Below are 57671 nucleotides of genomic sequence, written 5' to 3'. Positions count from 1 at the left end.
CACGCGGCGCAGGTCACCAAGATGTCATCCAGATATGTTCCGACGGACGCCAGAGCCACGGCGCAGGCCTGCGCCGTGGCTCCTGTTGTCAGCACATCGTCGACCAGGACGACCTGCGCCTTCGCCGCCTCGGCGGGCAGCGGTACCGCACGGATCCGGCCGCGTAGATTGCGATCGCGCTCGCGCGCCGACAGCCCGGCCGAATCGCGGACTCCCCACCAGACTCGCAGACTCGGCACCACGCGGCAACCGTCCAGCGACCGCGCCGCCGCCCGGGCGCATCCCAGCACCGGATCGCCGCCGCGACGCCGGGCAGACGCCCGCCGGCTCGGCGAGGGTACAAGTATCAGCGGGCGGCCGGCGGTCCGCAACCCGGCCAGCCCGGCGGCCAGCGCCAGCCCGAGCGGCTCGGTCAGATCGCGCCGGCCGCGTTCCTTCGCCGCAAGCACCGCCTGCCGCGCGGGTCCGCGATACGGGCTCAGTGCCCAGCACGGCACCCCCGGATCACGGCGGGGGTGGATACGGACCGGCGGGCCCGCCACGCTGCGCGCGCACGCCCCGCACCACAGTGTCGCGGGGCGGCGGCAACCACCGCATTCGGCCGGCAGGACCAGATCCAGGAGTGTCCGCATACCGGCGAGTGTGCCGCCGGGCACCGACAGACCGGCTACAGCCCAGGCCGGCGCGGTATCAGCCGGGGAGGATGGGCACCGCGTCCGCGCCCAGCCCGGGCACCTCGCGCCAGTACGGATCCCCGCCCTCCGGGGTACGCGTCAGCTCCAGCACCGCCCGCGAATCCGCCACGTACTGACGTTCGCTGGAAGCGGTGACCTGACGGACCGGCGGAGTCAAGTTCCGGCCCCCGAGCGAGGACATACCCGAACCGTCGATCTTGACCGTACGTACGGGATCCACCGTGCCGCTGCTCGCGATGATGATCGTATCGTCGCTGTACCAATCCAGGGCGGTGGCCGAGGTGGGCAGCTCGATGGCGATCCGCCGGGGAGAGGTGAGCGCATACGTACCGTCCGGGCGGACGACGACCATGGCGATGTACACATTGCCGTCGGCGATCAAGGCAGCGCTCACCCCGTTACGCGATATGCGCAGTTCGGTGATCGGCGCCTGTAGCGGGGTGCCGGAAGTACCGGCGAACAATTCGGTGGTGTCGACACCTTGCGGCAGCACCGTACCGGTTTCTCCGTTGGTGACCGCCCGGATCACCCGATTACCGTCGACGACCGCCCAGGCCGCGCTGCCGTCCGCTGTCCAGGACGGGCGCGTGATCGTACCGCCCTCCTCCACCGGGAAGGCATCGCCGCCGTAACTGCCCATCATCAATGTGCGTTGCGGTTCCGGCGGTTCCCGGCCCGCATCGGCTACCGCCGCAACCCGTTTACCATCCGGCGACAGGCCCACCGACTGCAGATTCTGCACGGTGCCGAAGTAGCCGGGAGCGGGCCGCGGTCCGCCATCCGGTTCGATCTCCACCAGTGTTCCGTCGCGAAGCGCGTGCAGGCCCACCCGCGACTCGGGTCGCACGGAATCGGCGACCGGGCCCAGATCGGTGACCGACCACCCCCCTTCGGCGAACCGTTCATCCAACGGGCGGCCGTCCGCGAGCAGAATGTAGGGACCGAGCACATCCGCAGCGGACAGGGTCAGCACCACCTGCGCGGCGAAGAGCTCACGGTCACGCGGGGACAATTCGTCGATTCCGGAGAAATCGATCCGCACGCCGCCCAAGCCGACTCCCACCCCGACCGGATCGCCGTTGGCTTTGGTGATCGTGCCGCGCACGGCCGCGGGCGGGCTCAGATAGTTGCGCACCACGGGCGCGATATAGGGCTGCGGACCCGCAATCAGCATATCGATCAGGCGCCGGGTCAGATCGTCCGGCCGCACCGAGACCCAGCGCAGGTCCGGCGCCACGTGCCGGCCGTCGGCGGTGACGAAATACAGGACATGCCGTCGGTATGACTGGGTGAAGGCGGTGTACTCCATGACCACACCGTCGGGCAGTTCGTCGATCCGCCATTCGCCGTCGACGCGGGTCATCTCGATCTTGTGCTCGATGATCCCGTCGGCCACATGGTAGGAGCCGTCATCGGCGAGCTCACCGACCTTCCGGGCACGCAACACATACGTCGCCTCGTTCTCGGAACGAGATTCGCGCAGCGTATCCGCGCGCTCGACGATGACATGCGATTCTTCGTCGTTCCACTGGGTCGACGCGGCGGGCGTCATGTACTGACGGGCCGCGAGATGCCCATCGGTGGGGTCGGCGGTGGCCTGCAGGAAATCGCGCAGCAGCAGATCCGGGTCGCGACCGTGCATCGGCGGCGGCGGCCCCTCCGCCGTCGGCTCCTGATTGATGGTGCCCAGCGCCTGCGGCTGCGAGGAGTCCGGCAGGTTCGCGCAACCGGCGACGACCACCAGCCCCGCCACCGCGACGACTGCGGTGACCAGCCGGAACCAGCGTGGGCATCGGGGGCGCACGGTCATGATTTCTGGTCTCCGCTGTCGGTGAACACGGTCGGTGGCGCAGGCTCGGCGGAATCGCTTGCGGATGAGCCGTTCTCGCGTGCGGGAGGGTCGGTTCCCGCCGCTGCGGGGTTGTCCGCGCCGGCAGTGTCCCCACCGGCTCCGGCCGCACCGGGCGCCTCGGCACCCGGGCCACTGTCCGCGACGGCTTCGGCCGCCCCAGCGTCGCCTCCCACGCCGGTGCCGTCCGCGGCGGTCCCGGATGTACCGGCGGACTCGCTACTCGGGTCCGGCGCGGGCCGGTCCTCACCGCGGCCGGCACCCGCGCCGGCCCCACCGGCGGCAGCCGCACCGGCGGCCGGGCTACCCGGCCTGTGCGCAGCGGGCCGGGTTCCGCCGGATCCGGCGGAACCCGGGCTCTCGCCGGTGACTCCCGCCGCACCGGGCGCCTCGACGCCGGAGTCGTTCTCGGCAGCGTCTCCACCGGGCCCGGCGGCATCTGCGCTGCCCCCGGCGGCTTGCGCCGGATCGGAAGTCTGCGCTCCCGGGCCCGCCGGAGCGCAACCGCCGCCGCGGGACTCGGCGGCGGCCGTGGTAGCAGCGCCCTCAGCGGCTGCCCGGCCGGCTTCCGTAGCACCCGCGGGCCGGGGCGCCCACGGCTCCGACTCGGTCACCGGCGGACCCAGCTCCACTCGCTCGGCCCCGTTCTGATCGCCTTCGGCCTGCGGGCGCCGCGGCGCCTTGCGCATACCGGGCTCCAGCGGCAGTGGGCTCTTGCCCATCTTCTGACCGCGCACCAGCGGCAGCGTCAGCCGGAAACTGGCGCCGATATTGGGACGACCCCAGGCCTCCAGTTTGCCATCGTGCAGATTCGCGTCCTCCACGCTGATCGACAGTCCGAGACCGGTGCCGCCGGAGCGGCGCATCCGCGACGGGTCGGAGCGCCAGAACCTGCTGAAGACCAGTTTCTCCTCCCCCGGCCGCAACCCGACACCCTGATCCCGGACCACCACCGCCAGCGCATTGGCCTCGGCATCCCCGCGCATCCGGATCAATACCGGTTTACCTTCGCTGTGGTCGATGGCGTTGGCCAGCAGATTACGCAGCACCCGCTCGACCCGGCGCGGATCGACCTCGGCGACCACCGGTTCCTCCGGTAGATCGATCACCACCTCGACCCCGGCGTCGCGGGCGAGATGGCGCACCGTGGAAATCGCGGCCCGCGCGCACATCCGCACATCCAGCGATTCCACCTGGAGTTCGGCGACACCGGCGTCGTGGCGCGAGATCTCGAGCAGATCGTTGAGCAGTCCTTCGAACCGGTCCAGTTCGGTCACCAGCAGTTCGGCGCTGCGCGCCAGTGCCGGATCCAGATCGTCGCTGCTGCCGTGGATGAGATCGGCGGCCATCCGCACCGTGGTCAGCGGTGTGCGCAGTTCGTGGCTCACATCGGAGGTGAAGCGGCGTTGCAGATTGCCGAATTCCTCGAGCTGGTTGATCTGGTTGGACAGACTTTCGGCCATTTCGTTGAACGCCTTGGCCAGGCGGGCGATATCGTCGTCGCCGCGGACCAGCATGCGTTCTTTGAGCCGGCCGTCGGCGAACCGCCCGGCAATCCGCGCGGCGGACCGAATCGGCAGGACGACCTGGCGGGTCACCAGCGCGGTGATCGCGGCCAGCAGGATCAACAGCACCGCGCCGCCGACCATCATGGTTCCGCGCATCAGCGACAGGCTGCGTTCCTCGTTGGCCAGCGGGAAGATCAGGTAGATCTCCAGCGTGGGCACTTCGGCGCTGGGACTGCCGAGGATCAATGCCCGGCCGCGGTAACCATCCGGGTCGGAGACATTGGCGAACTGGTAGCTGACCTGATTGCGCTGCACGAATCGACGTAGTGAATCGGGCACCTGTTTGATGGGCCCGACCGCGATCACCTGCTGCGGCGTACCGCCGATCACGCTCAGTGCCGAATCGAAACTGCCCGCGGCGCCGCCGGAGCGGCTCGATTCGCGGCGATTGGACAGCGACTCCCGGGCATCGGTCAGCCGCTGCTCCTGGGTGGTGACATCGTGCACGCCGGCGAGCTGGCCCTCCACCGTATTGCGGACCCGGTCCATCTCCTCGACGCCGGCATTGATCTTGGCATCCAGCAGCCGGTCGGTGATCTGGCTGGTCAGCACTACACCGAGAACGGTGATAACGATCAGCGACAGCGTCAGCGTGGAAACTATGACCCGCAATTGCAGCGAGCGCCGCCAGAGCAGCCCGAGTGATCTACCGACGTGCTGAGACCATTCGTTGACGGGAGCCAGCGCCTGCCGCAGCCGGTCCCGGCCCCCGCTCCCGCCCGGATCGCGATCTGTGCGGGACCCTTCGTGGTCGCGCAAGCTACCGCCTCCGGGCCCGGAGCCGACGGTAACCGATCACGGCGGACCGGCCTTGTATCCCACACCACGAACGGTCAGCACGATCTCCGGATTCTCCGGATCCTTCTCGACCTTGGCGCGTAGGCGCTGGACATGGACGTTCACCAGCCGGGTATCGGCGGCGTGCCGGTAGCCCCACACCTGTTCCAGCAGCACCTCGCGGGTGAAGACCTGCCGCGGTTTACGCGCGAGCGCCACCAGCAGATCGAATTCCAGCGGGGTCAGCGAGATCTGCGCGCCTTCACGGGTGACCTTGTGCGCCGGCACATCGATCACGATATCGGCGATATTCAGCAGCTCGGCCGGCTCTTCCTCGGTGCGCCGCAACCGGGCGCGCACCCGCGCCACGAGCTCCTTCGGTTTGAAGGGTTTGACGATGTAGTCATCGGCGCCGGACTCGAGGCCGAGCACCACATCGACGGTATCGGTCTTGGCGGTGAGCATCACGATCGGCACACCCGAATCGGCACGCAGCACCCGGCATACGTCGATACCGTTCATCCCCGGCAGCATCAGGTCCAGCAGGACCAGGTCGGGCCGGATCTCCCGGACCGCCGACAGTGCCTGGGTGCCGTCGCCGACCACGTGCGGGTCGAAACCCTCGCCCCGCAGGACGATGGTGAGCATCTCCGCAAGGGCCATATCGTCGTCGACGACCAGAATCTTCGGCTTCATAGTTACTATGTTGTCATCTCCCGGGCTCGTAACGGGTCGCCACGCCATACATGGCGCGTTCCCGCCGGATATCCAACACTAATTCGCTACCAATGCGGCGAGCCGCGCGGCCAATACATTCATTTCGCCGGAGCGTGGACCGGGACCTTGTTCACCGGGCCGGAAAACCCACCAGGTTCCGTACCAATCGCGCCGAGCGAGATCACGGTACACCGCGGCCGTGCGTTCCTGTAATCCACCGTCGCGTTCGTAGGCGTCCAACTCCCGCGTCGCGTCGAGTTCACCGCGCCGGCGGGCGCGTTCGGCCGCGACCTCCACCGCAACATCCAGCAGCAACTGCACCCGCGGCACCGGCAGGGCGAACCGGCCGAATTCCAATTCCCCCACCCACCGCACGATTTCTCCGTCGGCGGATTGGCCGAGCCGGGCGGCGTTGTAGGCGGCATTCGAGGCCACGTAGCGGTCCAGCACGACCAAATCGTTGTCGGCCAGCAGTTTCGCCAGATCGTCGGCGGCGCCGGCGCGGTCCAGCGCGAAGAGGGTGGCCATGGCGTTCACCGAGCCGGCCAGGTCGCCGTGCGCGCCGCGCAGTGCTTCGGCGGCCAGATCCGCGTGCACGGAGCGCCCGTAACGCGGGAAGGCCAGGGTCTGCACGCGCAGTCCGCACTGCTCGAGCGCGGCCACCAGATCGGTGATCAGCGTCCGTTTACCCGCACCGTCGAGGCCCTCCACCGAGACCAGCACACCCATGGGGAGCAGCCTACTCGGACGTCCGCGCCCCGCTGACGAGACAGCCGGGGCGCGGACGGAAACCGGGAAACGATGCCGGATCAGTAGCGGTAGTGCTCCGGTTTGTACGGGCCTTCGACATCGACGTTGATGTATTCGGCCTGGTCCTTGGTGAGCTTGGTCAGGGTGCCGCCGAGGGCTTCCACGTGGATACGGGCCACCTTCTCGTCGAGTACCTTCGGCAGGCGGTAGACCTCGTTGTCGTACTCCTCCGGTTTGGTCCACAGTTCGATCTGGGCGATCACCTGGTTGGAGAAGCTGTTGCTCATCACGAACGACGGGTGGCCGGTGGCGTTACCCAGATTGAGCAGCCGCCCTTCGGACAGCACGATGATGGACTTACCGGAATCGCCGAACGTCCACAGGTCGACCTGCGGTTTGATATTCAACTTGGTCGCGCCGGACCGTTCCAGGCCCGCCATATCGATTTCGTTGTCGAAATGACCGATATTGCCGAGAATGGCCTGGTCCTTCATCGCCCGCATATGGTCGAGGGTGATGATGTCCTTGTTACCGGTCGAGGTGATGACGATATCGGCGTCACCGATCGCCTGTTCCACGGTCACCACGTCGTAGCCGTCCATCAGGGCCTGCAGGGCGTTGATGGGGTCGATCTCGGTGACCTGTACGCGGGCGCCCTGCCCGGCCAGCGATTCCGCGCAACCCTTGCCGACATCGCCGTAGCCACAGATCAGCACCTTCTTACCGCCGATGAGCACATCGGTGCCGCGGTTGATGCCGTCGATCAGCGAATGCCGGGTGCCGTATTTGTTGTCGAACTTCGACTTGGTGACCGAGTCGTTGACGTTGATCGCCGGGAAGGACAGTTCGCCGGCAGCGGCGAACTGGTACAGGCGCAGCACACCGGTAGTGGTCTCTTCGGTGACGCCCTTGACGCTCTCGGCGATGGCGGACCATTTGCCCTTGTCGGTCTCGAACCGTTCCCGCAGCAGGTTCAGGAAGACCGTGTATTCCGCGGAGTGCTCTTCATCGGCCGGCGGCACCACCCCCGCCTTCTCGAACTGCGCCCCGCGCAGCACCAGCATGGTGGCGTCGCCACCGTCGTCGAGGATCATATTGGCCGGTTCGTCCGGCCAGGTGAGCATCTGCTCGGCCGCCCACCAGTACTCCTCCAGGGTTTCGCCCTTCCAAGCGAACACCGGGGTGCCCTGGGGCTCCTCGACGGTGCCGTGCGGGCCGACCACGATGGCCGCGGCGGCATGGTCCTGGGTGGAGAAGATATTGCAGGAGGCCCACCGCACCTGCGCGCCGAGCGCGGTGAGGGTTTCGATCAGCACGGCGGTCTGCACGGTCATATGCAGCGAGCCGGAGATCCGGGCGCCTTTCAGCGGCGCGACATCGGCGTATTCGCGGCGCAGAGCCATCAGCCCGGGCATCTCGTGTTCGGCCAGCCGGATCTCCTTGCGGCCGAAATCGGCCAGCGACAGATCCGCGACCTTGTATTCGATGCCGTTGCGGCTATCGGTGCGTGGCGATGTGCGAGGCAATTCGGAGGTCGTCATCAGCCTTCTCTCGGTAACGGCATGAACGAGGCGAGCCCGGAGGCGGTGGTGCGATACCAGTGCCTGCCCTTCGACCTCCGCGTCAACATGTTGACCATCCGTCGATCTCGCTCATGCCCGATAAACACGGTCTCGAACGCAAGGCTAGCGGGTTGCGCGCGGTCGCGGTCCGGCTGCATCGATTGGTGGCCGCTACCGGCGGCGTACCTGCGAGACCTCAGCCGGTGACCATGCCGGGGCCGGGCGAAACAGCGGTCGCGGCCTGCCGTTTACGGGGTGCGAGATTGATCCGGGTGAGGTCGCCGTCGTAGTGGGCGAGCACCCGTTTGTCCATGACCCGGCGCCACAGCGGCGGGATCATCGCGAGGACCACCATGGACGCGTACCCGGCCGGTAGCTGCGGAGCCTCATCGGAACTGCGCAGCGTCTGGTAACGCCGGCCGGGGTTGGCGTGGTGGTCGCTGTGCCGCTGGAGATGGAACAGGAAAATATTGGTGACGAGCCGATCGCTGTTCCAGCTGTCGCGCGCCGTGCAGCGCCGGTACCGCCCGTTCGGCCGGCGCTCCCGGAGCAGCCCGTAGTGCTCGATGTAGTTGACCGTTTCCAGCAGTCCGGCGCCCAGCACCGCCTGCAGCAGCAGATAGGGCAGGATCTGCCACCCGAAGACCAGCATCAGCCCACCGAAGAGCACCACCGTCATCGTCCACGCCTGCAGGATGTGGTTGTGCGGGCTCCACCAGCCGGCCTCGGTGCGGCGCAACCGGTCCCGTTCCAGCCGTAGCGCGGAGCGGAATCCCCCGGCCACACTGCGCGGCAGGAACTCCCACAGACTCTCACCGAATCGAGCGCTGGCGGGATCCTCCGGGGTCGCGACCCGGACGTGATGCCCGCGGTTGTGTTCGACGAAAAAATGGCCGTACCCGGATTGCGCCAAGGCGATCTTGGCCAGCCACCGTTCCAGGCGTTCGACCCGGTGCCCGAGTTCGTGGGCGGCATTGATGCCGATCCCGGAGACCAGTCCGAGGGTGACGGCGAGACCGATCTTGTCGACGATATCGAGTTCATCGCCCGACCACAGGTATCCGGCCAGGGCGAGCCCGAGCAGTTGGATGGGCAGGAACAGATACGTGCACCAGCGGTAGTAACGGTCGTTGGAGAGGGTTTCGTAGTCCTCGTCACGTGGGTTGGAACCATCGTCGCCGATCAGCAGGTCGAGCAGCGGGATGATCACCAGAACCAGGAGCGGCCCGGTCCACCAGAACACCTCGAGGCCGGTGTGCAGCACCAGTTGGGACGGCAGCAGCGCAGTGGCCGGAGCGATCAGTCCGAGGACCCATAGATGGCGTTTGGGATCGGCAGACCCGGCCGACTTGCCAACCAATTGCACGTTTGCCCCTGAAAACCGAACTTGCAGCGGACTACATATTCGCAGAACCGGTGTCTCCATTGCGTCGTTGTTCGACCCAAACGTGGTGACCGTTACACGCCGGAACCGTACACTGCCGTCGTTCCCTGCGCGCGAGCGGCCGCGCCCCCGCCTCGTTTCCGGCGAATGCGCAGGTGGGAGCACATCGACTTCGATACCCACACGCGGCGGCCCGCTCACCGCGCGGGACATTCCGAAACCGCCCGTCCGGAGAGCACCGCGGTCACATACGGGCCGAAGACCCGGCCGAGTTCGGCCGGTACGTCGTGCCCCGGTCCGGGTGGCGTGGGGATATAGCTGATCGCCAGCCGTACCAGGGCGTGGGCGAAAGTTTCGGCCTGGCCGCGGGTGAAGGCCACCCAGCTGCGTTGCATGACGCCGATGAGCTGTTCGGTGGCGTGCTCGATCAGCGGCCCGGCGTCGAGGGTGATGAGACGCAGCAGGTCGAGTTTGACCTCGCCGAGCACCAGTGAACGCACCAACGGATCCTGGGCGGCGTCGCGGAAATAGCCGGCGAGGCCGTCGCGGATCGAGGCGTCGGCGTCGCCGATATTGGCGGCGAGCGCCATCTCCACATGGTCGACGAGATCGTCGGCCAAGCGGATGGCGTAGGCCTCGGCCAGACCCTGGCGCGAACCGAATTCGTTGTAGAGGGTCTGCCGGCTGACCCCGGCGCCGGCCGCCACATCGGTGAGCGTGATCTTGGACCAGTCCCGTTGCCCCAAGAGCTCACGCATCGCGTCCAGGATGGCTGTGCGCAGCGACTCACGCGCAGACCCCTGGACGAAATTCCGGGATCCGGTGCTCGGCATGGCAGCGACACTGGCACGAACGACCTGCTCTAGTCAAAGTTTCAAGGTCGTTCGAACCGGCTGCCGCCATACCGGGCCGGCCGGCGTATCGCGATCACGGCAAGAGCACGACATCGGCATCCGGTGGCAGCGCATCCACCGGCCACCACCGCAGATCGGTGGACTCGGCGCTGCGTACCGGCACCGCACCGGGCGGGGCGGTGATCCGGAACAGCAGATCCAGATGCCGTGTCGGCACACCGAGCGAACAGGTGATGGGATGCGCCTGGGCCGCATAGAGTCCCGGATCGAGACGTAACCCGTCGATACCGGACTCCTCGGTTGCCTCGCGCAGCGCGGCCGCGGCCACGGTCTCGTCGCTCTCCTCGCAGTGACCGCCGAGCTGGATCCAGCGCCCGACCCGCGGGTGCAGGGTCAGCAGGACCTCCCGGCCGTCATCGGAGAAAACCACGGCCGACGCGGTGATATGACCGGGCGCGTGTTCACGCAGGCAACCGCGCGGTGCGGACCCGAGAAATGCCAGCATCGCCTCGCGAAGGGACGCGTCCGGACCGCCGCGCGGATTCCATGCGGTCAGCAGTTCGGTGGCCGAGGCGTGCAGCGATCCGGCACTCACCGTTCCACCAGCCCCGTGGCCGGATCTCGCGGGGAACGCGGCCGGAGTTCGTCCGTGGGATACCCGACAGCTATGGCGCCCAGCGGGTTCCAGTCGTCCGCCAAGTCCAGAGCCGCCCGGGTGACCTCCGGCGCGAAGATAGTCGAGCCGATCCAGCAACTGCCCAGTCCCTCGGCGGCCAGCGCGACCAGCAGACCCTGTACCGCGGCGCCGACCGCGACGGTGAACATGGTGTGCTCCGCCGCGCGCCGGCGATCGTCGGGATAGTCGTGTGCGCCGTCGGGCACACAGAACGGAATGATCACCTCGGGGGCATCGAAGAGTATGCGCCCGCGGTTCACGCGCCGTTCCACCCGTTCGGCGTCCAGTCCATCGGCCAGGAGATCGGCCCGCCACTGCTCCGCCATGGCGGTGAGCAGCCGCTCACGCCGGGCCCGGTCGCGCAACCAGACGAATCGCACCGGACGGGTGTGATGCGGCGCGGGGGCCGTCAACGCGACCGCGGTCGCCGCCCGGATCCGTTCCGGATCCACCGGCTCGGCGGTGAAACTGCGCACCGAGCGCCGCAGCAGCACCGCCTCTTCCCGCCCTCGCTGCAGGGCTTCGGCCGTACCGAGCCAGAACAGGTCGTCGGTTCCACCGCGGACGAGGTCGGTCGCGGTGGAACCGTCGTCGGTGAACGTCAGGCCGCGTACCACCGCCACCGGCACCGCGCCCAGTTTGCCTTTCACCAGATCGGCGGCCGCGGCGAGTTCATCGGCGATCGCGACCTGGGTGACCTGCAGTTCGTTGCCCTGCCCGTCCACTGCGCCCGAATAATCGTGCAGCACCCGCAATCCCGCCGATCCGATCGCGATATCGGTCTGGCCGTTGCGCCAGGCGCGACCCATCGTGTCGGTGATCACTACCGCCACGTTCACGCCGAGCCTGGTCGCCAGTGCCGACCGCAGTCCTTTCGCGCTGCCGTCGGGATCGGCGGGCAGCAGGACCAGTTCGCCGCGTTCGACATTGGACCCGTCCACGCCCGAGGCGGCCTGCACGATACCGAGCCGGTTCTCGGTGATCAGTGTGCGACCGCGGCGGGCCACGATCCGCACCGATTCCTGCTCCACCAGCCGCCGCCGCGCCGCATCGCGCTCCTCGGGATCGGTTGGTGCGGCGACGATCCGGCCCTCCGCCTTGGCAACGATCTTGCTGGTGACCACCAGGACATCGCCGTCGGCCAGCCATGGGGCGCAGGTGGCGATATGTTCGGCGAGGTCGTCACCGGGCCGGAATTCCGGTAATCCGGTGATCGGGAGAATACGTAATTCCGCGGCCGCGTGATCGGCAATTACCTCGGCGAACGACTCGGCACCGGTCACGGTTTCACTCCTGCCAGATCGAGGGCCGCGCGCACCATTTCGGCAGTGGTCGGGGGATCGGTCATCAACAGCGGCACACTGCGAACCTGCACACCGGGCACCTCGGCGGTATCGGTGCTGTGAATCAGCCAGCCGTCGAGAATACCGGTGGCCGAACGAGATCCGTAGTGCCGGCCGACCGCCTCGGCGGAGGTCTCCACACCGATCACCGACAGGCACTCGTCGGCCATGCCGCGCAGCGGCTTGCCATCGATCACCGGCGATACGCCGATCACCGGAGCCGCGGTGGTGCGCAATGCGCCCCGAATTCCGGGCACCGCGAGGATGGAGCCTACGCTCACAACGGGGTTCGAAGGGGCGAGTAATACGATATCCGCATCGGCTATGAGTTCGATCACATTCGGCGCCGGCTTGGCTTCATCGGCTCCGATTGTGGCGAATCCGTGAGTTGGAACGTCGGCCCGGTACCGAACCCACCACTCCTGGAAATGGATCGCGCGGCGTTCGCTGGGACTCTCCGGGTCGCTGATAACTACATGCGTTTCACAGCGATCGTCGGTTGCCGGGATGAGTTCGACGCCCGGTTGCCACCGATTGCACAGCGCCTCGGTAACTGCCGAGAGCGGATACCCGGCGCGCAACATTTCGGTGCGAACCAGGTGCGTGGCGATATCCCGATCCCCCAACCCGAACCAGTCCGGCTGGGCATGGTATTTCGCCAACTCTTCCTTCGCATGCCAGGTTTCCCCGGGCCGGCCCCAGCCACGCTCGGTATCTATTCCGCCGCCGAGGGTATACATGCAGGTATCGAGGTCGGGACAGATTCTCAGCCCATGCATCCATACGTCGTCGCCCACATTGACGATGGCCGAAACCTTCGCTTCGGGCAGCAGCTCCCGTACGCCCAGCAGGAACCGCGCGCCGCCGACTCCGCCGACCAGGACGACGATACGGGGACCATTGGCGGGCCCGATGTCCGCTTGTTGTGAAGTCACATCTGTACACCCTATGCGGCGCGGAAAATAGTGCGCCTGTCGCTATATTTGCCGCTCATTTGCTATTCGGGTCACAAGATCGACTCGGAATGCCGCGCGGGATAGTAACGGAATAGTGACGGTGGCTTGACCATCACACCCGGCGGCGTGTCTAATCACAGACATGTCATTCCGGACGGCGCTGGAAGTGCAAGGCGCGAACGGAAACTCGAACAGATGTTCGAAATGGAATGACGGGCTCGGGGAAGTCCGCGAGACAACGTCGCGGAGTTTGGCCGTCGATATGCGTGTGGATCGACGGAAAGAAATCATTCTGCGCTAACACACAGTGAGGAGGCGGAGCGATGGCCGAAGAACTGGCCCCGGCCGGCATTCCGGTGGGTGTATCGCGAACCGATTCCACAGCAGGCGCAGCACGAGGCGTCGCTGCTGACAACGGCTGGACCGATCGCGATCGGAATGAACGAGAATCGACGCCCCGGCTCAGCCTTATCGTGACCGGTTTCGACGAGATGTTCGACTCCATCGAAGAACAGTGGCAGGAACGCGCACTCTGCGCGGAAACCGACCCTGAAGCGTTCTTCCCGGAGAAGGGCGGATCCACCCGCGAGGCCAAACGCATCTGCATGGGATGCGAGGTTCGCGACGAATGTCTGGAATACGCGCTCGCACACGATGAACGGTTCGGAATCTGGGGCGGCCTGTCGGAGCGGGAGCGCCGGCGCCTCAAGCGCGGTATCGGCTGACGACACCGCTCGCGTCGGTGCGCCCCGGAGCAGGTAGCCGGGGCGGGCCGTCGCGGTCGGCGATCGGTGACTAACGTTCGAGTCATGGCACGATCCCGCAATCGCAGACCCCCGACCGCCCGGTCGGTCAGCCGCCGTGGGCGCGGCGTGCGCGGACCCATGCTTCCCCCCACCGTCCCCGCCTGGCGCACCCGCGGCCAAAAATTCGATCGGCTCGTGCTCGAAGCGTTCGCACCGCTGGACACCCGCTGGCACGACCGTCTCACCAAACTGGATATCGCCGTCGACGATGTTCCCAAAATCCGTCCGCTGCACCCGGATTCGGTCACCTGGCCGGACGAGGTGGTCGCCGACGGCCCGGTCCCACTGTCCCGGCTCATCCCCGCCGGCGTCGACCGGCACGGCACCCCCATCCGCGCGCGCGTCGTCCTGTTCCGCAAACCCCTCGAACTGCGCGCCGGCGACCCCGACGATCTGGTGGACCTGCTACGCGAAGTACTCGTCCAGCAGATCGCCACCTACCTGGGCGTCGACCCGGACGTAATCGACCCCGAACCCGAATAGCCGCTCCGAACCCGTCCACCCGCGAGCCACGGAACGACAGCAAGTTCACCCCGGCAGGCCGTTTCCCACATCGGTACGCCGCCTAGATCACAGCGTGTCTGCCCCACCTGCACCCGTCTCGCGGGTTACTCTCATCGACGTGATCTCCATGCGTCGTTGCTGCCGACCCGGCTGCAAGAATCCGGCCGTCGCGACGCTCACCTATGTTTACTCGGACTCCACCGCGGTGGTGGGCCCGCTGGCGACGGTGGCCGAACCGCATTCCTGGGACCTCTGCGGAACACATGCCTCCCGGATCACCGCCCCCAAGGGCTGGGATATGGTCCGGCACGAAGGCGGTTTCGCCACCAGTCCCGATGATGACGACCTCACCGCGCTGGCCGAGGCCGTCCGTGAAGCCGGTCTACGCCGCCGCCCGCCGGAACCGGAGCAGCGCGGCTACCGCGAGCACACTCCGCCCCCTCGGCCCACCCGTACCGGACGCCGCGGACATCTGCGGGTTCTTCCCGATCCGCCGAGCTGATATCCCGCGCCCCGGACCCCTGGCCCACCGCGATCACCGGCCCGGCCGCGCACCCGATCACCCGCGGGTCCCCCCTTCGACGCCCCCGCGACCGCGCCGATTTTCCGGCGATCCATTCGACGGACCGATGAATCCCGACGGTACGGGCAGACCGGTGCCGTGGCCGGCAGGACTGCCGAATTCGCCCGTCACCCGGACTCGACGCAACCGGAACGGCGCTGATCGACAGCCGCTCCCGGCAGACGGTTCGATGCGACCGGCAGTGTCGCCGAGTCCGGCGAAGTTCGAACACACGGCGCTCCGGAGAGCGGACCCGCCTTTCCCTCTGTGGGAGTGCTCAGCTCGGGCCGGCTCGATGACCGGCGTCGCCGGAACCAGAGCCGGGGCCGGAGGCACTGCCATGAATACGGCGCTGAAGAGGCACCTACTAGGGTGGTCCCCATGACAGTCGCCCGCCCTGCCGAGTCCGTGAACGCGGTGATCAAGGCCTACGACATCCGCGGCGTCGTCGGGGAACAACTCGATGCCGATTTCGTCCGGGAAACCGGCTCCGCGTTCGCCCGGCTCATGCGGGCCGAAAACGCCCGGCGCATCGTGATCGGTCACGATATGCGCGCCTCGTCGCCGGAGCTGGTGGATGCGTTCGCCGCGGGCGTTCTGGCCCAGGGTCTGGACGTGGTGCGGATCGGCCTGGCGTCCACCGATCAGCTGTATTTCGCCTCGGGCAAACTCGACTGCCCGGGCGCCATGTTCACCGCCAGTCACAACCCGGCCCGCTACAACGGCATCAAACTGTGCCGGGCGCGGGCGCTGCCGGTCGGTCAGGACACCGGCCTGGCGACCATCGCCGAGGAATTGGTGACCGGCGTACCGGGCTACGACGGCGCATCGGGCACCACCACCGAAACCGACCTGCTCGGCGATTACGCGGTGTTCCTGCGCGACCTGGTGGACCTGGACGGTATCCGGCCGTTGACCGTCGCGGTGGACGCCGGTAACGGAATGGGCGGGCATACCGTTCCCGCCGTGCTCGGCGCCCTCCCGCAGATCACGATCGTGCCGCTGTATTTCGAGCTGGACGGATCGTTCCCCAACCACGAGGCCAATCCGCTGGATCCGGCGAACCTGGTGGACCTGCAAAAACTGGTCCGGGAGTCCGGGGCCGATATCGGGCTGGCATTCGACGGTGACGCCGACCGTTGTTTCGTCGTCGACGAACAGGGCGATCCGGTATCGCCGTCGGCGATCACCGCGCTGGTGGCCGAACGGGAACTCGCCGAGGAACCCGGCGCCACGATCATCCACAACCTGATCACATCACGGTCGGTACCCGATGTGGTGACCGAACTGGGCGGCACCCCGGTGCGGTCGCGGGTCGGGCATTCGTTCATCAAACAGCTCATGGCGAGTACGGGCGCGGTTTTCGGCGGGGAACATTCCGCGCACTACTACTTCCGCGATTTCTGGGGCGCGGATTCGGGCATGCTGGCCGCATTGCACGTGCTGGCCGCGCTCGGTGAGGACAAACGGCCGGTTTCGGAGCTGATGGCCTCCTACACGGGGTACGCCGCCTCGGGTGAGATCAACTCGACTGTTTCCGACGCTGCCGAACGCACCGGCGCGGTACTCGATGCTTTCGCCGGGCGAGCGGTGGCCGTCGACCGCCTCGATGGAGTGACGGTGCAGCTTCCCGACGATGCGTGGTTCAACCTGCGCGCCTCCAATACCGAACCGCTACTGCGACTCAACGTCGAAGCGCGCTCGCCGGAGGAAGTAGACGCACTCGTGACCGAGATTCTGCGCATCGTCCGCGCCTGACTGGAATAGTGGAAATACACACCGTGGATTCGCCCGTTCCAGGCCCGGTGTCCACGACCCGGGCGGTGGCGGCGGCCGAGACCGAAAACAGCGCGATGAGGGGAGGTGCCACGCCCGATGATCGCTGATACCCCGGTACTCGATCTGGACGATGCCGCAATGCTCGAGGCCGCCGATACCGGTGGCGCCCTCCGTTCGGCCGCATCCGGTGGCGCCCAGGTACGGGCCACGGCCGCGGCCGTGGCCGAGAACGCGCTCGCGGGGCTGGCCGGCCTGCAGCCACGCAGTCTGCTGCTGGTTTCCGGCGCCGGCCGGGCCGGCCGTGCGGCCGCGTTGCTGGTAGCGGCGCTGGGTGACCGCGCCGGACTGCCGCTGGTTCCGGTCAGCACGGTGCCGGCCTGGGCCGGCCCCCTGGATGTAGTGCTCGTCAGCGGTGACGATGCCGGGGATCCCCGGCTGGTCGATGCGGTGGACCGGGCGGTGCGCCGCGGCGCCGAGGTGGTCGTGGCAGCACCGAACGAAGGCCCACTGCGGGCCGCGGCGGCCGGACGTGCCGCTGTGCTGGCACCACGGGTTCCGGTGCTCGACGCCAACCGGCTGCTGCGCTACCTCGCCACCGGTATCGCGGTGCTGCGGACGATCACGCCTGCCCGATCTGCCACCGAACTGCCCGATCTCGCCGATCTCGCCGATGTACTCGATACCGAAGCGCTGCGCGACGGCCCCCAGCACGAGGTGTTCCACAATCCCGCCAAGAACCTGGCCGCCCGCACTCAGCAGCGGGGGCTGATTCTGGCCGGCGACAACCCGGCGACAACCGAACTCGCGGTCCATGCCGCGGAGGTCCTGCTGCAATCCGCGGGCCGGACCGCGACCGCCGTCGACCTGTCCGTTGCCGTGGCCGCGCTCCCCCAGCTGGTGGATGCGGCCACCGCCGCCGCACCGGATTACGATCCGCTGTTCCACGACGAGCAGCTCGACGGCCCGCCGCCGGTGGAGAAGAAGCGGATCTTCCTGTGCAGCACCGATACCGATACTCCGGCCGCGCGACGCAAACTTGCGCTGTTCGGGGGCGCCGGCGGCGGAACGGTCGACGCCGATCTGGTCACGGCCGATATCGAAACGGTCCCGGCGGACCCGTCCCGCGCCGAATCGGGCGAACCGGCCCCGGAACCGCCCACCCATACCGGTACGGAACTGGAGCGCCTCGCGGTACTGGCCCTGCGCTGGGAGATGACGGCTGCCTACCTGCGGCTCATCGGCGGCCGGACGGTGGGGGCCGGCGATTCGGACGGGTACGACGGGGGACGTTACTAGTGCACGAACTCGTAGGTGCGTTGCGCTCGTATGCCTGGGGTTCACGCACCGCGCTCGCCGAACTCTGTGGCCGCCCCGTCCCTTCCGCGCACCCGGAAGCCGAACTGTGGTTCGGTGCCCATCCCGCCGACCCGGCCTATATCCGAACCGAACGGGGTAAACGTTCGCTGCTCGAGGTGGTCTCGGCCGAACCCGGCCGCGAACTCGGCGCCGCCGCGACCCGTTTCGACGGCCGGTTGCCGTTCCTGCTGAAGATCCTGGCCGCGGAGGAACCGCTGTCGCTGCAGGCGCATCCGAGCGCGCAGCAGGCCGCGGCCGGTTTCGCCCGGGAGAATCGCACCGGGGTGCCGCTGGATTCACCCATGCGCAACTACCGCGACGACAGCCACAAACCCGAACTCGTCGTCGCCTTGGAACGTTTCGAGGCGCTGGCCGGTTTCCGGGACCCACAACGAACGGTGGAACTGTTCCGCGCCCTCGACGTGCCCGAGCTGGGGCAGTACGCCGATCTGCTGGCCGCACAACCCGATTCCGACGGTCTGCGCACGCTGTTCACCAGCTGGATCACCCTGCCGCCCACGGTGCTGGACACACTGCTGCCGGCCGTCCTGGACGGCTGTGTGCGCTATCTGTCCGGTGCCGAGCGAGAATTCGCGCCGGTTGCCCAGACCACCCTCGAACTCGCCGAAAGCTATCCGGGCGATGCCGGTGTCCTGGCCTCGCTGCTGTTGAACCGGATCACGCTGCAACCCGGGCAGGCTTTGTTCCTCGCCGCCGGTAACCTGCACGCCTACCTGCGCGGGGTCGCGGTAGAGATCATGGCGAACTCGGACAATGTGCTGCGCGGTGGACTCACCCCGAAACACGTCGATGTGCCGGAGTTGCTGAAGGTCCTCGACTTCGAACCCATCGATCTTCCCCTGGTGCTACCGGAACCGGCCGGCGACGGGTCGGTGCGCTACCGCACCCCCGCCCCGGAATTCGCCATGCGCCGCTTCGATATCACCGAGGGTTCGGCGCTGGTGCCGCTCACCGACGCCGGTCCGGGCATCGTTCTGTGTACCGCCGGTTCGGCGCACCTGCTCGACGGTGTGTCCGAGGTCCGGCTCGATCGCGGCACCGCGGCGTGGATATCGGCCGCCGACACCGATATCCGCGCCCGCGCGGTGGACGGCCCGGCCACCCTTTTCTGCGCCTGCGTGGGATGAGGCGGGAAGCTCCCTCCCCCGTGCCGCTGTGGGAAATCCAGGCGTCCCGGTGCCGAGTTCAGCGGGGCCCTTATAGGGTTGAGGCCGCAGGCGCCGCAAATAAACGCAGAGGGTGGGCAGATGTCGGCTGGTGGAAGTAAGAAGGCAATCCTTGCCGCGTTGACGGCGAATGCCGGGATCGCGGCGGCGAAGTTCGTGGGCGCCGCGATCACCGGGTCCGCTTCGATGCTGGCCGAGGGGGTGCACTCCGTCGCCGACACCGCCAATCAAGGGCTGCTGCTGTTCGGACAGAACCGGGCACGGCAGGAGGCCGACGAACTGCACCCGTTCGGATACGGGCGCAGCCGGTACTTCTATTCGTTCGTGGTGGCCCTGGTGCTGTTCACCCTGGGTTCGGTGTACGCACTGTACGAGGGCATTCACAAGATCCAGCATCCCGAGGAACTCAGCTCGCCCCTCGTGGCCGTCGTCATCCTGGTGCTCGCGATCGCGCTCGAAACCTACAGTTTCGCGACCGCGTTCCGGGAATCCAAACCACTCAAGGGCCGGGCGAGCTGGTGGCAGTTCATCCGTAACTCGCGCAGCCCCGAACTGCCGGTGGTGCTGCTGGAGGACACCGGCGCCCTGATCGGCCTGGTCCTGGCATTGGGCGGCGTCGGGCTCACCATGGTGACCGGCAATCCGGTCTGGGACGGTATCGGCACCCTGGCGATCGGCGCATTGCTCGGGATCATCGCGATCATCCTGATCGTCGAAATGCACAGCCTGCTGATCGGTGAGGGCGCGACGGCGGCCGAGGACCGCGCGATCCGCGACTGTATCGCCGACGGAACGACGATCGATCGGCTCATTCATATGAAGACCCAGTACATCGGCCCGGACGAGCTGCTGGTGGCGGCCAAGGTGGCGGTGACGCCCGGTCTGGATATCGCGCAGATCGCGGCGGGCATCGACGAAGCCGAGAGCCGGATCCGGGCGGCGGTACCGGCCGCGCGGATCATCTACCTGGAGCCCGATCTGTACCGGGAGCCCGCGGCCGGGGCTTAACCGTCCGGTGCGGTCGCCGCGTTCGCGGCGGCCAGTTCGAGCGGATCGGTGCGGATACCGAATACGGTGCGCAGGGCATGCGCGGCGGCATGCGTACCGGCCATACCGTGCACCCCGCCGCCGGGCGGGGTCGCCGACGAGCACAGGTAGACGCCGGGCAGCCCGGTGGTGTGCGGGTTCCAGCGAGGTACCGGACGGAACACGGTCTGCATGAGGGTCATCGCCCCGGCGCCGATATCACCGCCCACATAGTTGGCGTTGTATACAGGCAGATCGGCGGCCGTATACACATGTTGCGCCGAGATCAGATCCCGGAAACCGGGAGCGAATCGCTCGATCTGGCCGATGATCTGCTCACTGATATCGCGATCGGATCCGTTCGGGACGTGGGCGTAGGCATACAGCGTGTGCTGACCCGCCGGGGCCCGGCCGGGGTCCACGACACCGGGCTGGATGACCAGCGTGTACGGACGGTCGGTGTGGATGCCCACGGCAACCGCATGCTCGGCGGCCATGGCCTCGGCCCGGCTGCCCACCAGATGCAGGGTGCCCGCTTCGGCGCAGCCCGGTGCCAGCCACGGCACCGGACCGGAGAGGGCGAAATCGACTTTGCAGGAGCCGGGACCGTAACGCACCTTGCCGAGCAGGCGGCGGTACCCGGCGGGCAACCGGTCACCACCGATACGCACGAGTTCGGCCGGCGAGATATCGCACAGGATTGCCCGGGCGGAACCGAATGCGGCCAGCGAATCCACCCGGTGCCCGGTGATCACCCGGCCACCGCGGCGGCGCAGTTCCGCGGCGAGCGCATCCACGATCGTCTGGCTTCCGCCGCGCGGTACAGGCCAGCCGCCGACATGCGCCAGGGTCGCCAGCAGCAATCCGGCACCGACGGCCGGCAGTGCTCGCGGCGGCCGGACCGCATGTGTGGCGACCCCGCTCAACAGCGCCGGGGCGACCACGCCGGTGAACCGGGCGTTCCACAACGGCGACCCCTGCTCGAACATCCGCAGCCCGAATCGGACCGCCGCCGGGGACAGCGGCACCCGGCGCATATTCGACATCGCGGTATCCACCACGGCGGGCCAGTCGCGGACCAGCGGCCCGAACAGGCCCCGCCACGCTTTCCCGTCGCGCCCGAGCTCGTCCACGGTGCGGTCCAGATCCCGCCAGGCCACGCCCGCGACGCCGGAATCCAGTGGATGGGCATACGAGGCGGCCGGGGTGAGCAGTTCCACCCCGTGCGCGGGCAGGTCGAAGGCACGGAAGAACGGCGACGCATAAGCCATGGGGTGCGCGCCGGCGCAGATATCGTGCCGGAAACCGGGCAGGGTGACCTCGGCGGTCCGGCATCCGCCGCCGAGCGTCTCCCCTGCCTCGTACACCTCGACCTCGAGCCCGGCACCTGCCAGGATCACCGCCGCCGCAAGCCCATTGGGTCCGGACCCCACCACGACGACATCAGCCATACCCCGAGTCTAGGCGCTGTGCCGGTTCGCGCCGCCGATCCGGCGGGGCGCAGCCTGCCACGCCGGCACTGTTTCGTCGCCGCGACGCGCGTCGTAGCCGGCTGCCGGGCCGACGGCTGCGAATAGCCGGTTGCGCCTCGACAGGTGAGATATCCGGCCGCGCGCTGCCCGGACGGTGCCACTGCCCCGGCCCGGCGAACGGGATCAGACCCGGGTGCGGGCCCGCGCGCCGGTGTGGGCGGGCAGGTGGGAGTAGCCGTGCAGCGTGTACAGGGGGCGGCGGGTGGGCGGGGCGGTGAGTCGCAGCCCGGGGAAGGTTTCGGTGAGGGCACGCAAGGCGTGGGTGGCTTCCATCCGGGCCAGGCCCGCACCGAGGCAGACGTGGATCCCGCTGCTGAAGCCGAGGTGGTTCTTGGCGTTTTCCCGGGTGATATCGAAACGGGCCGGCTCGGGGAAAACAGCGGGGTCGCGGTTGGCGCCCGCCAGGGAGAGCACCACCGTCGCCCCCGGTCGCAGCCGGTGGCCGGCGATTTCGAGGTCGGTACGGGCGACCCGGGCGGTGGTCTGCACGGGTGCGTCGATACGCAGCACCTCTTCGACCGCGTTGGGCCAGAGTTCCGGTTCGGCGCGAAGCCGGTCCAGCTGGTCCGGATGCTCGAGCAGCCAGACGATACCTTTGCCGATGAGGTTGACCGTGGTTTCGAAACCCGCGCCCATGAGCAGGGTGGCCGAGGTGCACAGTTCGTGGTCGGACAGGTCTGCGGCGGTGACCAGGCTGCTGAGGATATCGTCGCCCGGTTCGGCGCGGAGCCGCTCGATATGGTCGAGCAGATAGGCGTGCACCCGTTCGGAGGCCTTCATGGCCGAGCTGTGCGCCCGCCAGGAGATGCCCAGGTCGAGCAGCGGGCTTATATCGTCACCCCATTGCAGGAACATTTCGCGATCCGAGTCGGGGAAACCGAGCATTTCGGAGATGATGGCGATCGGCACCTGGGAGGCGAACCCGGTCACCAGGTCGGCAGGGCCGTCGTCGGGCAGGGCGGTGAGCAGTTCTTCGGTCACGGTGGCGACCCGGTCGCGCAGCCGGGCGACCGCGCGCGGGGTGAAGGCGGCGGCGACGGGTTTGCGCATCCGGGTGTGCTCGGGCTGATCGATCATCAGCATGGACGGCGGGTCCACCGGGTTGGGCGGAATCGGCCGACGCCGCAACAGCGCCGACACCCGGTCCGGCAGGGGCGACAGCTCGGGCATACCGGTGCCGAAACGATTGTCGCGCAGGATTTCCCGGCACAGGTCGTAGTCGAAGGTGATCCACGCCGAGGTGACCCGATGCAATCCGCCCGCGCCGCGCATCTCCTCGATCAACGCGTACGGGTTCTCGATACCTTCCGGGCCGCCGTTGAGCCGGGCGAACCGATCACCCTGACGGAGTTTGACCGTCTTGGCCGCCCGAATCAGTCCGTGCTGGTTGACCCACCGGTACAGGTACTGCGGTTTCATCCGACCCTCCGTCGCCGCTCCGTCGCGTCTGCTTCCGACGGTACGCAGAACACGGGCCCGGCGGTACCTGCCGGAGTCGGACTCCGGCACCTACCGTGGTAGGACTCCGGACGTTCAGAGAACCCGGGTGACCCGTTCGGTCTCGATACGCCGATCCCGTTGCGCCGGATCGGGTTCGGCCACCTGCACCAGCGACGCGCCCGCGACGAGCACCGCGAGGTACCGGTCGATCAGCTCCTCGGCGGTATCCCAGCTGCCGGTCGACAGCACCCGGTCGGTTTCCGAGAGCCCCTGCCGGGCCGCGGACTTCCGCGCCAGGGCGAGCACCTCCGGTACCGGCATACCGTCCAGCGCGACGCCTGTCCCGCCGGGGCGGAACTGGTCGCCGTGGACGCGGACCGCGGTCGCATAGTCGGTGACGCCGAGCGGCAGATCCCGCACCGGCGCGCCCATCGGATCCAGGGACAGCGCCGCGACCTCGGGGGCGTCCTCGGTTTCGCCGAGCCGGCCGGCGGCGGCGAAAACCAGTTCCGCGTCCGGGTCCGCATGCAGCACCACCTCGGTTCCGGCCCACCAGCAGCCGAGCAGGACGGCCGCGGTCTGCCAGTGCGCGGGTAGCAGAACCGCCACCCGCGCGCCGGGTGTGAGACCGAATTCGTCACGGATCAGGTTGGCGGTTTTGGCCGCCCAGTTGGCCAGGGTGAGGGCGGACAGTTCGATACGGGCGCCGGTCGCGTCGTCGTACCAGGTGATCCGGGGCGCGGCGGGTTCGCGTTCCAGAATCGGCTCGAGTACCACTTCGGGGAGGGTCGTGGCCTGCTCTACGTCACGCATCGTCTGCTTTCTGCGTTCAATTCTTCGGCGTCCGATTCACACCGGCGTTCAATTCACACAGGTGGGTCCGTCCTCGGCCGCCGCGATGGGCGGTGCGGGGGGCACCGGCGTCGCCGATGTCGACGTATCGCCGAAATCGATCACGCCCGCGCTGCCGGATCCTGGACCAGCGTAGTCGCTTGCCAGCACCACGCTCACCGTCCCCGGCGCCAGCGCGGCGTCCGCGACGACCGGGATACCGCCGAGCGCCGCGGCCACCGTCCGCGCCCCTCGATCGGATTCGGAGGCGGCGAGCACCTGGCTCTGCGACACCGGCCCGTCCGCATAGTTACCCACCTCGCCGGTGAGATAACCGAGTGCCGCGAGTTCCTGCGACACCGAACCGGCCAGGCCGGAGATCGACGTGGAGTTGTAGACGTCCACCTGCACTGTTCCCGGATCGGCTGGCGGGGCCGCGGATGTGGTACCCGTGTCGGCACTGTCGGATTCCGCGCCGACCAGGCCGGCGACATAGTCCTGCACCTCATCGGGTTCGACCCGCACCACCGATTCGCCGTCCGAGGTGGTGCCGTTGAGATCGGCGACGGGAATGGTCTCGAATGTCACCTTGCCGGCGGACAGATCCTGGAGCTGGTTCAGGAAGGCCGGCAGATCCCAGCCTTCGTCGAGCACGATGGTGCGGCCCACAGCGTCGCTGAGTTCACGTAACCGGGTGGGATTGCTCAGGGTGTCGGCACTGATCACCTGGTGGACGAGCTGCGCCATGAACACCTGCTGGCGGACGATCCGGTCCAGATCGCCGCGTTCGAGGTTGTGCCGCTGCCGGACGAAACTCAATGCCTGCGGGCCGTCCAGCTTCTGGCGGCCGGCCGGGAAATATGCGCCGGACAGCGGTTCGTCCACCGGATTGCGCAGGCAGACGTCCACACCGCCGACCGCATCGGTGAGCAGCACGAACCCGAGCAGGCTGACTTCGGCGTAGTGGTCGACGGTGATACCGGTGAGCCCGGCCACCGAGCCGATCAGCGCCTGCCGGCCGCGTTGCGTGGATTTGTCCTCGGCGGCTTCCGGCGAGACGCCCTCGGCGAGCAGATCGCCCTGCACGGACTGTTTGGTGACCCCGTACGCGGAGTTGATCTTGCCCTTGCCCAGCCCCGGGATATCGACGTAGGCATCGCGGGGAATGGAGATCGCGGTGGCCGAACTGCCGTCGTTGGGTACCCGCACCAGCACGATGGTGTCGGTATTCGTGCCGATCTCGTCGCCCGCATGCAGCATCGCGCGCTCGGCGTCGGTGAGCGGATTACCTTTGGCGTCGGTACGCGAATCCACACCCACCAGCAAGATGTCCACCGCGCCGTCGCGCTGCCCGCCGAGCCCGAGATCACTGATGCGTTCGATATTCGACACCAGCGAATCCACGCCCCGCCAAGCGAACCCGGTACTCACCAGCACAATCAGAGCAACCGACGCGACGAACACCCGCGCCGGACTCCACAACGTCGGCTCCCCACGCTGCGCCACCTTGAACTTCCTCTCCCCAAATCGGACCGGTCGAGGACCCCGATCCACTTCGCGTACGCCGTCGAAACACCTTCCGCTCCACGCAGGCTAACCAACGGCAGCCCGGGTGACATCGATTCGGCCCATCGACGGCGTGCCAGACTGGGCCGGTGAACGATGTCGTGCCGCCCGGAACCGAACTCAGCGCCCGGCTCGTGGTCACCGGGGCCGGCGGCCAGGTCGGCCGGGAACTGCTCGGGCTGGCACCCACCTGCCGCGCGTATACCCGCTCCGCGCTCGATATCACCGATCCGGCGGCCGTGGAATCGGCACTGCATCCGGGCGATATCGTCGTCAACTGTGCCGCGTACACCGCGGTGGACCGGGCCGAATCGGATCCCGAGGCCGCCTTCGCCGGCAACGCGACCGGTCCCGCGGTCCTCGCGGCCGCCTGCACCCGGGTGGGTGCGCGGCTGCTCCATCTCTCCACCGACTATGTGTTCCCCGGCACCGCGAGCACGCCGTACGAGCCCGGGGATCCCACCGGACCCGCCACCGTATACGGACGCTCCAAACTCGCCGGGGAACGCGCGGTGCGCGAGAACTGCCCGGCTGCCCATATCGTCCGCACGGCCTGGGTGTACCGCGGCACCGACAGCGATTTCGTCGCCACCATGCGGCGGCTGGAACGGGAGCGCGACACCGTGAATGTGGTGACCGACCAGATCGGCTCCCCCACCTACGCCGCCGATCTCGCCGCCGGCCTGCTCGAACTCGCCGGCCGCCCCGAGGCGCCTGCTGTGCTGCATGCCACGAATTCCGGCCGGGCGAGCTGGTTCGAGGTGGCACGTGCCGTTTTCGCCGGTATCGGCGCCGACCCGGACCGCGTGCGGCCCTGCACATCCGCGGATTTTCCCCGGCCCGCGCCCCGGCCCGCCTACTCCGTACTGTCCGGCGCCGCCTGGCACGACGCGGGCCTGACACCATTGCGCCCGTGGGAATCCGCGCTCACCGAGGCATTGGCCGAGACCGCCCGTTAGGGTGGGGCGCTGTGAGCGCTTCCGACACCCCGGGTCGACCCCATGACCGGCCACGACTGGCCGTGGTCACGGTCACGTATTCGCCGGGCGAACATCTCGAGCATTTCATCAGCACCCTGAACACGGCGACCGCGGACAAACCACAGGTCATCCTGGCCGACAACGGTTCCACCGACGGTGTCCCGGAACTGGTCGCCGAGGCCAACGCGCATGTCCGTTTCCTATCGACCGGCGGGAACATCGGTTACGGCGGCGCCATCAACCGGGCCGTCGCCGAACTGGATCCCGACCTCGAATACGTGCTGATCGCCAACCCCGATATCCGCTGGGGCAACGACTCCATCGACATCATGCTCGAGGCCGCCCGGCGCTGGCCCCGCGCGGGCGCCATCGGCCCGCTGGTCCGGGAACCGGACGGCAGCGTCTACCCCTCCGCCCGGTCGGTCCCCGGCCTGCTCGACGGCGCCGGTCACGCCATCCTCGGCGCGATCTGGAAAACCAACCCGTGGACCCGCCGCTACCGGCAGGAAAACGAGGAGATCTCCGAACGCACGGTCGGCTGGCTGTCCGGATCGTGCCTGCTGGTACGCCGGGAAGCATTCGACTCCATCGACGGTTTCGACTCCCGCTACTTCATGTACATGGAGGACGTCGACTTCGGCGACCGGATGGGCCGCGCCGGCTGGCACAACGTCTTCGTGCCCGACGCCGAGGTCACCCACGCCAAGGGACACGCCGCCGGGCGCAACCCGGAAAAGATGCTGCCCGCCCACCACGCCAGCGCCTACCGCTTCCAGGCCGACCGGCATCCGCACTGGTGGCAGGCCCCGCTGCGCTGGGCGTTACGGGCCGGACTTGCGATTCGCTGCCGCATTGCGGTTCGATCCGCACTGCGTGCCCGGCAGCAGGAACTCGCCGGCTGACCGGACCGGCCACCGGCCCGGGTCGCGAGGAACGGATGGAACAAGGGAGCTCCATGGCATCACAAGCAGACGCGGTCATCCTGGTCGGCGGGAAGGGCACCCGGTTGCGGCCGCTGACCCTGTCGGCGCCGAAACCGATGCTGCCGACCGCCGGGGTGCCGTTCCTCACCCATCTGCTGTCCCGTATCGCCGCGGCGGGACTCACCCACGTGGTGCTGGGCACTTCTTACAAGGCCGAAGTCTTCGAGGAGCATTTCGGTGACGGAGCCGATCTCGGCCTGCAGATCGAATACGTCACCGAAACCGAACCGCTGGGCACCGGCGGCGGTATCCGCAATGTGCTGCCCCGGCTCACCGCCGACAACATCATGGTGTTCAACGGCGACGTCCTGGGCGGTACCGATCTGCGGGGCATCCTGGAAACCCACGAGACCACCCAGGCCGACGTCACCCTGCACCTGGTACGGGTGAGCGACCCCCGCGCGTTCGGCTGCGTACCGACCGATGCGGACGGCCGGGTCACCGCGTTCCTGGAGAAAACCCAAGATCCGCCGACCGACCAGATCAACGCCGGTTGCTACGTGTTCCGGCGCGAATACATCGAAAAAATACCGGCCGGCCGGCCGGTATCGGTCGAGCGGGAGGTTTTCCCGGCGCTGCTCACCGAAGGCGCCCGAGTGCAGGGCCACGTCGACGCCTCGTACTGGCGCGATATGGGCACACCGGAGGATTTCGTCCGCGGCTCGGCCGACCTGGTGCGCGGTATCGCCCCGTCCCCGATCCTGCCCGGACAGCGTGGGGAATCGCTCGTCCACGAGGGCGCCGGGGTCGCGCCCGGGGCATTGCTGATCGGCGGTACGGTCGTCGGCCGCGGCGCGGAGGTCGGCGCCGGCGCCCGCCTCGACGGGGCGATCCTCTTCGACGGCGCCAAAGTGGAAGCGGGCGCCACGGTGGAACGCTCGATCATCGGATTCGGCGCCCGCATCGGGCCGCGCGCGCTGATCCGCGACGGGGTCATCGGGGACGGGGCCAGTATCGGGGCGCGCTGTGAACTGCTGCGCGGCGCTCGGGTGTGGCCGGGGGTGGAGATTCCCGACGGCGGGATTCGCTACTCGACCGACGTGTAGTAGCACCCAGCGGCGCCGCCGCGCCTGAGCTGCCTTCGAACGTTTCGCCCGCCGAAAACACCAAGGCAGCCGGCGGCGGAGCCGAGTCGACCGAGACCCCTGAAAGGTTTCGCCCCAAACACCGACGCAACCGACAGCGGAGCCGAGTTCAGCGAGGCCCTGAAAGTCCGGCCCACCAAAGCACGAACGCAACCAACGGCGGAGCCGAGTTCAGCGAGGCCCTGAAAGGTTTCGGCCCGTCCATGCTGTCCGTGCTCGATGCGATGCGGCGCAGCCGCGAGCATCGAGTGCGGACAGCATGGACCAAGGGGGCCGAAACCCGCGGCGCCGCAGGCGCCGCAAAAAGACAGAGCTCAGGCGAAGCCTACGGCTCGTTCTCCCCAGGCGGTGAGTAGCTCACCTTCCGGGTCGCCGACCACGCGGTCGACGGTGTCGATGAGCAGGGTTTCCCGCGATTCGGGGTGGTAGGGCGGCCAGTGTTTGGAACCGTCGAGCGCGGCGGGTACGCCGTGAGCGGCGAAGGCCAGCCAGCGGCGCATCATCCGGCCCGAGACCTCGGTGGCCTGGCGGCGGCCGCCCAGCCAGAACGTGGGGTCGTGGTCGAAGGTGCCGAAGTTGCCGAAAATGTAGGGCAGTTCGGTGGCGTGCCCGGCGCCGACGCGGGCGGCGCGCAGCATGGGGGTCGCGTGATCGAAGCGGTACATCCAGGTGCGGGAATGCTGGGCATGGCCGTCGGCCACCCACAGGGCGGGCATCCGGAACGCGGCGTCGGTGGACATGGCCAGGGCGCCGCGCGGCTTGGCGAGGTCGGGGTATACGCGGGTGATCTCGGCGATCCGTTCCGCGGACAGGTCGGGATGGCCGGCTTGAACCTGTTCGAGCATGGCGTTCACCGCTTCGGGGGTGACCGGCATGATCGGCGAACGGAACAGCCGGAAAAGCGACGCCTCGTCCTTGTTGGTGCCGATGATGAGCGGCACCCGATGCGAGCGGCCGTCGCGGAACCGGTCGGTGGGGTAGCCCGGCAGCAGATCCTCGTCCACCACCGGCGCCGCGGCGAGGGTGCCGGGGGCCTCGAGCGGGACCTCGTCGATCAGCACCGCGGCCGCGCGCACGATCCGCTCGATGGGGCAGGTGAGTAGTTCGGCCGCGCGCGACCTGGGCAGTTCCATCAGTTCCAGGAATCGGTTCGCCACCCCGGCCGCGCGTTCCCGGCCGTAGACGGTGGTGGCCGGCGGGCTCTGTGCGATGGCGCGCTGGAACAGGCCCGCGGCGCGGGGTGCGGTGAGCAACGCGGTGACACAGCCGGCGCCGGAGGATTCGCCGAACAGGGTCACATTGCCGGGGTCACCGCCGAAACCGGCGATATTGTCGCGGACCCATTCCAGGGCGGCGAGCTGGTCGAGCAATCCCAGATTGGGCACGAACTCGTCGTGCAGCGAGGACAGGTCGAGGAAGCCGAAAGCCCCGACGCGGTAGTTCACGGTGACGACCACGACATCGCCGGACGCGGCGAGGTGAGCACCGTCGTAGACGGCCTGCGCGGCCGAACCCAGGCAGTAGGCCCCGCCGTGCAACCACACCATCACCGGCCGCGGTTCGTCGGCGGTCGCGGCCGGCGCCCAGACGTTCAACCACAGACAGTCCTCGCCCATCGACAGCGAACGGTCCATCGGGACGGTGTTGTCCATATCCTGCGGAGCGATCGAGCCGAAGGCGACACAATCGCGAATCCCGTCCCAGCGTTCCGGTGCCCGTGGGGGCTGGAACCGGCGCGGACCGGCCGGTGCGGCGGCGTACGGGATCCCTCGCCAGACCGATACCGCGCCCGCCCGGGTCCCGCGGACCGCGCCGAACTCGGTCCGGGCCACCGGTGCGGACCCGTCCACTCCAGGCGTTACCTCGAAGCACTGGACGTTCATCACAGACCTCCTCTACCTGTGCATTCGAGGGTACGACCGAACTGGTTACAACTCGGTTCCGGAATTATCGCGTTGCACCGGAAAAACCCGGGTTGCGACAGCTCTAGAATTCGGGCATGCCGAGTTATGAATTCCGGTGCCGCAGCTGCGGCGATACCTTCGAGGTCAACCGTCCGATGGCGCAGGCGTCCGATCCGGCCGTATGCCCGGATGGCCACGACGACACCGTGAAACTGCTCACCACGTTCGCGACGACCGGGCGAGCCGCGACACCGGCGATATCGGCACCCGCTCCGACGGCCGGCGGGGGCTGCTGCGGTGGGGGCTGCTGCGCCTGAACTCGGCTCCTCACGAGCACCGATAAAGCATCTTCCCCGACGGGGCAGGAGGCCGGTCCGGTGGCGGTCTGCCGGGTTGTCCAGCTCAGCTGTCCGATGTCTCGGTTTTCGAGGTGTGTCCGCGGTCGCTGTGGCCCAGATCGCGCGCGGGCGCAATGCGATCGCGGACGCGCTGTTTCAGTACCACGATTTCGGGGAAGCCCCCGTCGGTTTTACGCTCCCACACCTGGTCACCGTCGACGGTGATCCGGAAGACCCCGCCCTCGCCGGGGATCAAAGCGACCTCGCCGATATCGGTGCCGAAAGTGGTCAGCAGTTCCTGCGCCATCCAGCTCGCCCGGAGCAGCCAACGGCACTGGGTGCAGTATTCGATGGCGATACGCGGCATGGCGTGCACACTACCGGCGGCTCGGCGCGGGGCCGGTCGAGTTGCGCGGTCGCGACTCATTCCACGATATCGCCGTCGACATAGCACCAGGCGCCGTCGACGCGAGTGAATCGGCTGATCTCGTGTAACCAGCCGCGACCGCCGGGGTCGCGGTAGTGGGCGGTGAATTCCACGGTTCCGGTTCGTTCGAACGGGCCACCACCGGTAACCGCGTGGATCTCCAGGAACAGCCAGCGCCGGTCGGGGTCTGGGTCCAGCCGTTCGGGCCGGGTACCGGCATACCAGGATCGATGCAGGTAGCCGGTGTCGCCGAGCGCGAAGGCGGTGAACCGGGAACGCATCAGCGCTTCGGCGCTCGGGGCCGGTCGTCCGGCCAGCAACGGACCGCAGCATTCGGCGAACACCTCGCCGCGGCGGCAGGGGCACTGTTTCGAATCGTCCACGGCTGACGATTCTGCGCGGTCTGTGCAGAACGCGGCCGCCGGGCCGGGTCAGCGGCGGATCGTGGCCAGTTCCCCGGCGATACGCGCGGTGTCCTCCCGCCACCGGCGCAGCTCGGAAACACTCGGCGCCAGCTCGGTGTCGTGGTGATGGGCGGCATGGGACAGGGCGGTCCACAGTGCAGCCGTCCGCGCCGCAACGGACGGGCCGGCGACAACCCGCAGGGCCAGCAGCTGCGCGCGCATCGGGCAGCGTGCCAAGCCGGGTTCGGTTCGGGTCCACAACTCGTCCACCGATTGTTCGAGCGCGATACGCAGAATCCATGCAGTCGCCCGGGACCACACCGCCCCGGCGGCGGGCACCGAACCGTCGAGCAACCGATCGACCACGGCCAGGCGCTCGGCCACGGTGAGCCGCGGAAGCCGGGGTTCGACGGGTCGCGGGCTCGTCGACCGGCCCGAACGCCGGGACTTCTCTGTCGTCCCCCCGCGGGGCTCTCGCTTGCGGACCCGTCGCCGCGATACACGCCGCGCTGATCCCGATCCGCTCGGCGGCGTCACCGAGCCGTCATCGGGACCGAACTCCCCGGACGCGGCGGGCGATGCGTGACCCGCACCGGATATCGCCCGGCCTGCCGAGCCCGCCAGGGGCGATCCGCCGCCTACCGGAGGCAACACCCGGCCCGGCAGGGGCGGCGATCCGCCGGGTGTCCGGTCGGTCCCGTGCTCGTCGGCGTCGCCCGGGATCATCCGGCCAGCCAGTTCACGAAGCGTTCGGTCTCGGCGATCAGGTCGGACAGATCGCGCGCGATCGGGATATGCGCGCCGGCCGTGGCGTCACGGAGCACCTCGACTGCCCATCGGCCTTCCCTGGCCAGCCGTTTGTTCAGGTCCTCGATCCGCCGGCCCGGCCCGAGTACCGCGAGCGTGACCATGGCCCGGGTGGATTGCGCGCTGTCGATCCGGCGCTGCACTTCCGAATGATCCATCCCCTCAGCGAGCAGCACCCGTTTCGCGCGCGCCAGACTGGCCGCCTCCAGGGCCGAACGGCAGCAACTGGCCACCAGTTCATCGGATATGGCGGACGGCAGCTGGGGGGTCCGCAGCAGGGCGCGCGCGTCGTCGAGGTAGCGGTGCACCGGATCGCTGGACAGCCTGATCTCCACCACGGAACGTTCCCGGCGCTGCACCTCGAGGATCCGGGCGTCGATCTGCATCCGGCGGACCGCCTCGGCGAGCCGGTCGTCGTGGGTGAACACCACCACCTGCCGGTCCCACGCCACGGTCGCGAGGACGCGCGCCAGCCCGTCCACCTTCGCCGGATCCATCGCCTGTACGGGGTCGTCGATCACCACGAATCGAAAGGGACTGGCGCCCACGGTGGCCCGGGGCAGGAACAGGGCCAGGCCGAGCGCGTGCAGTTCCCCCTGACTCATCACCCCGAGGGCAGCCCCGTCCACGTCATCGACGGTGACGTCGAGCTGGACCCGGCGGGCACTGTTCGCGTTGCCCTGTAGCCGGATCCCGCCGAGCTCGACATTGCTCTGCTGGCGCAGGCTCTGCCAGACCCAGCGGGCGGTACCGGCCAGCGGGGCGAGCCGTTCGTCGCGGACATGGGCGGTGGCCGCTTTCAACCAGACCTCGGCGGCCCGGGCGGTCTGCAGTTGCGTCGCCTGCGCGTGCACGGTCCGGGCGAGTTCGAGCCAGGTACGCAGACGCGGAACCAGCGGCGTCCAGGCCTGCTCGAGGCGGTCCAGTTCCTTCGCGGCACGCTGCTGCAGGAAACCGAGTTCGCCGTACAGCCGTTGGTGGACGACCCCGAGGGAATCCGGATCCGGGTCGGGGGATGCGGTGAGCCGGCGCCACTGTGCCCATGTTTCACGCAGGGCGGCGGTATCGAGGCAGGCCGCTTCCGCGGTCGTCAGTTCCGTGGGTACCGCCCCGATCGCGGCGCGCAGTTCGGCCAGTACATCGCTCAGTTCGGCTTGTGCGCGCACCAGGCCGGCGGTTCGTTCCGCGAGCTCGTCGACGGCGGCGGCGGTTTCGGACAGCCACCGCCGGTCCAGGCTTCCCCGGCCGCACACCGGGCAGGGGCATGCGTTGCCGGGTGCGGTCACGGAGTCCGGTATTCCGGCGGCGAGGCGATGGCCCGGGGCCGCGGTCAGGTGCTGCTCGGTTACGTGGGAGTACGCGGTTCGCAGTAGATCGAGAACACGCAGATCGGCTGCCGATTCGGGTGAGGTGGCCACGGTCACCGCGGTCCGGGCGGCGCGGAGCCGGATAAGCAGCTTCTCGATCCGAGGCGCGGGGGGCAGTTCGATGGCCGCCAATGCCCGCAGCGCGGCCGGTTCTGCGCCGCCGGTGGTATCGGACAGCAGGCGTTCCAGCTCCGCGAGATCGGGTTCGGGCCGGCGCAGGATCCGTTCGGCGCGCACGGCCCGCCGGTCCGTGATACCGGGCAGCTCGGCCAGCAGCAGTTGGCGATCGCGGCGGGCCGTGCGGGCCGCGCTCTCCATTTCCAGCCGCACCGAACGGATGTGCTCGTGCGCGTCGATGAGATCGTCCAGGCCCAGCAACTGGTGCAGGGCGTCGAACAACTCGCTGGGCTTTCCGTCGACCAAGGCGCCGAGTTCACTGTAGGACAGGAACGGCCGATACAACTCCATCGGCGGCGCCCACCGGTCGGCGGGAAACGCGGTTTCGGCTGCGCCGGCCCGGCGCTGGACCCACCGGCCGCCGGCGAGCGGTTCGCCGTCGGCCCACGAACGGGCAATGGTCAGCGCCGGTGCGGGGCCGTCGGCCCGCAACTCCAATTCGATGCGAACCGGGCCGCGGCGATGCAGGTTGCGCCAGCCTTCCCGCCAGGCGGCGGAACGACCGTCCCACCGCCGATTCGCCCCGGTGAGTGCCAGTTCGGCAGCCTCGGCGAAACTGGATTTACCGCTACCGTTACGGCCGGTGACCAGGGTGAGCCCGGGCCCGGACGGTATTTCCAGCACGGCTTCGGGACCGATCCCGCGGAAGCCCTCGACACGGATGGCGCGCAGGAACAGACCGCTGAAATCGAAGGCACTGTCGTCCGCGGGAGGCCGGTCGCCGGCCGGTGCCGAGGCGGCGAGCGCGGCCCGGACGATCTCGGCGACCTCGGCCGGCAGCTCCGGTTCCGCGTCGAGTTGCCGAATGATCCGCTCGCCCGGCCGGTTCGGGTTTCGCTGGGGTTGCGCACACACAGATTCCACGACTTCTCCGCCCCCTCGGGACCACACGCGCTCCCCGGTCCCGGGTGTGATCGAACGATCGAAAGCTTTGCCGAACGCTACCGGATGACGGCTTGTTCGTGCAGGGGGAGGGATCCCAGGCGTCCCGGACGGTATGGCGGAGACGGTTCCGGGACCGGCTGTGCGAGGCAGGAGGCGAACCTGCCCGCGGGGATGGGATCTGGTCATCGGCCGCTGCGACTCCGGCCGATGGCCACCCCTCGCCAACCCCGTCGGGCAGCTCGTTGGTGTCACCCTCCAGGGGTGGCTCGGTCGGGCCGAACAGGACAGAATGCCAGAGAAAGCCGCATTGCGCAAGATCAGCTGTATTGCGAATACCTCTCGGCGACAAGCTCTTCCAATCCGCCCCGGCGGTGAACCGTTCGTGTCGGTGCGGTGCGATACAACTCTGCGGACCGCAGGAAACGGGGGCACGATGATCGAACGATACGGACGCACCGGATGACGGCGCGGTGGCCGGAGAACCAGGTGACAGCGCTCGCGCCGGATACGAGTTCGCTCACCGCCGCGCGCCGGCTCGCCGCGAAGTGGTCGGGCACCGGCTGGTGCGGGAACGCACTGTGGGGATGGTGCGAGGGCAGCGGCCGGTCGCCTTATCAGACGATCGTCGATCTGTCCGGTCCGGCGTTCCGGTGTAGTTGTCCGAGCCGGAAATTCCCCTGCAAACATGCGGTGTCGTTACTGCTGCTGTGGTCGGCGGGAACGGTGGGCGAAACCGGCGAAACGGCCGATTTCGCCGCCGAGTGGATCGAACGCCGGACGGCGGCGGCCGCCACCCCGAAGAAGAACCGCGTGCCGAGCACCGCCGCAGCGCGGCAGCGATACGAACGGGTCGCCGCCGGCACGTCCGAACTGAAAACCTGGCTGACGGACCAGATCCGCACCGGGCTGGCCCAGACGGACCGCTCCCCGGCCGCGTTCGAAGCCGTGTCCGCGCGCATGATCGACGCGCAGGCACCCGGTATCGCCGCGGCGCTGCGCCGATTGCCGGCGGCGGTGGTAGGGCGGTCGAACTGGCCCGAAGTGGTGCTGGGACGATTCGCCTGGCTGCGCTTACTACTGGCAGCCCACCGGCAACTGGACACCCTGCCGGCACCGTCGGCCGCCACCGTCCGCACCCATATCGGTTATCCGACGGCAGCCGATGCCGTACTCGCCGAACCGGAGGTGCGCGACCGGTGGGTCACGCTGGGAATCCGTACGAGCGAAGAAGAAAGGCTGCACACCCGGCGCAGCTGGTTGTACGGGGAACACACCGGCCGCTGGGCGGTACTGATCGACCATTCCCACGGCTCGCCGGCGTTCACCGGCGAGATCCCGCCGCTCGGCCTGGCAGCGAAATCGAGTCTGCACTTCTATCCGGCGGCCGCACCGCTGCGGGCCCTGACCGGCCGGGCCGATACCGCCGCGCCCACGCCCGATACCGCCGCGAACGCAGTGATATCCGCGGCCGGCACCATCTCCGATGCGTTACGCGCCTTCGCCACGGCGGCCGCGGCCGATCCCTGGCTGGAATCCTGGCCGGTGCTACTGCGCACGGTCGTCCCGATCGGCCGGGCCGGCGACTGGATGCTGGCCGAACCCGGCGGTACCGCGCTGCCCCTGGTGGAACCCGCCGAACCGGAGCGGCTGCTGGCCCTGTCCGGAGGCAGGCCGATCACCGTTTTCGGCCTGTGGACGGGCCGGGCATTGGAGGCCGTATCGGTGCTCGCCGGTGCTGAGTTCCACGATGCCGGTCCCGTTGCCGATACCGCCCATACCGCCTTCACCGCCACTCCGGAGGCGGCCTCGATCGCCTTGCTCGGCACCGCCCGGGGCGCCGCCGCGCTGCCATCGCTGCCCGGCCCGGTCGCCGCGGCGGCCGCGGCACTACCCGGCCCGGACGCAGCCGGCCGGCTACTGGACGCCACCGCCCTGGAAATATCGTGGTCGCGTGGGGGATACGTAGCCAAGCACGCCGGCCCGGTCCCGGAGCCCGCCACCGAGGATCCGCGGTCGGTGCTGCCCGCCGCCGCAGCCGATCGGCTGGCGCTACTGATCGAATCCCGGCCGGAATACCTTCCGGAATGGTTCGCCGCCGCCGCACCACACGGTTTCCGCGCACCCGACCGACTGGCGGGACAACTGCTCGACTTCGCCGCCCGCGACAGCGTCCTGCGGGAAGCGGCACTGCAACTCGCCGGTGCCCGGGGCCGCTGGCTGGCGGGCCGTATTCCACGCTGGCACGGTCTGGTCCGGCGCGATATCGCACAGCCGGAGCCGGGTACCGAAACCTGGCGACTCGGGTTGCCGCCGGACCGGATCCGGTGGCTGACCGCACTCCGCCACCGCGACCCGGCCGCCGCGCGCGGCACCTTGGCGGCGGCCTGGCCACGGGAATCCGGCGCACCGAAAGCCGAACTGCTGGCTGTCCTGGCCGACGGCCTGGGCCCTGCGGACGAGGCCCTACTGGAACGCGCCTTGCGCGATCGCCGCGGCGATGTGCGCCGGACGGCCGCCGGACTGCTGGCCCGGTTGCCCGATTCGGCCTTCGCCGCCCGGATGGGCACGCGCGCCGCGGCCTGGCTGAAGTACCGAGCGGCCGAAGAGCCGGAGCAGACCGCCGAGCTGATCGTGGACATCCCGGAAACCCTGGATGAGGACGCCGTCCGCGACGGTTTCACCGATAACATTGCGGAATTCGGTTACCGCTGGAACGGGCAGCCCGATTCGAGTGCGGCCCGCCTGCGCAGGCTCGTGGCCGATCTCCCGCTCGGCACGTGGACCGCCACGCTGGGTCCCCCGGGCCGGGCGGTGGCGGCCCGCATCGACGACCGGTTCCGCCAGCCGCTGTTCGACGGCTGGATGGACGCGGCGCTCACCCAGCGTGATCCCGCATGGGCCGCCGCCCTGTTCGCCGCGGGTACTCCGTCGAACGCGGCGATTCTGCGCCGGCGGGAATTGTTCGCGCTGATTCCGGCCGCCGATCAGGTACGCCACCTGGTGCGCTTGGATGCCTCGTGGCTGTCGGAAATCGAATCGCTGTTGCCGGCCGTGGTCCGGCCGTGGCCGGACGAAATCGCCCGGCACCTGCTGCATCTGTTCGCCGAACGGGCCCGGGCAGCCGAACGCCGCCCGGGCGCACCGGGCACCGGACCGTCCGCACATCGATCCCTGTTGCACACCGCCGCCCGCCATATGCCGCCCGACTGCCAACCCGCGGCAGTGGCGCTCGCGACCCGCTGCACCGACAGCGATTGGGCGACGGCACTCGACCTGCTCGCCCATGAACTCCACCAACGATCCGTAATGCTCGAGGAGCTGAATTGACCACCACCGCGACCGCCCCGTCCGAGCCGTTGCTGCGTCCGCACGCCGAACAGGCATTCGCCGGCGAATTGCGTGCGCTCGCCGCCGCCGACGACCGGCCTCGACCGCCGTCGTGGAAGCTGTCGCCGTGGGCTGTGGTGACCTATCTGCTCGGCGGCACCCTCGACGATGCAACGGTGATCACCCCCAAATACGTCGGCCCGCGCCGGCTCATGGAGGTCGCGGTCGCCACCCTCGCCACAGATCGCGCGCTACTGCTGCTGGGTGTTCCCGGGACCGCGAAAACTTGGGTTTCCGAACATCTTTCGGCTGCCGTGAGCGGCTCGTCCACGCTGTTGGTCCAGGGCACCTCGGGCACCGCCGAGGAAGCCGTCCGGTACGGCTGGAACTACGCCCGGTTACTCGCCGAGGGCCCCAGCGACGCTGCCCTGGTGGCCTCGCCGGTCCTCACCGCCATGCGCACCGGAGCCATCGCACGACTCGAAGAACTCACCCGTATCCCCTCCGATGTGCAGGACGCGCTGATCACCGTGCTGTCCGAGAAAACCCTGCCGATCCCCGAGCTCGGAACAGAAGTCCAAGCCACCAAGGGGTTCAACATCATCGCCACCGCCAACGATCGCGATCGCGGTGTGAACGAACTGTCCTCGGCACTGCGCCGGCGGTTCAACACCGTGGTGCTGCCGCTGCCCGGCAGCGAGGGCGAGGAGATCGATATCGTCACCCGCCGAGTCGCGCAACTGGGGTCGGCGCTGGAGTTGCCCGAGGTACCGGCGGCGGCCGAGGAGGTGCGCCGGGTGGTACGAATTTTCCGGGAGCTGCGCGCGGGTGTCACGGCCGACGGCCGGACCAAACTCAAATCACCGTCCGGAACACTGTCGACCGCCGAAGCCATCTCGGTGATCACCAACGGAATGGCGCTGTCGGCCCATTTCGGTGACGGCGTCCTGCGGGCCGCGGATATCGCGGGCGCGGTGATCGGTTCGGTGATCAAAGACCCGGTGGCCGATTCGGTGGTGTGGACGGAGTACTTGGAGGCCGTGGTCCGCGAACGCGACGAATGGTCCGATTTCTACCGCGCCTGCCGGGAAGTCACCGGATGAGCGAGTCAGGCCCGGAGGCGGTAGCGCAGCGTAACCACGCAGGGCCCTCGCACATCCGAGATCTACACAGCATGAGCGAGTCAGGCCCGGAAGCGGCAGCGCAGCGTAACCACGCAGGGCCCTCGCACATCCGAGATCTACACAGCATGAGCGAGTCAGGCCCGGAAGCGGCAGCGCAGCGTAACCACGCAGGGCCCTCGCACATCCGCAATCAACACAGCATGAGCGAGTCGGGCGAGACCCGGGTCTACGGAATGCGGCACCACGGGCCCGGTTCGGCCCGTTCGCTGCGATCGGCGCTCGAAGAGTTCCGGCCGGATATCGTCCTGATCGAGGGGCCGGCAGATGCAGACCCGCTGGCCCGCCACATAGCCGCCGATATGATGGAACCGCCGGTGGCGCTGCTCGGTTACGTTGCCGACGAACCGGCGCGCGCGGCGTTCTGGCCGTACGCGGTGTTCTCTCCGGAGTGGCAGGCACTGCGTTACGCCGTCGGGAACGGTATACCGGTACGGTTCTGCGACCTACCCGCCTCGGTGGCGCTCGCGGTCGACGACAGGCCGGGCGGCCGCGATGCCCTCGCCGAACTGGCCGCCGCGGGCGGCTACGACGACGCGGAGCGCTGGTGGGATGCCGTGGTCGAATCGAGCACCGACGCCGCAACATTCCCCGCCATCACCGAGGCCATGGCAGCCCTGCGCGAAACCGCCGGTTCCGCATCGTGGCGACCCGAGGATCCAGAATCCTGCCTTTCGTACCGGCCGGGGAAGGCAGCGCACGAATCCACCGGCCCACTACCGACGGGATCGCAGGTCGACGACCATGTCGCAGCAGGTGGCGGCGAGTCGACCCCCGGCGACGGCGGCCCCGGACCGCTGGTTCTCGATCGGTACACACTTGTCCGCGAGGCGCATATGCGGCAGGTGCTGCGGCAGGCCCGCAAGGACGGCGCCGGGCGGATCGCCGTCGTCTGTGGCGCGTGGCATGCTCCCGCACTGTGCGATCCGCTCGGCCCGGCGAACGCCGATCAGCGCCTGTTGAAGGGCCTGCCGAAGGTCAAGGCGAAGCTGACCTGGGTGCCCTGGACGCATTCTCGGCTTGCCGCGGCCTCCGGTTACGGTGCGGGCGTCACCTCTCCCGGTTGGTACCACCATCTGTTCACCGCCACCGAGCATCCGATCGCTTCCTGGCTCACCAAGGTCGCGCGGCTGCTGCGCGCTCATGATCTGCCGGTGTCCAGTGCCCATGTCATCGAAGCCGTCCGGCTGGCGGAAACTCTTGCCGCCCTGCGGTCGCGGCCGCTGGCGGGGCTCTCGGAGGTCACCGAGGCAACCCGTGCGGTGCTGTGCGAAGGCGACGACACGGTGTTGCAGCTCGTCGGTGCGGAACTCGTCGTGGGTGAGGCGCTCGGCGCGGTCCCGGCCGACTCTCCGACTGTGCCGTTGGCGGCCGATCTACATACTCAGGCGCGCTCGCTGCGCCTGAAACAGGAGGCGCTGACGCGAACCGTGGACCTGGATCTGCGCAAAGACCGCGATATGGCCAAATCACGGCTGTTGCATCGGCTCCGGCTGCTCGGTGTGGACTGGGGTGTTCCCGCGACCGGCACAGCCGGCACCACCGGAACCTTCCGGGAGACCTGGGAGCTGCGCTGGGAACCGGAATTCGCGGTACGGGTGATCGAAGCGGCCCGCTGGGGCACCACTGTGCAGGCGGCCGCCGAGGCGAAGATCCTCGATGCCGCGGGCCGGGACGGCAGCGGGGTGGCCGACCTGACCGACGCCCTGGAATTCGCGCTGCTGGCCGAACTGCCGGGCGCCCTAGACGGTTTGATCCGGCGGCTCGGATCAGCGGCCGCGATCGACCACGACATCACCCATCTGCTCGCCGCACTGCCGGGTGTGCTGCGCACCCTGCGTTACGGCGATGTGCGCGGGACCGATACCTCGGCACTGGCCCAGGTGGCCGACAGCATGCTGGTACGGATCTGCGCCGGTCTCCCCGCGGCGGTCACCGGGCTCGGCGACGAAACCGCCGCCGCCCTGCGCGCCCAGCTCGATACGGTGAACACCGCGATACACACGCGCGACGACACCGAAGCCACCGCACGATGGCTGGCGGCACTCACCCGGCTGGCCGACCGGCCGGATACCCACGGGATGCTGACCGGCCGGGTGGTCCGGCTGCTCTGCGACGCCGGCCGGTTCGAACCGGACGAGGCCGCCCGCAGGCTGGCCGCGGCACTGTCCATCGGGCATACGGCGGCCGCGAAGGCGGCGTGGGTCGATGGTTTCGTCGGCGGCCGGGGGCTGGTGCTGGTTCACGACCGCGCCCTGCTGGGTCTCATCGACAGCTGGCTCGCCGGACTCACCGGCGATCAGTTCATGGAGGTGGTGCCGCTGTTACGCCGTACCTTCGGTGCCTTCGAGTCCGGCGAGCGCCGGGCAATCGGGTCGGCCGTCCGCAATACCGGCGCGGGCGCCCCGGCGGCCCGCACCGACATCGATTCCGAACGCGGCACGCTCGTATTGCGCGCTGTCGCGGAAATCCTGGGGGTACCGGTATGACCAGCACCGCACCACAATCGGCCACGGAGGCGGAGCGGCTGCGCCGGTGGCGCCTCGTCCTCGGCGCCGCGGCCGATCCCGCGCTCGGCGAGCTCACCGGTGCGGACGATACGGCCGTGGACAAGGCGCTGGGGGCCGTATACGACGGGAATCGCGGGGGCGGCCGGACGGGCGGGGACCGGTCCGGTGGCCTCGGCGGATCGGCGCCACGGGTGGCTCGCTGGCTCGGCGATATCCGCACGTATTTTCCGTCGACCGTCGTCGAGGTGATGCAGCGGGACGCCGTGGAACGGCTCGGTCTCACCCAGTTGCTGCTCGAACCCGAGCTCATGGAGGCGGTCGAACCGGACGTTCATCTGGTCGGCACGCTGATCGGCCTCAACCGGGTGATCCCGGAGACCACCAAATCGACCGCCCGGATGGTGGTCGGCAAGGTCGTGCAGGAGATCGAGGAACGGATCGCCGCACGGACCGTCGCTGCGGTGAGCGCAGCGCTGAACCGGGCCACCCGCACGAGCCGGCCCAAACCACGCGATATCGACTTCGATCGAACCATCCGTAAGAACCTCGCCCACTATCTGCCCGAGCAGCGCACCATCATCGCCGAACATCTGGTCGGATACGGCCGGCGGTCACAGGCAGTGCACCGGGACGTGATCCTGGCCATCGATCAATCCGGGTCCATGGCCTCCAGCGTCGTCTATTCCTCGGTGTTCGGCGCGGTCCTGGCTTCCATGCGGGCGCTACGCACCTCGCTGGTGGTCTTCGATACCGAGGTCGTCGATCTCACCGATAAGCTCAGCGATCCGGTCGACGTGCTGTTCGGCACCCAACTCGGCGGCGGCACCTACATCAATCGCGCCATCGCCTACTGCCAATCGCTGATCACGCGTCCCGCCGACAGCCTGTTCTTCCTGATATCCGATCTCTACGAGGGCGGCGTCCGGGAAGAGATGCTGCGCCGGATCAACGCGATGAAGGAATCCGGCGTACAGGTGGTGGTACTGCTGGCACTCTCCGACGACGGCGCGCCCTCCTACGATCGCGAGAACGCCGCCGCGCTCGCCGCGCTCGGCGTTCCCGCGTTCGCCTGCACGCCGGACCGTTTCCCGGACCTGCTGGCCGACGCCCTCAACCGCGGCGACCTCCGCAGCTGGGGCACCGACCGGAGATAGCTCGTCAAATATCGGCGATGGCGGCCAGCGGTGGGGTGCGGGCGGCACGCACGGCGGGCCAGAGCGCGGCCAGCACACCCACCACCGCGGAGCCGATCAGCATGTACACCAGCTGATCCCATGGAACCGCGATCTGATCCAGGCCGAGATCGCGCAGAGTGCGCAGGAATCCCACACCGAGCCCGAGACCCAGCACCGCGCCGACCAGCGCACCGAAGACCGCGATGAGCATGGATTCCAGATAGATGGTGCGCCGGACCTGCGACCGCTGGGTGCCGACCGCGCGCAACATACCGATTTCGCGGCGTCGCTCCACCACCGACAGCGCGAGCGTGTTCACAATACCGAGCACCGCGATCACCACCGCCAGGGCCAGCAGGCCGTACAGGATCGCCAGCATATTGTTGATCTGTTTCGCGTTCTCGCCCTTGAATTCCTCCCGGTCCTGTACCTGGACGATCACGAATTCCTCGGTCGCTCGTTCCAGATCGGTCCGCATCGCGGCGAGATCGGTCCCCGGTGCCGCCTCGATGAGCACCGCGGCCTCGGTCCGCAGGGAAACCGGCATGGCCTTCTCGTAGACCGCGGACGGCACGATCAGCGGCCCCAGCACCTGCGAATCCACGTACACACCGGCCACGGTGAGCGGAATTTCGGCGCCGCCCAGGGTGGTGATCACCAACTGTTCACCGGCGCCGACCCCGTGTTCGGTGGCCTCGTCCTCGCCGAGCAGAATTTCCGAATCTCCCAGCGATGCTGTACCGCTGAGCATTTCGATATTCACGACTTGTTCGAGCGGGCCGTCGGGCGAGGTGCCGAACTCGTCGTCGTCGCCGATCTTCAGCGCTACCCCGCGCAATCCGACGACGGCGGCGGCCGCGGGCACCTTCTCCTGGACCGCATCGCTCGCGCCGGCCGGTACGCCCATCATCGGCGGTCCGGCGAGGACATAGTCGGCCTCCACCCCCTGATCGACGAGCCGGGAAATGCTGACCTTCGCCGATTCGCCGAGCATCCCGATCGCGGTGACCAGCATCAGTCCGAGGGTCAGCGCGAACGCGGTGGCCGCGGTGCGCCGCGGATTGCGGATCGCGTTGTTGCGCGCCATCTGTCCGATCGGGCCGAACGGCCGGATGAGCCAGCCGAGGCCGGCCAGGACGGGCCGCGACAATGCCGGAGCGGCGAACAATACCGCGAGGATCAATCCCAGCGCCCCGACCCCGACGACCGCCGCCGCTCCGCCGCCGGTGTTCCGGGAACCGAGCACCACCAGCACCACGCCCACGACCGCCAGGACCGCCCCGGCGATCGTGCGGCCCCGCAGCGAATCGCCGGCGGAGGCGAACTCTTCCCGCATCGCCTGTACCGGCGGAATCCGGGAGGCACGCCGGGCCGGTGCGTATGCGCTGACCACGGTCACCAGCAACCCGACCACGAACGCCACCAGCACCGTGCGCGGCAGGACGGCCATCGTTCCGGTCGGCAGTCCGAGATCGAAGGCGTTCAGTACCGCGGCCAGTCCGTAGGCGAGCGCGATACCCGCGAGCAACCCGAGCAGGCTGCCGATGACCCCGACGATCAATGCCTCGGCGACCACCGACCGGCCGACCTGCCCGCGGCCGGCGCCCACGGCACGTAGCAGCGCCAGTTCCCGCAGTCGCTGCGCCACCAGCATGGAGAAGGTGTTGTAGATGATGAAGGTGCCGACGATCAGCGCGATGGCGCCGAACGCGAGCAGGAAGTAGTTCAGGAAGTTCAGGGCCTCGGAGATCTCGGCCTTCATCTCCGCGCGGACCTGGTCGCCGTTCTGCGCCTTGTAGTCCGGGTACAGCATGGACAGCCGGTCACGCAAGGTATCGCCGGGGATACCCTCGGCCGCGATATCGAGATAGGCGACGTGGGTGCCGTCGGTGAACAGTTCCCTGGCCTGTGCCTCGGTGAACTGCACACCGATGAAACCGCCGGTATCGGTGGCGGGCGCGTAGAGGCCGGTGACGGTCACGTCGATCGGGCCGCCGTGCGAGGGAACCAGCACTTTGGTGCGATCACCCACCGCGAGGCCCGCGCGTTCGGCGGCGCCGGTGTTGAGCGCGATCTGTCCCGGTTCGGCCGGCGGTACGCCCGCGACGAACGGGGACGGTTCGGCGACCGATCGCTCGGGTGGCAGATAGGCCAGCCCGTAACTCGGTGCCCCGCCGGTTTGCACGGCTTTCTTCCCGGCCGGGTCGAGCAGCACCACCGAACCCTCGATACCGGGCGCCACCGTACGGACCCCGTCCATGGCGGCCACATCGTCGGCCACGTCCTGGGGGATCCCGGGCGACTGTCGTTCCTCGGGACTCAACCGGACGTCCACCCCGGCGGCCTCGTCGGCGAAGATTCCGTCGAAGGTGCGCTGCAGGGTATCGGTGAAGACGAACGAGCCCGCGATGAACGCGGTGCCGAGCACCACGGACAGCAGGGTGAGTGCCAACCGGACCTTGTGCGCGGCGAGATTGCGCAGGGCGACGGTGCGCATGGGATGTGCGGCCACTACCGGCTCTCCTGCGTGTTGTGGGGGCGCCTCGCACCCCGGTCGGACCGGCCGGCTCCACGATGGTGCGTCACCGGGCCTCCAGTGCCTTCATCCGGTCCAGTACCGTCTCGGCCGTCGGATCGCGCATCTCGTCGACGATCCGGCCGTCGGCCAGGAAGATCACCCGGTCCGCGTACGCGGCGGCGGCGGGTTCGTGGGTGACGATGACCACGGTCTGGCCGAATTCGTCCACCGCGGCCCGCAGAATCGACAGCACCTCGCCGGAGGACCGGGAGTCCAGGTTGCCGGTCGGCTCGTCCCCGAAGATGATCTCCGGTTTCCCCGCCAGCGCCCGGGCACAGGCGACCCGCTGCTGCTGCCCGCCGGACAGTTCGCTGGGCCGGTGGCCGAGCCGGTCCTCCAGCCCCAGCCGCTTCAGCACGGTCGCCAGCCACTCCGCTTCGGGCCGGCGGCCGGCGATATCCAGTGGCAGGGTGATGTTCTCCAGCGCGGTCAACGTCGGGACCAGGTTGAACGCTTGGAAGACGAACCCGATCCGGTCCCGCCGCAGGGCCGTCATCTCTTTGTCGGAGAGGTCGGTGAGCTCGGTATCGCCGATCCGCACCTGCCCCGAACTCGCCGCGTCCAACCCGGCCAGGCAGTGCATGAGGGTGGATTTACCCGAGCCCGACGGCCCCATGATGGCGGTGAATTCCCCGCGGGCGAAATCGACCGATACCGCATCCAAGGCCGTGACCCGGGTATCTCCGGACCCGTAGACCTTCGTGAGTTCGATGGCACCGGCGGCGACGGCGGACCCGGGCCCGGGCCCGGGCGAGTCCGTATCGACAGCATGAGCAGTCATGGGTCCAGTCTGTCGGGCGGCGCCCGCTCGCGCCATCCGGGATACCCCTGACCCCGCACCCGGCGCTGTCGTCCTCTGGTAGCGGGGCGTACGACTTCGCTGCGTTCGATATTCGTCCCGCGGGGTACCAGTGCCCCGGTCAGCGAGACCCACTACCGACCCCGCCACCGCGGCAGCACCGCGCCCAGCGCCTCCGAAACTCACACGGCAACGCCGGCCGAGCCCCATGAGATCGCAGCTACCGAACCCAACGCAACCAGCGGTGTCGGCGGAGCCGAGTTCAGCGAGGCCCGGAAGGTTTCGGCCCGCTGACGGCGACGCCAAGGGGCCGAAACCCGCGCCGCCGCAGGCGGCGCAAAAAGACACAGCTCAGTTCAGTGGTGCCGACTTCCACCAGGTCACCATCTCCGGGATGGTGCCGACGATGCCGTCGGTGTACATCAGGTACTGCGCCCGTTCCGGATGGTTGGTGAACACCGTGACCATTTTCGGGCCGTCGCTGTCCCATTTGTAGTTGGTGTAGGTGCGGCTGCCGTTGGTGTCGCTGGATTTCTCGGCCGTGGCGGGCAGGCCCTTCACCACCGAGTCCACGTCGGCGGCGGAGTCGTAGACGTAGATCCGGTAGAACGGGTCTTCGTTGTTGCCGCCGCCGTAGCAGCGCCACTGCCAGGCCCACTTGCCGAAGTCGGGTTCGCCGTCGTCCGGGGTGGGGGTGTAGCCGTCATCGGTTTCCCAGCATTTCGCGCCGTCGTAACCGATCTCCTCGTCCTTGCTCGCGGGGACCAGTTCCGGGAATTCCTTGCTGATCGAATCCGCGTTCGCCGGGACCGCCGCGACGGTGGTCTGGGTGCTGGTGCCACCCGCCTGGTTGCCACTGCCACCGTCGTCACCACTGCTGGAGGCGACTGCCACGACACCGATCACCACACCGATCAGCACCACGAGCCCGACACAGATGGCGACGATGAGTCCGGTATTCGACTTGGCCGGCGGCGGCCCGCCCGGCGGCATCTGCCCCATCGGCTGCGGATAGCTGGTGGGCTGGGTGTAGGCACCGGACCCGCCGCCGTACGGGCCGGCCGGGTTCGGATATCCAGGCCCGCTGCCGTAGGGGTGCTGGCGCATATCCCCGACCGGCGGCTGCTGGAAACCACTGGCATACGGCTGCTGCTGGCCCTGCTGGGCGCCACTGGTGTACGGCGGCGGCTGCTGGACTCCGCCGGCATACGGCTGGGCCTGGGTACCGCTGGCGTACGGTTGCGGCGCCGCGGTGCTCGGATACGGATTCGCGCCGCTGCTGTAGGGCACGTTCGGCGGCTGGTATGTCGCCGCTACCGCGGTGGGCGGCGGTGCCAATGGGTTGGCGGGGGAGCTCGGGGAGGTCAGCGCCTGTTTCGCGGCTTCGGCGAACTCGCTGCACGAAGTGAAGCGGTCGTCGGGGCGTTTGGCCATCGCTTTGGCCAGCACCACGTCCAGCGCCGGCGGCAGTTCGGGCCGGGCCGCGCTCAGCGACGGCGGCGGTGACTGCAGATGCCCCTGGATCACCCCGGCCGGATTGGTGGAAGTGAACGGGCCGTTGCCGGTGAGCAGCCAGTACAGCGAGCATGCCAGCGAGTACTGGTCCGAACGGTGGTCCAGGTCGGCGCCGGTGAGCTGTTCGGGCGACGCATAGGCCAGCGTGGCCGTGAAGGTGCCGGTCTGGGTGAGATGGCCGGTATCGTCGCGCAACCGCGCGATTCCGAAATCGGTGAGGTAAACGCGTTCACCGCGACCACCGGTAGAGCGCGCCAGCAGGATGTTGGCCGGTTTGACGTCGCGGTGCATCACGCCCATACCGTGCGCGTAATCCAGTGCGGAGGCGGTTTCGGCGATGATCTGCACGGCCCGTTCGGGCGGCAGTTTCTGCGGATCGACCGACGCGGCGTCGATCCCGTCGATGTACTGCATGGAGATCCACAGCTGCTCGTCCTCGAGCCCGCGGTCGTACACCGTCACGATATTGGGATGGTCCAGGCGGGCGACCAGATCGGCCTCCCGTTCGAATCTGGCGCGCACCTCCTTATCGAAGAACATCTCCCGATTCAGCAGTTTCAGCGCCGTCATCCGCGGCAGTCGCGGATGTTTCGCCAGGTAGACCGAGCCCATCCCACCCCGGCCGAGTTGCCGGTCGATGACATAGCCGGCGAAAACATCGCCGTTGGCCAGCATGTCCGCTCCAATTCCCGCCACGCCACCGGGACCCACCGGCAGCACCTGCGTAGACGAAAAGCGTGACCGGACCGCAGCGGTTCGGTCACGCGAAATCATCGAAACCATAGCAGGAGTCGATGCTCGGCCGACGGCTCTCGCCTCCGGGCAAACCAGCACCCGAGACGCCCGCCGCGCCCAGCGGGGGATCCGCGTCGCCCGGTCGGCCCCGGCTCGTGCACACCGCCGCATCGGCAGTTGCCGGGATCGGCTCCGCCGGCCACCCCGGCCGGGTGACCGGCTTCTCGCTGCGGCAGGCGCGGCCGGATGGTGGACTGTGCTGGTTACCCGGTCAAGGTGTAGCGCCGGGGCGTGGCGGCGGGGCGCCCATATCGGGCGGGTCCGAACCCGGGCGGCGGCGCAGGCCCGGCAGATCGATGACGGCCGGGTCGGCGGGTTCCGCGCGGGGCGGCCGGCCGGCCGGCCGTGGGAGATCGCCGGGACCGCGGGTTCCGGAGCCGGGTGGCCGGAATTCGTTCGGGGCGGGCGGAGGCTCTCCCGCGTTCGGCGGCGGGCGATGACCGGCACCGCCGGGTCGCGGACCGCCACCATGGGGGTGGCGGAATTCGCTGGATCCGTACGGCGGCACCGCCGGGCCCGGATGCCGGTATTCGCTGGAGGCGTACCCCGGCGGAACCACACCGGCCCGGCGGTATTCGGTGGAACGGTACGGCGGCACACCCCGCCCGCCCGGTTGCCCGAACTCCCCCGAACCGTAGCCGGGACCGCCGGGGCCGTACCGCGGTCCAGGGCGTAAGCGCACCCCGGGCCCCGGTGGGCGTCCACCGCGCGGACCCGGCGGCCGCAGCGCCGACCGGGCCGCGGCCGCGAACTCGGCACAGCTCAGGAATCGCTCGGCCGGATTCTTGGCGAGGGCGCGCGCCAAGACCTCGTCCAGCGCCGGCGGCAGCCCGGGCCGGATCCGGCTCAGCCGCGGGACCGGCGCGGTGAGATGTGCCTGGATGAGTTCGGCCGGATTGGTGCCCGGGTACGGGCCGGATCCGGTGAGCAACCAGAACAGTGTGCAGGCCAGCGAATACTGGTCACCGCGATGATCCAGTTTCGCACCCGTGAGCTGCTCGGGCGCCGCATAGGCGAGGGTCGCGGTGATGGTATCGGCCGCGGCGAGGGTGGTTTCGGCGTCCCGGACACCGGCGATACCGAAATCGGTGAGCAGCACCCGTTCCGGCTGCCCGATGGGTGGTTTGGCGAGCAGGATATTGCCCGGTTTGACATCCCGGTGCAGCACCCCGTTGGCGTGCGCGAAGTCCAGTGCGACGCCGGTATCGCCGATGATCTGCACCGCCCGGCGTGGATCCAGGACCTGCAGGTCCACCAGCGAGGCATCGGAACCGGGCACGTACTGCATCGAGATCCACAGCTGTTTGCCCTCGGCGCCGCGGTCGTAGACGGTGACGATATTGGGGTGTTCGAGCCGGCCGGCGAGTTCGGATTCGCGTTCGAAGCGCAACCGGATCTCCGTGTCGGAGTACAGGTCCGGGTTGAGCAGTTTGAGGGCCACCAGCCGGGGCAGCCGTGGATGTCTGGCGAGGAAGACCATGCCCATTCCGCCGACCCCCAGGCGCCGTCGGATGAGATAGCCCGCGAAGTCCTCACCAGGCTGGAGCATCGCCTAATTCCCCCTAATCGGGTCGTGCACGATTCTACCGGTGTATCTTCCCGCACCGCCCCGGTGCAAGGCGAGGGCCCGGTGTCGGTGGCGGCCGATAGTCTGACGGTATGCGCATTGGAGCACACGTCCGGATGGACAGCGACCCGATCGGGTACGGCGAGCAACTCGGCGCCGATGTCGTACAACTGTTCGTGGTGGACCCGCAGAGCTGGGACAAACCCGTACCCCATCCCGCCACCGAACAGATCCTCGCCAGCCCGATCGATGTGGTGGTGCACTCCTCGTATCAGATCAATGTGGCCAGTACCAACAACCGGTTGCGGATGCCTTCGCGTAACGCGGTGGCCCTGCAGGCGCAGGCCGCCGCGGATATCGGCGCGTTCGGCCTGGTCGTGCACGGCGGTCATGTGCGTTCGGAGGAGGAGATGGCGGCCGGGTTCGTCAACTGGCGCAAACTCTTCGAACGCCAGCAGGACAAAGGCGGTTTCGCGGTACCGATCCTGATCGAGAACACCGCGGGTGGAAACCATGCCATGGCCAGGCATTTCGATACGATCGCCCGCCTGTGGGACGCCGTCGGCGATTACGGCGCCGGATTCTGCCTGGACACCTGTCATGCCTGGGCAGGCGGTGAAGACCTGGTGGGTGTGGTGGAACGGATCCGCGCGATCACCGGCCGGATCGACCTGGTGCATCTGAACTCCTCGCGCGACGCCTTCGATTCCGGGGCCGACCGGCACGCCAATTTCGCCTCCGGCACCATCGACCCCGAACTCCTGGCGGAGGTGTGCCGCACCGCCGATGCACCGGTGGTGCTGGAAACTCCCGCCGAAGGTATGGCCGAGGATCTCGCCTACCTCCGCGAACATATCGCGTAGCGGCCCATACGGTCGCCCGGAGCGTCGCCGCGCACTGCAGTCACAGCGAGCAGCCCGATACCAGGACGCGTGAGCATCGGGCGGAGTTCGGATCGAACCGCTTCATTCCTCCGCCGTTCTGGCTCCGTCCAGCAACGAGGCCGGCACCTGCCAGGGCGACCCGGCCGCGGAACCGAGTCGTCCGGTGGTCCGTGTCCACCCCGGGGAAGCGGTGAGCGTGCTCTGCTGCCGACGTCTATGGCGCGCTCGACAGCCTCGTCGCCGCCGGCGGCGGGCCCGGCCGGATCCGGCCGGGCGTGATCTGCGACCTTCCGGGCAAGCCCGGTCGCACCGGCGGGGCGGACGATGAGCGACACTGTGTCCTATGCATTACCGGCCACCGACCGCCAGGCCCGTCGAGACACCGTTCGATCCGGTGGCCGGCTCCGGCTCATCCTCCGCCCCGGCTACCCGCCATCGGGCGGCAACTGCGCCCACCCGGCTCGCCCACCGCGCCGGAGCCGCCGAGTGAGGCGGCATCGCACCGCCCGCGGTCCGCGGGGACGCCGGCGCGATGAGTTGCGCGCCCCGGCGCACCGCCGGCCGACCGTGCACCCCAACCCCGCGTCGCTCACCGATAAGCCGTGTGGCGGCGTGATGTGTGTCCGGCCGTGCCCGGGCACGGCGGACGAGCAGACCTGAACTGCGGATACTGCCCCGCGGCGGCGTGACCGGATCGGTGGACCGCCCGGTCACCGCACGCCCGGCATTCCCCCGAAGAGCACCTGGAACACCGTCGGATGGTTCTGGTAGATCCGGGTCGACGGGATGAACGGATGCACCTCCGCGGTATCGGTGACCACGTAGTCGGCGTGGCTGCCCGGGACCCGGTCCAGTACTCCGTCGCAGCGGGGCCCGCCGGTCGCGTTCACCTTGGGGAGGTCTTCGGGGTACTTGTAGGCTTCGGCGCCATACATGAACCCGGCGTTGAAGGACGCACCGGGCACCCGGCCGCCGACCAGGTCCTCGGCCAGGGGCATCGCCGTCGCCAGACCGCGGATCGTGCAGTTCAGGGCAGGCCGGTACTCGTTCAGGAGCTGGGTGGTGGGCCGGAGCAGGCCCAGCGCGGTACCCAGATTCTGTTCGTTCTCGGCGAGCACCGCCCCGGTGGTGTCGGCCAGGCCGATCGTTTCCAGCAGCAGGGTGTCGAAGTTCTGTTCGTTGTCGGTGAGGGTGTCGCTGAGGACCGTGGCATTGTCGACGGTGCGGAGCAGGTCGGGTGCGGTGTCCGCGTAGAGGTTGGTCACGTGGGCGCCGGCCTGGAAGTCGTGGCGCAGCGCGGGCAGGCTCGGGTTGAGTTCGCGGAGCAGCCGGTCGGCGTTCACCAGCAGGTCACCGAGCCGCTCCCCCCGGCCTTGCAGGGCGGTGCCGAGAGCGGTGAGGGTGGCGTTGAGTTTCGCCGGTTCGACCATATCCAGCACTTCGGTGAGCCGTTCGAACAACGTGTTGAATTCGACGGTCACCGATTCACCGCGCAGTACCTGCCCCGGCCGGAGGCGGCCGGCGGGTTCGGCGGGTTCGACGAAGTTCACGTATTTGGCGCCGAAGATCGTGGTGGAACGGATATCGACGAGTGCGTTGCCCGGGACGAGCCCCATCAGATCGGGATTCATATCGAGTTCGAGGCGGACCTCCCCGTTCTCGTTGTCGATGGTGCCGACCCGCCCCACTTCCGCGCCGCGGAATTTCACCTTGGCATCGGGATCCATGACGAGACCGCTGCGCGGGACCACCACGGCGACGTGTTTTTCCGGGGTGAATCCCCCGAGGAACATCGTCAGCGAGACCGCCACGACGAGGACCAGCGCCACCACCATGGCCAGTGCGGCGAGTTTGTACTGCACGGCCTGCCAGATCTTGTGCCGTGTCGTCGTGTGTCGATCGGACTGGGTGTGTACGGGTACCACCACTCACCTGCCTTGCGATGTCCGGCACCCCGTTGTGCCGAACTGAACCGGAATTATGTCCAGACAGTTGTCCATGTTATGGGTGATTCGACCCGGTCGGTACGGTTTTCGCCGATTGCGTCCGGAATTCGCCGCGACACGGCATCTGCGCAGGTAGAAAGCGAAAAAGGCCCGCTCACCACCGGGGTGAACGGGCCTCGATCATAAGCCGTTACGGCATCTGTTACAGCGTTTTCTCGATCGCCGCGACCAGCGTGTCCGCATCCGGTGCGGTGGTCGGCCGGAACCGGCCCGCCACGGTCCCGTCCCGGCTGATCAGGAACTTTTCGAAGTTCCACTGCACATCGCCGGCGGCACCCTCGGCGTCAGGGGTCTCGACGATCTCCCGGTACAGCGGATGCCGGTTGTCGCCGTTCACATCGGCCTTCTCGAGCAGCGGGAAATCGACCCCGTAGGTGGTCGAGCAGAACTGTTCGATCTCCTCGGCTGTCCCCGGTTCCTGACCCATGAACTGATTACACGGGAAGCCGACGACGCTGAAACCGCGGTCGCCGTAGGTTTTCTGCAATTCGACCAGACCGCTGTACTGCGGGGTCAGACCGCATTTCGACGCGACATTGACCAGCAGCACCGCCCGGTCACCCACCAGCTCGCCGAGCGTGGTCGCCGAACCCGACAGCGTATTCACCGCAATATCTCGGACGTTCATTCGTAGCGCACCTGCCAACTCTTGATCCCGTTGATCCACCCCGAACGCAACCGTACCGGATCGGATACCGATTTCAGCTCGGGCATGGCGTCGGCGATCGCGTTGAACATGAGGTCGATTTCCAGGCGGGCGAGGTTGGCGCCGACGCAGTAGTGGGTGCCGGTACCACCGAAGCCGACGTGCGGGTTGGGATCGCGCAGGATATCGAAGGAGAACGGGTTCTCGAAACCGGCCTCGTCGAAATTGGCCGAGCTGTAGAACAATCCGAGGCGCTGCCCCTTCTTGATCTCCTGCCCGCCCAGGACATGGTCGGCGGTGGCGGTGCGCTGGAACGCGGTCACCGGGGTGGCCCAGCGCACGATCTCGTCCGGCGCGGTGCGCGGGCGCTGCTCGCGGTAAAGCCGCCACTGTTGCGGATTGTCCACGAACGCCTTCATGCCGTGCGTGATGGCATTGCGCGTGGTTTCGTTACCGGCAACGGCGAGCAGGATGACGAAGAAACCGAATTCGTCGGAGGCCAGGCCCTCACCGTCCACATCGGCGTTGACCAGTTGGGTGACGATATCGTCGGCCGGACAACCCCGGCGTTGCTCGGCCATATTCCAGGCGTAGCCCAGGATCTCCGCGGAGGCGACGGTGGGGTCGCCGTATTCGGGATCATCGTAGTTGAGCATCTGGTTCGACCAGTCGAAAACCTTGCGCCGGTCCTCCTGCGGCACCCCGAGCAGTTCGGCGATCGCCTGCAGCGGCAGTTCGCAGGCGACCTGGGTGACGAAATCGCCGCCGCCGGTCTTCTTCGCCTCGTGCACGATCTTGTGCGCCCGCTCGGTGAGGGCATTACGCAGCCCCTCCACCGCGCGGGGGGTGAACCCCTTGGAGATGATCCGGCGCACTTTGGAATGCTTGGGCGGGTCCATGTTCACCAGCAGCGCACCGGTCAACTCCATCTGATCCGGGGTGATGTCGCCGGGCAGGCGGACGATGGACCCCTTCTGCTGGGAGGAGTACAGCTCCGGATTACGGGACAACTCCTTGACGTCTTCGAGGGTGCTGACCACCCAGTACCCACCGTCGTTGAAACCGCCCGAGGCTTCGTCGGTCTGGGCGTTCCACCACACCGGGGCGGTGCGCCGCAGCAGCGCGAATTCCTCGACGGGGCTGCGCTGTTCCCACAGGCCGGGGTCGGTGAAATCGAAACCCGGAGGCAGTGCGGTTGTCATCAGGATTCCTTTCCGTCTTCCGGCAGCGGCCGCAGCGGCGCTTCCGGTTGCACCTCGACGAGCACCAGATGGGCGCCGCGCGGGGTGCCGACGACTGCCGAGACCGCGCGCGCCAGATCGCTCGCGCGCAGCATGTAGGGATGGCGGGCGAGCCCCCACGACTGCCACGACTCCAGCAGCGGGCCCACGACCTCCGGTTTCGCGTTCATACCCATACCGGTCACCGTCGGTCCCGGCCGCACCAGCGAGGCCCGGATACCGGTGCCCTCGAGTTCCATCCGCAACTGCTGCACCATGGCCTCCACCCCGGCCTTGGCCGCGCTGTAGGCGCCGTTCCACGGTCGCGGATGCGGTGCGCAGTCGGAGCTGATCAGCACCACATCGCCGCGACGCCGCTTCGACATGCCGGGCAGCACCGCGTGCGCCATCCGGTGTGCGCCGATCAGATGGATCTGTACCTGATGCGCGAAATCCGCGGGGTCCATGTCCTGGATGAGGCCGAACTCGATATCACCGGCCCCGGAAACCAGGATCTCGGTGGGCCCGATCGCTTCTTCGGCCGCGGCCACGAATTCATCCACCGAGGACTGGTCGGTGACATCGAGCCGGTGCGCGAACGCGATCCCGCCGTCGGCGCGGATCTTGCCGGCCAACTCCTCGAGGATTTCCACCCGGCGCGCGCCCAGCGCCACCGGATGTCCCTGCGCGGCCAGTTCCACCGCGGTAGCCGCCCCGATACCGGACGACGCACCGGCCACGATGGCGGGCCGCTTCTCGGGATGGGGTTCGAACCGGGGCATTACCGCACCTCCACGGTGATCGGGAGCTTGGCGAAGCCCCGCACATTGCTCGAGTGCACACGTTCGATACCGTCCTCGCGCACCCGGTAGGACTTGACGCGCGAAGCGAATTCACGCAGGGCGACGGTGGCCTCCAGCCGGGCCAGATGGGCACCCAGGCAGAAGTGCACACCGGCGCCGAAGCTGGCGAGGTTACCCTTTTCGGCGCGGTCGAGGTCGAAGCTGTCGCCGTCGTCGAATACATCCGCGTCCCGGTTGGCCGAACCGATCAACAACAGCACCTTGGCGCCGGCGGGGATCACCTTGCCGTGGTATTCCAGATCCTCGGTGGCGGTCCGCGCGACCATCTGGCTGGACGTGTCGTAGCGCAGGGTCTCCTCGACCCAGTCCGAGACGCGTTCCGGATCGCCGGCGACCTTGTCGTACTGCTCCGGGTTGCGGGCGGCCCAGTACAGGGCATTGCCGAGCAGTTTGGTGGTGGTCTCGTTACCGGCGACGACCATCAGGAACATGAAGCCGATGATTTCGTCGTCGGTGAGCGAATCGCCGTCGATTTCGGCGTCCAGCAGCGCGGAGGTGAGATCGTCGGTGCGTTTCTCGCGCCGTTCGGCGACCATGTTCGAGTAGTAGACGACCAGGTTCAGCGAGGCCTCGATCGCCGAATCCGGGACATCGGTGACGCCGTCCTCGCGATGCATGACCATATCGGCCATGCGGCGGATCTCGGCACGGTCGGCGGCCGGGACGCCCATCATCTCGGAGATGACGTCCATCGGCAGTTTGCCGGCGAATTCCTCGATCCAGTCGAATTCACCGCGTTCCAGCGCCGGTACCAGATATTCGAGGGCCAACTCGTGGATACGTTCTTCCATATCCGCGACCCGTTTCGGGGTGAACCCCTTGAACACCAGGCGCCGCATCCGCATATGCCGGGGGTCGTCCATAGCGAGGAACGACATGGTGCGGTGGGCGTCGGGGCCCCAGGCTGCGGGGTCGAGGGAGACGCCGTTGGCATTGGACAGCTGCTTGGCGAGGCGGAAACCGTTCGTCACATCGGCATGCCGGGACAGCGCGTAGAAATCGAGTTCGGCGTTGTAGTAGAGCGGTGCCTCCGCGCGCAGCCGGGCGTACGTCGGGTACGGATCCTCGTGGAAGGCGTAGTCGTACGGATCGAACGTCACCGGCTCCAACGATGCTGCCGTCATCGGACCCACCTCTGTTTCGATAACGAGTTCTCGCCGGACCGGGCGGCACACACGCCAAGGGGAGACACATAGCTGGACATGTGTCTGGACGGTACCAGTGGTGCGCCGCCGCGACAATGATCGCAGAAGAATCAACCGGTCGGCACTGTCGATACGCGACGACCGGCACCACATTCCATTCCCGCCCGCAACACCGGGCACGAAGCGAGCGCGACCGGCCGTAAAGCACCGCGAATAGAACTGGTTTCTTGCACTACCAGAAGAGACCGGACTATATTCCGTACACCTGTCCAGACAGCATTGGGGTCTTTTATGAACAGTCTTCTGCCCGGCGACAGCTCCCGACTGCTGATCGGCGGTGGCCTCGTCGCCGGCGGCAACGGCGTGTTCGACAATGTGAACCC

45 protein-coding genes and 1 pseudogene (2 of these 46 only partly in view) are annotated in these 57671 nt (G+C 68.4%); 17 read left to right on the top strand and 29 right to left on the bottom strand.

Annotated elements, in window-relative coordinates:
• The 11 genes and pseudogenes from IU448_RS17680 to cofD all read right to left on the bottom strand — a co-directional run.
• A protein-coding gene (locus IU448_RS17680) for a ComF family protein (protein ID WP_195056716.1) crosses the window boundary here: on the bottom strand, positions 1-632 show its 5' portion. The gene continues 1 nt to the left of window position 1, outside the view; the window shows 632 of its 633 coding nt (coding positions 1-632); the start codon lies at positions 630-632; the stop codon is cut by the window's left edge — 2 of its three bases fall inside, at positions 1-2.
• Between the two features lie 58 nt (positions 633-690).
• Complete coding sequence (gene lpqB, locus IU448_RS17675) at positions 691-2505, bottom strand: MtrAB system accessory lipoprotein LpqB (protein WP_195056715.1); 1815 nt, start codon at positions 2503-2505, stop codon at positions 691-693.
• A gap of 689 nt (positions 2506-3194) precedes the next feature.
• Positions 3195-4808, bottom strand: a pseudogene (gene mtrB / locus IU448_RS17670) (MtrAB system histidine kinase MtrB); the annotation flags it as partial.
• A 99-nt stretch (positions 4809-4907) separates the two neighbouring features.
• Positions 4908-5585 (bottom strand): MtrAB system response regulator MtrA, encoded by a 678-nt coding sequence (gene mtrA / locus IU448_RS17665; RefSeq protein ID WP_033243239.1) that lies wholly within the window; start codon positions 5583-5585, stop codon positions 4908-4910.
• A gap of 78 nt (positions 5586-5663) precedes the next feature.
• Positions 5664-6335 (bottom strand): dTMP kinase, encoded by a 672-nt coding sequence (locus IU448_RS17660; RefSeq protein ID WP_195056714.1) that lies wholly within the window; start codon positions 6333-6335, stop codon positions 5664-5666.
• 80 nt (positions 6336-6415) lie between these two features.
• Positions 6416-7897 carry an adenosylhomocysteinase gene (ahcY, locus tag IU448_RS17655; RefSeq protein ID WP_195056713.1) on the bottom strand — a complete coding sequence of 494 codons (1482 nt, stop codon included), beginning with the start codon at positions 7895-7897 and terminating at the stop codon, positions 6416-6418.
• Between the two features lie 217 nt (positions 7898-8114).
• Positions 8115-9284: an alkane 1-monooxygenase gene (locus tag IU448_RS17650; RefSeq protein WP_416383014.1), complete on the bottom strand. Its 1170-nt coding sequence runs from the start codon at positions 9282-9284 to the stop codon at positions 8115-8117.
• Positions 9285-9499: 215 nt separating this feature from the next.
• Complete coding sequence (locus IU448_RS17645; RefSeq protein ID WP_195056711.1) at positions 9500-10135, bottom strand: TetR/AcrR family transcriptional regulator; 636 nt, start codon at positions 10133-10135, stop codon at positions 9500-9502.
• A 94-nt stretch (positions 10136-10229) separates the two neighbouring features.
• Complete coding sequence (locus IU448_RS17640) at positions 10230-10751, bottom strand: NUDIX hydrolase (RefSeq protein WP_195056710.1); 522 nt, start codon at positions 10749-10751, stop codon at positions 10230-10232.
• Positions 10748-12115, bottom strand: a complete 1368-nt coding sequence (locus tag IU448_RS17635) for a coenzyme F420-0:L-glutamate ligase (RefSeq protein ID WP_324188628.1) — start codon at positions 12113-12115, stop codon at positions 10748-10750. Before IU448_RS17635 ends, IU448_RS17640 begins: the two co-directional genes overlap by 4 nt.
• Positions 12112-13110: a 2-phospho-L-lactate transferase gene (gene cofD / locus IU448_RS17630; protein ID WP_280456541.1), complete on the bottom strand. Its 999-nt coding sequence runs from the start codon at positions 13108-13110 to the stop codon at positions 12112-12114. Before cofD ends, IU448_RS17635 begins: the two co-directional genes overlap by 4 nt.
• A 512-nt stretch (positions 13111-13622) precedes the next feature.
• On the opposite strand from cofD, the gene IU448_RS17625 reads away from it, so the two are divergent.
• The 7 genes from IU448_RS17625 (at position 13623) to IU448_RS17595 (ending at position 20333) form a co-directional block, all read left to right on the top strand.
• Positions 13623-13856, top strand: a complete 234-nt coding sequence (locus IU448_RS17625) for a WhiB family transcriptional regulator (RefSeq protein ID WP_033243613.1) — start codon at positions 13623-13625, stop codon at positions 13854-13856.
• 84 nt (positions 13857-13940) lie between these two features.
• Complete coding sequence (locus IU448_RS17620) at positions 13941-14420, top strand: metallopeptidase family protein (RefSeq protein ID WP_195056709.1); 480 nt, start codon at positions 13941-13943, stop codon at positions 14418-14420.
• A 148-nt stretch (positions 14421-14568) separates the two neighbouring features.
• Positions 14569-14943: a DUF3499 domain-containing protein gene (locus IU448_RS17615; RefSeq protein WP_081595732.1), complete on the top strand. Its 375-nt coding sequence runs from the start codon at positions 14569-14571 to the stop codon at positions 14941-14943.
• A 441-nt stretch (positions 14944-15384) separates the two neighbouring features.
• Entirely contained in the window at positions 15385-16761 is a 1377-nt protein-coding gene (locus IU448_RS17610) for a phosphomannomutase/phosphoglucomutase (protein WP_195056708.1), read from the top strand.
• 117 nt (positions 16762-16878) lie between these two features.
• On the top strand, positions 16879-18078 hold the full coding sequence (locus IU448_RS17605) for a tobH protein (RefSeq protein WP_195056707.1): 1200 nt from the start codon (positions 16879-16881) through the stop codon (positions 18076-18078).
• Positions 18078-19286 (top strand): mannose-6-phosphate isomerase, class I, encoded by a 1209-nt coding sequence (manA, locus tag IU448_RS17600; RefSeq protein WP_195056706.1) that lies wholly within the window; start codon positions 18078-18080, stop codon positions 19284-19286. Before IU448_RS17605 ends, manA begins: the two co-directional genes overlap by 1 nt.
• Positions 19287-19406: 120 nt before the next feature.
• Positions 19407-20333 carry a cation diffusion facilitator family transporter gene (locus tag IU448_RS17595; protein ID WP_195056705.1) on the top strand — a complete coding sequence of 309 codons (927 nt, stop codon included), beginning with the start codon at positions 19407-19409 and terminating at the stop codon, positions 20331-20333.
• On the opposite strand, the gene IU448_RS17590 is transcribed toward IU448_RS17595, so the two are convergent.
• From IU448_RS17590 to IU448_RS17575, 4 genes are all read right to left on the bottom strand, one after another.
• Positions 20330-21802, bottom strand: coding sequence for a phytoene desaturase family protein (locus tag IU448_RS17590; protein ID WP_195056704.1), 1473 nt, complete (start codon positions 21800-21802; stop codon positions 20330-20332). The two genes, IU448_RS17595 and IU448_RS17590, sit on opposite strands and share 4 nt — an antisense overlap.
• A gap of 204 nt (positions 21803-22006) precedes the next feature.
• Positions 22007-23302, bottom strand: coding sequence for a cytochrome P450 (locus tag IU448_RS17585; RefSeq protein WP_195056703.1), 1296 nt, complete (start codon positions 23300-23302; stop codon positions 22007-22009).
• 114 nt (positions 23303-23416) lie between these two features.
• Positions 23417-24136 carry a TIGR03089 family protein gene (locus tag IU448_RS17580; RefSeq protein ID WP_195056702.1) on the bottom strand — a complete coding sequence of 240 codons (720 nt, stop codon included), beginning with the start codon at positions 24134-24136 and terminating at the stop codon, positions 23417-23419.
• Between the two features lie 48 nt (positions 24137-24184).
• Positions 24185-25660 (bottom strand): LCP family protein, encoded by a 1476-nt coding sequence (locus IU448_RS17575; RefSeq protein WP_195056701.1) that lies wholly within the window; start codon positions 25658-25660, stop codon positions 24185-24187.
• A 149-nt stretch (positions 25661-25809) separates the two neighbouring features.
• On the opposite strand from IU448_RS17575, the gene rfbD reads away from it, so the two are divergent.
• Genes rfbD through IU448_RS17560 form a run of 3 tightly spaced genes read left to right on the top strand, consistent with a single transcriptional unit; the run spans position 25810 to position 28729 of the window.
• Positions 25810-26679, top strand: coding sequence for a dTDP-4-dehydrorhamnose reductase (gene rfbD / locus IU448_RS17570; protein ID WP_324188627.1), 870 nt, complete (start codon positions 25810-25812; stop codon positions 26677-26679).
• Positions 26680-26690: 11 nt separating this feature from the next.
• The gene (locus IU448_RS17565) at positions 26691-27602 is read left to right on the top strand and encodes a glycosyltransferase family 2 protein (RefSeq protein WP_280456549.1); all 912 of its coding nucleotides are present in this window, start codon (positions 26691-26693) and stop codon (positions 27600-27602) included.
• A gap of 53 nt (positions 27603-27655) precedes the next feature.
• Positions 27656-28729 carry a sugar phosphate nucleotidyltransferase gene (locus IU448_RS17560; protein WP_195056700.1) on the top strand — a complete coding sequence of 358 codons (1074 nt, stop codon included), beginning with the start codon at positions 27656-27658 and terminating at the stop codon, positions 28727-28729.
• 353 nt (positions 28730-29082) lie between these two features.
• On the opposite strand, the gene IU448_RS17555 is transcribed toward IU448_RS17560, so the two are convergent.
• A complete protein-coding gene (locus IU448_RS17555; RefSeq protein ID WP_195056699.1) occupies positions 29083-30651 on the bottom strand; it encodes a carboxylesterase/lipase family protein in 1569 nt (522 codons plus the stop codon).
• A gap of 116 nt (positions 30652-30767) precedes the next feature.
• Here IU448_RS17555 and IU448_RS17550 point away from each other — a divergent pair, with 116 nt between their 5' ends.
• On the top strand, positions 30768-30989 hold the full coding sequence (locus tag IU448_RS17550; protein WP_195056698.1) for an FmdB family zinc ribbon protein: 222 nt from the start codon (positions 30768-30770) through the stop codon (positions 30987-30989).
• Between the two features lie 85 nt (positions 30990-31074).
• Here the strand turns inward: IU448_RS17550 and IU448_RS17545 are convergent, their stop codons facing one another.
• The 4 genes from IU448_RS17545 to IU448_RS17530 all read right to left on the bottom strand — a co-directional run bounded on the left by IU448_RS17545 (position 31075) and on the right by IU448_RS17530 (position 35056).
• Complete coding sequence (locus IU448_RS17545; protein WP_195056697.1) at positions 31075-31377, bottom strand: SelT/SelW/SelH family protein; 303 nt, start codon at positions 31375-31377, stop codon at positions 31075-31077.
• Positions 31378-31433: 56 nt separating this feature from the next.
• Positions 31434-31820: a YchJ family protein gene (locus IU448_RS17540; RefSeq protein WP_195056696.1), complete on the bottom strand. Its 387-nt coding sequence runs from the start codon at positions 31818-31820 to the stop codon at positions 31434-31436.
• 48 nt (positions 31821-31868) lie between these two features.
• On the bottom strand, positions 31869-32225 hold the full coding sequence (locus IU448_RS17535) for a hypothetical protein (protein WP_195056695.1): 357 nt from the start codon (positions 32223-32225) through the stop codon (positions 31869-31871).
• A gap of 338 nt (positions 32226-32563) precedes the next feature.
• Positions 32564-35056, bottom strand: a complete 2493-nt coding sequence (locus tag IU448_RS17530) for an AAA family ATPase (RefSeq protein ID WP_324188626.1) — start codon at positions 35054-35056, stop codon at positions 32564-32566.
• A 480-nt stretch (positions 35057-35536) separates the two neighbouring features.
• Here IU448_RS17530 and IU448_RS17525 point away from each other — a divergent pair, with 480 nt between their 5' ends.
• The 4 genes from IU448_RS17525 to IU448_RS17510 all read left to right on the top strand — a co-directional run bounded on the left by IU448_RS17525 (position 35537) and on the right by IU448_RS17510 (position 43249).
• Positions 35537-38404: an SWIM zinc finger family protein gene (locus IU448_RS17525; RefSeq protein WP_195056693.1), complete on the top strand. Its 2868-nt coding sequence runs from the start codon at positions 35537-35539 to the stop codon at positions 38402-38404.
• Complete coding sequence (locus tag IU448_RS17520; protein WP_195056692.1) at positions 38401-39507, top strand: ATP-binding protein; 1107 nt, start codon at positions 38401-38403, stop codon at positions 39505-39507. The genes IU448_RS17525 and IU448_RS17520 overlap by 4 nt, the downstream gene beginning before the upstream one ends.
• A 221-nt stretch (positions 39508-39728) precedes the next feature.
• Positions 39729-42074, top strand: a complete 2346-nt coding sequence (locus IU448_RS17515; protein ID WP_195056691.1) for a DUF5682 family protein — start codon at positions 39729-39731, stop codon at positions 42072-42074.
• On the top strand, positions 42071-43249 hold the full coding sequence (locus tag IU448_RS17510; protein ID WP_195056690.1) for a VWA domain-containing protein: 1179 nt from the start codon (positions 42071-42073) through the stop codon (positions 43247-43249). The genes IU448_RS17515 and IU448_RS17510 overlap by 4 nt, the downstream gene beginning before the upstream one ends.
• A 4-nt stretch (positions 43250-43253) precedes the next feature.
• Here the strand turns inward: IU448_RS17510 and IU448_RS17505 are convergent, their stop codons facing one another.
• The 4 genes from IU448_RS17505 to IU448_RS17490 form a co-directional block, all read right to left on the bottom strand.
• Positions 43254-45767, bottom strand: coding sequence for an ABC transporter permease (locus IU448_RS17505; RefSeq protein ID WP_195056918.1), 2514 nt, complete (start codon positions 45765-45767; stop codon positions 43254-43256).
• Between the two features lie 85 nt (positions 45768-45852).
• Entirely contained in the window at positions 45853-46629 is a 777-nt protein-coding gene (locus tag IU448_RS17500; protein WP_195056689.1) for an ABC transporter ATP-binding protein, read from the bottom strand.
• 369 nt (positions 46630-46998) lie between these two features.
• Entirely contained in the window at positions 46999-48837 is a 1839-nt protein-coding gene (locus IU448_RS17495; RefSeq protein ID WP_195056688.1) for a serine/threonine-protein kinase, read from the bottom strand.
• A 331-nt stretch (positions 48838-49168) separates the two neighbouring features.
• Entirely contained in the window at positions 49169-50506 is a 1338-nt protein-coding gene (locus IU448_RS17490; protein WP_195056687.1) for a serine/threonine-protein kinase, read from the bottom strand.
• 110 nt (positions 50507-50616) lie between these two features.
• On the opposite strand from IU448_RS17490, the gene IU448_RS17485 reads away from it, so the two are divergent.
• Positions 50617-51387: a deoxyribonuclease IV gene (locus IU448_RS17485; RefSeq protein WP_195056686.1), complete on the top strand. Its 771-nt coding sequence runs from the start codon at positions 50617-50619 to the stop codon at positions 51385-51387.
• A gap of 731 nt (positions 51388-52118) precedes the next feature.
• Here IU448_RS17485 and IU448_RS17480 read toward each other — a convergent pair.
• The 5 genes from IU448_RS17480 to IU448_RS17460 all read right to left on the bottom strand — a co-directional run bounded on the left by IU448_RS17480 (position 52119) and on the right by IU448_RS17460 (position 57267).
• Positions 52119-53243: an MCE family protein gene (locus IU448_RS17480; RefSeq protein ID WP_195056917.1), complete on the bottom strand. Its 1125-nt coding sequence runs from the start codon at positions 53241-53243 to the stop codon at positions 52119-52121.
• A 313-nt stretch (positions 53244-53556) separates the two neighbouring features.
• Positions 53557-54042, bottom strand: a complete 486-nt coding sequence (locus IU448_RS17475) for a glutathione peroxidase (RefSeq protein ID WP_195056685.1) — start codon at positions 54040-54042, stop codon at positions 53557-53559.
• The gene (locus tag IU448_RS17470) at positions 54039-55262 is read right to left on the bottom strand and encodes a cytochrome P450 (protein WP_416383013.1); all 1224 of its coding nucleotides are present in this window, start codon (positions 55260-55262) and stop codon (positions 54039-54041) included. Before IU448_RS17470 ends, IU448_RS17475 begins: the two co-directional genes overlap by 4 nt.
• The gene (locus tag IU448_RS17465) at positions 55262-56062 is read right to left on the bottom strand and encodes an SDR family oxidoreductase (protein WP_195056684.1); all 801 of its coding nucleotides are present in this window, start codon (positions 56060-56062) and stop codon (positions 55262-55264) included. Before IU448_RS17465 ends, IU448_RS17470 begins: the two co-directional genes overlap by 1 nt.
• Positions 56062-57267 carry a cytochrome P450 gene (locus tag IU448_RS17460; protein WP_195056683.1) on the bottom strand — a complete coding sequence of 402 codons (1206 nt, stop codon included), beginning with the start codon at positions 57265-57267 and terminating at the stop codon, positions 56062-56064. The genes IU448_RS17465 and IU448_RS17460 overlap by 1 nt, the downstream gene beginning before the upstream one ends.
• A gap of 312 nt (positions 57268-57579) precedes the next feature.
• On the opposite strand from IU448_RS17460, the gene IU448_RS17455 reads away from it, so the two are divergent.
• A protein-coding gene (locus IU448_RS17455; RefSeq protein WP_195056682.1) for an aldehyde dehydrogenase crosses the window boundary here: on the top strand, positions 57580-57671 show its start. Its footprint extends 1378 nt past the window's final position; only the first 92 of its 1470 coding nucleotides appear in the window; the start codon lies at positions 57580-57582; the stop codon falls past the right edge of the window.

This window comes from Nocardia flavorosea, assembly GCF_015477805.1.
GTDB classification, from domain to species: domain Bacteria; phylum Actinomycetota; class Actinomycetes; order Mycobacteriales; family Mycobacteriaceae; genus Nocardia; species Nocardia flavorosea_A.
Note: the sequence above shows the minus strand (reverse complement) of the source record. Positions and strands in the feature narration are given on the sequence as shown.

What these genes read in the sequence shown, in the direction of transcription:
- lpqB (WP_195056715.1), bottom strand. Translation starts at nt 2,505, where the DNA reads ATGACCGTGCGCCCCCGATGCCCACGCTGGTTCCGGCTGGTCACCGCA.
- mtrA (WP_033243239.1), bottom strand. Translation starts at nt 5,585, where the DNA reads ATGAAGCCGAAGATTCTGGTCGTCGACGACGATATGGCCCTTGCGGAG.
- IU448_RS17660 (WP_195056714.1), bottom strand. Translation starts at nt 6,335, where the DNA reads ATGGGTGTGCTGGTCTCGGTGGAGGGCCTCGACGGTGCGGGTAAACGG.
- ahcY (WP_195056713.1), bottom strand. Translation starts at nt 7,897, where the DNA reads ATGACGACCTCCGAATTGCCTCGCACATCGCCACGCACCGATAGCCGC.
- IU448_RS17645 (WP_195056711.1), bottom strand. Translation starts at nt 10,135, where the DNA reads ATGCCGAGCACCGGATCCCGGAATTTCGTCCAGGGGTCTGCGCGTGAG.
- IU448_RS17625 (WP_033243613.1), top strand. Translation starts at nt 13,623, where the DNA reads ATGTTCGACTCCATCGAAGAACAGTGGCAGGAACGCGCACTCTGCGCG.
- IU448_RS17620 (WP_195056709.1), top strand. Translation starts at nt 13,941, where the DNA reads ATGGCACGATCCCGCAATCGCAGACCCCCGACCGCCCGGTCGGTCAGC.
- IU448_RS17615 (WP_081595732.1), top strand. Translation starts at nt 14,569, where the DNA reads ATGCGTCGTTGCTGCCGACCCGGCTGCAAGAATCCGGCCGTCGCGACG.
- IU448_RS17610 (WP_195056708.1), top strand. Translation starts at nt 15,385, where the DNA reads ATGACAGTCGCCCGCCCTGCCGAGTCCGTGAACGCGGTGATCAAGGCC.
- IU448_RS17605 (WP_195056707.1), top strand. Translation starts at nt 16,879, where the DNA reads ATGATCGCTGATACCCCGGTACTCGATCTGGACGATGCCGCAATGCTC.
- IU448_RS17595 (WP_195056705.1), top strand. Translation starts at nt 19,407, where the DNA reads ATGTCGGCTGGTGGAAGTAAGAAGGCAATCCTTGCCGCGTTGACGGCG.
- IU448_RS17590 (WP_195056704.1), bottom strand. Translation starts at nt 21,802, where the DNA reads ATGGCTGATGTCGTCGTGGTGGGGTCCGGACCCAATGGGCTTGCGGCG.
- IU448_RS17585 (WP_195056703.1), bottom strand. Translation starts at nt 23,302, where the DNA reads ATGAAACCGCAGTACCTGTACCGGTGGGTCAACCAGCACGGACTGATT.
- IU448_RS17580 (WP_195056702.1), bottom strand. Translation starts at nt 24,136, where the DNA reads ATGCGTGACGTAGAGCAGGCCACGACCCTCCCCGAAGTGGTACTCGAG.
- IU448_RS17560 (WP_195056700.1), top strand. Translation starts at nt 27,656, where the DNA reads ATGGCATCACAAGCAGACGCGGTCATCCTGGTCGGCGGGAAGGGCACC.
- IU448_RS17555 (WP_195056699.1), bottom strand. Translation starts at nt 30,651, where the DNA reads ATGAACGTCCAGTGCTTCGAGGTAACGCCTGGAGTGGACGGGTCCGCA.
- IU448_RS17550 (WP_195056698.1), top strand. Translation starts at nt 30,768, where the DNA reads ATGCCGAGTTATGAATTCCGGTGCCGCAGCTGCGGCGATACCTTCGAG.
- IU448_RS17545 (WP_195056697.1), bottom strand. Translation starts at nt 31,377, where the DNA reads ATGCCGCGTATCGCCATCGAATACTGCACCCAGTGCCGTTGGCTGCTC.
- IU448_RS17525 (WP_195056693.1), top strand. Translation starts at nt 35,537, where the DNA reads ATGACGGCGCGGTGGCCGGAGAACCAGGTGACAGCGCTCGCGCCGGAT.
- IU448_RS17515 (WP_195056691.1), top strand. Translation starts at nt 39,729, where the DNA reads ATGAGCGAGTCGGGCGAGACCCGGGTCTACGGAATGCGGCACCACGGG.
- IU448_RS17510 (WP_195056690.1), top strand. Translation starts at nt 42,071, where the DNA reads ATGACCAGCACCGCACCACAATCGGCCACGGAGGCGGAGCGGCTGCGC.
- IU448_RS17505 (WP_195056918.1), bottom strand. Translation starts at nt 45,767, where the DNA reads ATGCGCACCGTCGCCCTGCGCAATCTCGCCGCGCACAAGGTCCGGTTG.
- IU448_RS17500 (WP_195056689.1), bottom strand. Translation starts at nt 46,629, where the DNA reads ATGACTGCTCATGCTGTCGATACGGACTCGCCCGGGCCCGGGCCCGGG.
- IU448_RS17495 (WP_195056688.1), bottom strand. Translation starts at nt 48,837, where the DNA reads ATGCTGGCCAACGGCGATGTTTTCGCCGGCTATGTCATCGACCGGCAA.
- IU448_RS17490 (WP_195056687.1), bottom strand. Translation starts at nt 50,506, where the DNA reads ATGCTCCAGCCTGGTGAGGACTTCGCGGGCTATCTCATCCGACGGCGC.
- IU448_RS17485 (WP_195056686.1), top strand. Translation starts at nt 50,617, where the DNA reads ATGCGCATTGGAGCACACGTCCGGATGGACAGCGACCCGATCGGGTAC.
- IU448_RS17480 (WP_195056917.1), bottom strand. Translation starts at nt 53,243, where the DNA reads ATGGTGGTGGCGCTGGTCCTCGTCGTGGCGGTCTCGCTGACGATGTTC.
- IU448_RS17475 (WP_195056685.1), bottom strand. Translation starts at nt 54,042, where the DNA reads ATGAACGTCCGAGATATTGCGGTGAATACGCTGTCGGGTTCGGCGACC.
- IU448_RS17470 (WP_416383013.1), bottom strand. Translation starts at nt 55,262, where the DNA reads ATGACAACCGCACTGCCTCCGGGTTTCGATTTCACCGACCCCGGCCTG.
- IU448_RS17465 (WP_195056684.1), bottom strand. Translation starts at nt 56,062, where the DNA reads ATGCCCCGGTTCGAACCCCATCCCGAGAAGCGGCCCGCCATCGTGGCC.
- IU448_RS17460 (WP_195056683.1), bottom strand. Translation starts at nt 57,267, where the DNA reads ATGACGGCAGCATCGTTGGAGCCGGTGACGTTCGATCCGTACGACTAC.